This window comes from Frankia sp. R43, assembly GCF_001306465.1.
In the GTDB taxonomy this organism is placed as follows: Bacteria; Actinomycetota; Actinomycetes; order Frankiales; family Frankiaceae; genus Parafrankia; species Parafrankia irregularis.
Genome location: NZ_LFCW01000003.1, coordinates 519,043 through 576,713, shown reverse-complemented (window position 1 = coordinate 576,713; position 57,671 = coordinate 519,043). Strand labels below are relative to the sequence as shown.

The 57,671-nt window shown below is 72.5% G+C and carries 45 protein-coding genes and 1 pseudogene (2 of these 46 only partly in view); 18 read left to right on the top strand and 28 right to left on the bottom strand.

Annotation, left to right across the window (positions count from 1 at the left end):
* The 4 genes from ACG83_RS15970 to hemW form a co-directional block, all read right to left on the bottom strand.
* On the bottom strand, nucleotides 1-158 hold the 5' portion of the coding sequence (locus ACG83_RS15970) for a 16S rRNA (uracil(1498)-N(3))-methyltransferase (RefSeq protein WP_076825484.1). The gene continues 667 nt to the left of window position 1, outside the view; only the first 158 of its 825 coding nucleotides appear in the window; it begins with the start codon at nucleotides 156-158; its stop codon lies off the left edge, out of view.
* Nucleotides 155-1,300 (bottom strand): molecular chaperone DnaJ, encoded by a 1,146-nt coding sequence (gene dnaJ, locus ACG83_RS15965; protein WP_006538880.1) that lies wholly within the window; start codon nucleotides 1,298-1,300, stop codon nucleotides 155-157. Before dnaJ ends, ACG83_RS15970 begins: the two co-directional genes overlap by 4 nt.
* The gene (gene hrcA, locus ACG83_RS15960; RefSeq protein WP_006538881.1) at nucleotides 1,300-2,319 is read right to left on the bottom strand and encodes a heat-inducible transcriptional repressor HrcA; all 1,020 of its coding nucleotides are present in this window, start codon (nucleotides 2,317-2,319) and stop codon (nucleotides 1,300-1,302) included. The genes dnaJ and hrcA overlap by 1 nt, the downstream gene beginning before the upstream one ends.
* Nucleotides 2,320-2,637: 318 nt before the next feature.
* On the bottom strand, nucleotides 2,638-3,867 hold the full coding sequence (hemW, locus tag ACG83_RS15955) for a radical SAM family heme chaperone HemW (protein WP_054566975.1): 1,230 nt from the start codon (nucleotides 3,865-3,867) through the stop codon (nucleotides 2,638-2,640).
* 230 nt (nucleotides 3,868-4,097) lie between these two features.
* Between hemW and ACG83_RS15950 the strand changes: the two genes are divergently transcribed.
* A complete protein-coding gene (locus ACG83_RS15950; protein WP_054566974.1) occupies nucleotides 4,098-4,301 on the top strand; it encodes a hypothetical protein in 204 nt (67 codons plus the stop codon).
* A gap of 211 nt (nucleotides 4,302-4,512) precedes the next feature.
* Here the strand turns inward: ACG83_RS15950 and lepA are convergent, their stop codons facing one another.
* Nucleotides 4,513-6,372: a translation elongation factor 4 gene (gene lepA / locus ACG83_RS15945; protein WP_054566973.1), complete on the bottom strand. Its 1,860-nt coding sequence runs from the start codon at nucleotides 6,370-6,372 to the stop codon at nucleotides 4,513-4,515.
* Nucleotides 6,373-6,718: 346 nt separating this feature from the next.
* Between lepA and rpsT the strand changes: the two genes are divergently transcribed.
* Entirely contained in the window at nucleotides 6,719-6,985 is a 267-nt protein-coding gene (rpsT, locus tag ACG83_RS15940) for a 30S ribosomal protein S20 (protein WP_054566972.1), read from the top strand.
* Nucleotides 6,986-7,159: 174 nt separating this feature from the next.
* Here the strand turns inward: rpsT and ACG83_RS15935 are convergent, their stop codons facing one another.
* The 5 genes from ACG83_RS15935 to ACG83_RS45420 all read right to left on the bottom strand — a co-directional run bounded on the left by ACG83_RS15935 (nucleotide 7,160) and on the right by ACG83_RS45420 (nucleotide 12,480).
* Nucleotides 7,160-7,444, bottom strand: coding sequence for a hypothetical protein (locus ACG83_RS15935; RefSeq protein WP_054566971.1), 285 nt, complete (start codon nucleotides 7,442-7,444; stop codon nucleotides 7,160-7,162).
* On the bottom strand, nucleotides 7,441-8,478 hold the full coding sequence (gene holA / locus ACG83_RS15930) for a DNA polymerase III subunit delta (protein WP_054567272.1): 1,038 nt from the start codon (nucleotides 8,476-8,478) through the stop codon (nucleotides 7,441-7,443). Before holA ends, ACG83_RS15935 begins: the two co-directional genes overlap by 4 nt.
* A gap of 39 nt (nucleotides 8,479-8,517) precedes the next feature.
* Nucleotides 8,518-11,010: a ComEC/Rec2 family competence protein gene (locus tag ACG83_RS15925; protein WP_054566970.1), complete on the bottom strand. Its 2,493-nt coding sequence runs from the start codon at nucleotides 11,008-11,010 to the stop codon at nucleotides 8,518-8,520.
* Nucleotides 11,011-12,270, bottom strand: a complete 1,260-nt coding sequence (locus ACG83_RS42425) for a ComEA family DNA-binding protein (RefSeq protein WP_083473281.1) — start codon at nucleotides 12,268-12,270, stop codon at nucleotides 11,011-11,013.
* Between the two features lie 66 nt (nucleotides 12,271-12,336).
* A complete protein-coding gene (locus tag ACG83_RS45420; protein WP_161934767.1) occupies nucleotides 12,337-12,480 on the bottom strand; it encodes a hypothetical protein in 144 nt (47 codons plus the stop codon).
* Between the two features lie 27 nt (nucleotides 12,481-12,507).
* Here ACG83_RS45420 and ACG83_RS15915 point away from each other — a divergent pair, with 27 nt between their 5' ends.
* Together ACG83_RS15915 and ACG83_RS15910 are read left to right on the top strand one after the other, a co-directional pair.
* Nucleotides 12,508-13,074 carry a YceI family protein gene (locus ACG83_RS15915; RefSeq protein WP_006538890.1) on the top strand — a complete coding sequence of 189 codons (567 nt, stop codon included), beginning with the start codon at nucleotides 12,508-12,510 and terminating at the stop codon, nucleotides 13,072-13,074.
* A gap of 218 nt (nucleotides 13,075-13,292) precedes the next feature.
* Entirely contained in the window at nucleotides 13,293-13,487 is a 195-nt protein-coding gene (locus ACG83_RS15910) for a ferredoxin (protein WP_054566969.1), read from the top strand.
* A 28-nt stretch (nucleotides 13,488-13,515) separates the two neighbouring features.
* Here the strand turns inward: ACG83_RS15910 and ACG83_RS15905 are convergent, their stop codons facing one another.
* The 3 genes from ACG83_RS15905 to ACG83_RS15895 form a co-directional block, all read right to left on the bottom strand.
* Nucleotides 13,516-14,361 carry a transglutaminase family protein gene (locus ACG83_RS15905; protein WP_054566968.1) on the bottom strand — a complete coding sequence of 282 codons (846 nt, stop codon included), beginning with the start codon at nucleotides 14,359-14,361 and terminating at the stop codon, nucleotides 13,516-13,518.
* A 154-nt stretch (nucleotides 14,362-14,515) separates the two neighbouring features.
* On the bottom strand, nucleotides 14,516-15,460 hold the full coding sequence (locus ACG83_RS15900; RefSeq protein WP_054566967.1) for an alpha-E domain-containing protein: 945 nt from the start codon (nucleotides 15,458-15,460) through the stop codon (nucleotides 14,516-14,518).
* On the bottom strand, nucleotides 15,454-17,067 hold the full coding sequence (locus ACG83_RS15895) for a circularly permuted type 2 ATP-grasp protein (RefSeq protein ID WP_054566966.1): 1,614 nt from the start codon (nucleotides 17,065-17,067) through the stop codon (nucleotides 15,454-15,456). The genes ACG83_RS15900 and ACG83_RS15895 overlap by 7 nt, the downstream gene beginning before the upstream one ends.
* A gap of 281 nt (nucleotides 17,068-17,348) precedes the next feature.
* On the opposite strand from ACG83_RS15895, the gene rfbB reads away from it, so the two are divergent.
* The 4 genes from rfbB to ACG83_RS15875 all read left to right on the top strand — a co-directional run bounded on the left by rfbB (nucleotide 17,349) and on the right by ACG83_RS15875 (nucleotide 28,554).
* Nucleotides 17,349-18,353, top strand: a complete 1,005-nt coding sequence (gene rfbB, locus ACG83_RS15890; protein ID WP_054566965.1) for a dTDP-glucose 4,6-dehydratase — start codon at nucleotides 17,349-17,351, stop codon at nucleotides 18,351-18,353.
* Between the two features lie 286 nt (nucleotides 18,354-18,639).
* Nucleotides 18,640-19,845, top strand: a complete 1,206-nt coding sequence (locus ACG83_RS15885) for an SDR family oxidoreductase (protein ID WP_054566964.1) — start codon at nucleotides 18,640-18,642, stop codon at nucleotides 19,843-19,845.
* Nucleotides 19,842-21,644 carry a PfaD family polyunsaturated fatty acid/polyketide biosynthesis protein gene (locus ACG83_RS15880; RefSeq protein ID WP_116437362.1) on the top strand — a complete coding sequence of 601 codons (1,803 nt, stop codon included), beginning with the start codon at nucleotides 19,842-19,844 and terminating at the stop codon, nucleotides 21,642-21,644. The genes ACG83_RS15885 and ACG83_RS15880 overlap by 4 nt, the downstream gene beginning before the upstream one ends.
* Before the next feature lie 73 nt (nucleotides 21,645-21,717).
* Nucleotides 21,718-28,554, top strand: a complete 6,837-nt coding sequence (locus tag ACG83_RS15875) for a type I polyketide synthase (protein ID WP_054566963.1) — start codon at nucleotides 21,718-21,720, stop codon at nucleotides 28,552-28,554.
* Here the strand turns inward: ACG83_RS15875 and ACG83_RS15870 are convergent.
* The 12 genes from ACG83_RS15870 to ACG83_RS15815 all read right to left on the bottom strand — a co-directional run bounded on the left by ACG83_RS15870 (nucleotide 28,551) and on the right by ACG83_RS15815 (nucleotide 41,822).
* Nucleotides 28,551-31,082 (bottom strand): ABC transporter permease, encoded by a 2,532-nt coding sequence (locus ACG83_RS15870; protein ID WP_083473280.1) that lies wholly within the window; start codon nucleotides 31,080-31,082, stop codon nucleotides 28,551-28,553. The genes ACG83_RS15875 and ACG83_RS15870 overlap by 4 nt on opposite strands.
* Before the next feature lie 11 nt (nucleotides 31,083-31,093).
* Complete coding sequence (locus ACG83_RS15865; protein ID WP_054566962.1) at nucleotides 31,094-31,915, bottom strand: ABC transporter ATP-binding protein; 822 nt, start codon at nucleotides 31,913-31,915, stop codon at nucleotides 31,094-31,096.
* Nucleotides 31,916-32,198: 283 nt separating this feature from the next.
* A complete protein-coding gene (gene glgA / locus ACG83_RS15860) occupies nucleotides 32,199-33,389 on the bottom strand; it encodes a glycogen synthase (RefSeq protein ID WP_054566961.1) in 1,191 nt (396 codons plus the stop codon).
* Nucleotides 33,390-33,490: 101 nt separating this feature from the next.
* Nucleotides 33,491-34,729 (bottom strand): glucose-1-phosphate adenylyltransferase, encoded by a 1,239-nt coding sequence (gene glgC / locus ACG83_RS15855; RefSeq protein WP_054566960.1) that lies wholly within the window; start codon nucleotides 34,727-34,729, stop codon nucleotides 33,491-33,493.
* Nucleotides 34,730-34,953: 224 nt separating this feature from the next.
* Nucleotides 34,954-35,448: a metal-sulfur cluster assembly factor gene (locus ACG83_RS15850; RefSeq protein ID WP_054566959.1), complete on the bottom strand. Its 495-nt coding sequence runs from the start codon at nucleotides 35,446-35,448 to the stop codon at nucleotides 34,954-34,956.
* A 2-nt stretch (nucleotides 35,449-35,450) separates the two neighbouring features.
* Nucleotides 35,451-35,918 carry a Fe-S cluster assembly sulfur transfer protein SufU gene (gene sufU, locus ACG83_RS15845; RefSeq protein WP_054566958.1) on the bottom strand — a complete coding sequence of 156 codons (468 nt, stop codon included), beginning with the start codon at nucleotides 35,916-35,918 and terminating at the stop codon, nucleotides 35,451-35,453.
* Complete coding sequence (locus tag ACG83_RS15840; protein ID WP_054566957.1) at nucleotides 35,915-37,240, bottom strand: cysteine desulfurase; 1,326 nt, start codon at nucleotides 37,238-37,240, stop codon at nucleotides 35,915-35,917. The genes sufU and ACG83_RS15840 overlap by 4 nt, the downstream gene beginning before the upstream one ends.
* On the bottom strand, nucleotides 37,237-38,025 hold the full coding sequence (gene sufC, locus ACG83_RS15835) for a Fe-S cluster assembly ATPase SufC (protein ID WP_054567268.1): 789 nt from the start codon (nucleotides 38,023-38,025) through the stop codon (nucleotides 37,237-37,239). Before sufC ends, ACG83_RS15840 begins: the two co-directional genes overlap by 4 nt.
* 8 nt (nucleotides 38,026-38,033) lie before the next feature.
* Nucleotides 38,034-38,438, bottom strand: a complete 405-nt coding sequence (locus ACG83_RS15830; RefSeq protein ID WP_076825466.1) for a non-heme iron oxygenase ferredoxin subunit — start codon at nucleotides 38,436-38,438, stop codon at nucleotides 38,034-38,036.
* Nucleotides 38,435-39,580, bottom strand: coding sequence for a Fe-S cluster assembly protein SufD (sufD, locus tag ACG83_RS15825; protein WP_054566956.1), 1,146 nt, complete (start codon nucleotides 39,578-39,580; stop codon nucleotides 38,435-38,437). Before sufD ends, ACG83_RS15830 begins: the two co-directional genes overlap by 4 nt.
* Nucleotides 39,580-40,992 carry a Fe-S cluster assembly protein SufB gene (gene sufB, locus ACG83_RS15820; protein WP_054566955.1) on the bottom strand — a complete coding sequence of 471 codons (1,413 nt, stop codon included), beginning with the start codon at nucleotides 40,990-40,992 and terminating at the stop codon, nucleotides 39,580-39,582. The genes sufD and sufB overlap by 1 nt, the downstream gene beginning before the upstream one ends.
* The gene (locus tag ACG83_RS15815) at nucleotides 40,989-41,822 is read right to left on the bottom strand and encodes a metalloregulator ArsR/SmtB family transcription factor (RefSeq protein ID WP_054566954.1); all 834 of its coding nucleotides are present in this window, start codon (nucleotides 41,820-41,822) and stop codon (nucleotides 40,989-40,991) included. The genes sufB and ACG83_RS15815 overlap by 4 nt, the downstream gene beginning before the upstream one ends.
* A gap of 399 nt (nucleotides 41,823-42,221) precedes the next feature.
* Between ACG83_RS15815 and ACG83_RS15810 the strand changes: the two genes are divergently transcribed.
* From ACG83_RS15810 to ACG83_RS15785, 6 genes and pseudogenes are all read left to right on the top strand, one after another.
* Entirely contained in the window at nucleotides 42,222-43,001 is a 780-nt protein-coding gene (locus tag ACG83_RS15810; RefSeq protein WP_235497932.1) for a hypothetical protein, read from the top strand.
* 417 nt (nucleotides 43,002-43,418) lie between these two features.
* Nucleotides 43,419-44,902 (top strand): annotated as a pseudogene (glpK, locus tag ACG83_RS15805) (glycerol kinase GlpK).
* A 323-nt stretch (nucleotides 44,903-45,225) separates the two neighbouring features.
* Nucleotides 45,226-45,771, top strand: coding sequence for a transcriptional regulator (locus ACG83_RS15800; protein WP_006542416.1), 546 nt, complete (start codon nucleotides 45,226-45,228; stop codon nucleotides 45,769-45,771).
* A 50-nt stretch (nucleotides 45,772-45,821) separates the two neighbouring features.
* The gene (locus ACG83_RS15795) at nucleotides 45,822-46,955 is read left to right on the top strand and encodes an ABC transporter ATP-binding protein (RefSeq protein WP_054566953.1); all 1,134 of its coding nucleotides are present in this window, start codon (nucleotides 45,822-45,824) and stop codon (nucleotides 46,953-46,955) included.
* 1 nt (nucleotide 46,956) lies between these two features.
* On the top strand, nucleotides 46,957-47,763 hold the full coding sequence (locus ACG83_RS15790) for an ABC transporter permease (protein WP_054566952.1): 807 nt from the start codon (nucleotides 46,957-46,959) through the stop codon (nucleotides 47,761-47,763).
* A gap of 61 nt (nucleotides 47,764-47,824) precedes the next feature.
* The gene (locus tag ACG83_RS15785; protein ID WP_054566951.1) at nucleotides 47,825-48,892 is read left to right on the top strand and encodes a heme A synthase; all 1,068 of its coding nucleotides are present in this window, start codon (nucleotides 47,825-47,827) and stop codon (nucleotides 48,890-48,892) included.
* Nucleotides 48,893-48,973: 81 nt separating this feature from the next.
* On the opposite strand, the gene ACG83_RS15780 is transcribed toward ACG83_RS15785, so the two are convergent.
* Complete coding sequence (locus tag ACG83_RS15780; RefSeq protein ID WP_083473279.1) at nucleotides 48,974-50,881, bottom strand: UDP-N-acetyl glucosamine 2-epimerase; 1,908 nt, start codon at nucleotides 50,879-50,881, stop codon at nucleotides 48,974-48,976.
* A 67-nt stretch (nucleotides 50,882-50,948) separates the two neighbouring features.
* Nucleotides 50,949-52,016 carry an SDR family oxidoreductase gene (locus ACG83_RS15775; protein ID WP_054566950.1) on the bottom strand — a complete coding sequence of 356 codons (1,068 nt, stop codon included), beginning with the start codon at nucleotides 52,014-52,016 and terminating at the stop codon, nucleotides 50,949-50,951.
* A gap of 368 nt (nucleotides 52,017-52,384) precedes the next feature.
* On the opposite strand from ACG83_RS15775, the gene ACG83_RS15770 reads away from it, so the two are divergent.
* The 4 genes from ACG83_RS15770 (at nucleotide 52,385) to ACG83_RS15755 (ending at nucleotide 57,420) form a co-directional block, all read left to right on the top strand.
* Nucleotides 52,385-53,257: a class I SAM-dependent methyltransferase gene (locus ACG83_RS15770; protein ID WP_235497930.1), complete on the top strand. Its 873-nt coding sequence runs from the start codon at nucleotides 52,385-52,387 to the stop codon at nucleotides 53,255-53,257.
* A 312-nt stretch (nucleotides 53,258-53,569) separates the two neighbouring features.
* Nucleotides 53,570-55,477 (top strand): LCP family protein, encoded by a 1,908-nt coding sequence (locus ACG83_RS15765; protein WP_235497929.1) that lies wholly within the window; start codon nucleotides 53,570-53,572, stop codon nucleotides 55,475-55,477.
* Between the two features lie 116 nt (nucleotides 55,478-55,593).
* Nucleotides 55,594-56,307, top strand: a complete 714-nt coding sequence (locus tag ACG83_RS15760; protein WP_054566949.1) for a DUF1707 domain-containing protein — start codon at nucleotides 55,594-55,596, stop codon at nucleotides 56,305-56,307.
* A 189-nt stretch (nucleotides 56,308-56,496) separates the two neighbouring features.
* Nucleotides 56,497-57,420, top strand: a complete 924-nt coding sequence (locus ACG83_RS15755; protein ID WP_054566948.1) for a PAC2 family protein — start codon at nucleotides 56,497-56,499, stop codon at nucleotides 57,418-57,420.
* A 30-nt stretch (nucleotides 57,421-57,450) separates the two neighbouring features.
* On the opposite strand, the gene mnhG is transcribed toward ACG83_RS15755, so the two are convergent.
* Nucleotides 57,451-57,671, bottom strand: partial view of a monovalent cation/H(+) antiporter subunit G gene (gene mnhG, locus ACG83_RS15750; RefSeq protein WP_083473278.1) — the 3' portion only. The gene runs 214 nt beyond the window's last position; only the last 221 of its 435 coding nucleotides appear in the window; its start codon lies off the right edge, out of view; the stop codon is at nucleotides 57,451-57,453.

Here is a 57,671-nt window from a genome sequence, read left to right as displayed (position 1 = left end):
ACCTCGCATTCCAGCGCGGTACCGGCGCCGTCGGTCACGTCCAGGCGCTCACCCGGCCGCAGCCGGCGAACGGTGGCGGCATGCCGGCCCTCCGCGCCGGAAAGCACGAAGACGTCCGTCGACGGCAGCGGATCCAGGTGGAAGACGGGGGCGGTCAGCGGTTACGCCGCCCGCTGCGGCGCCGGGAGAACAGGCCCGAGCCACCGGAGGAACCGCCGACCGCCACGGCCGGCGACTCCTCCTCCCGCAGCTTCGCCAGCTCCCGCAGCAGGCGTTCCTGCTCGGCGTCGAGCTTCGTCGGCGTCTCGACCACGATGTGGATGTGGAGGTGGCCTCGCCCGACCGCGCGCAGGTGCGGAACACCGCGCCCGGCGAGCCGGATCACCTCACCGGGCTGGGTGCCCGGCTTCACCGTGATGGTCTCGGAGCCGTCGAGCGTCTCCAGCGTCGCCACCGTGCCCAGCGCCGCGGCTGTCATCGGCAGCCGCAGGTCGCAGTGCAGGTCGTCACCCTCGCGGGTGAACACGGCGTGCTGGCGCTCGGAGACCTCCACGTACAGGTCGCCGGGCGGACCGCCGCCGGGGCCCACCTCACCCTCGCCGGACAGGCGGATGCGCATCCCGTCCTCGACCCCGGAGGGGATCTTCACCGTCAGGGTGCGCCGCTTGCGGACCCGGCCGTCGCCCGAGCACTCCCGGCACGGGTGCTCGATGACGGTTCCGGTGCCGGAGCAGCGCGGACACGGCCGGGACGTCACCATCTGGCCGAGGAACGAGCGGGTCACCTGCTGGACCTCGCCACGGCCGTGGCAGGTCGAGCAGGTGGACGGCTGCGTGCCCTGCGCCGCACCCGCCCCGGTGCAGGTCGGGCACACCACCGCCGTGTCGACGGTGATGTCCCGGGTCGCCCCGAAGGCGGTCTCGGCGAGGTCGAGCTCGAGACGCAGGAGCGCGTCGTTGCCACGCCGGACCCGCGAGCGCGGGCCGCGGCTGGCCCCGCCCCCGAAGAACGCGTCCATGATGTCGCCGAGGCCGCCGAAACCCGCACCGAAGGGCGAGCCGGCACCGCCCCCGCCACCACCGGGCGCGAGCGGATCACCACCAAGATCGACGATCTGACGCTTCTCGGGGTCCGAGAGGACCTCGTAGGCGTTCGTCACGTTCCGGAAGCGCTGCTGCGCCTCTGGATCCGGATTCACGTCCGGATGCAGCTCGCGGGCCAGCTTGCGGTACGCCCGCTTGATCTCGTCACCGGTTGCGTCACGCCGCACACCGAGTGTCGCGTAATAATCCACTGCCATCAGTCGGCACCCAAGAGTTCACCCACGTACTTGGCGACGGCCCGGACAGCCGCCATCGTTCCCGGATAGTCCATCCGCATCGGGCCGACGACTCCCATTCCGCCCAGTGCAGCCGGGCCGAGACCGTACCCGGTGGCGACAACAGAGGTCGATCGCAGGGCGTCGACGTCCGTCTCGCGCCCGATGCGCACCGTAACAGTACCGGTCTCACGCGCCGAACCGATCAGCTTGAGGAGCACCACCTGCTCCTCCAACGCCTCCAGGATGAAGCGCAGCGAGTCGGCGAAGTCCACGGACGCCCTGGTGAGGTTGGCCGTCCCGGCCAGCGCGACGCGCTCCTCCTGGCGTTCCAGCAGGGCCTCCAGCACCACCGTGGTCAGCGTCGTCAGGTAGGGGCGCAGGTCGGGGCGGACCGTGTCCGGCAGGTCGGCCGCGGCCTCGGTGGCGTCCGCGATCCGCCGGCCGCGCAGGGACCCGTTGAGCAGGCCCCGCAGCTCCCCCACGACCCCGTCGTCGACCGGCGCGGGAATGTCCACCACCCGCTGCTCGACCCGGCCGGTGTCGGTGATCAGGACCAGCAACAGCCGGTTCGGGTTCAGCGTGACGATCTCGATGTGCCGCACGCTGCTGATCGACAGCGAGGGATACTGCACCACCGCCACCTGCCGGGTGAGCTGTGCGAGCAGCCGCACGGATCGGCGGACCACGTCGTCGAGGTCGACAGCGCCCTCCAGAAAGCTCTGGATGGCCTTGCGCTCGGCTCGTGACAACGGCTTCACACCGGACAGCCGGTCGACGAAGAGGCGGTAGCCCTTGTCCGTCGGGATCCGGCCGGCGCTGGTGTGTGGCTGCGTGATGTAGCCCTCTTCCTCCAGCGCGGACATGTCGTTACGCACCGTGGCGGGCGATACCCCCAGGGCATGACGCTCGGCCAACGTCTTGGATCCCACCGGCTCATTGCTGAGCACGAAGTCCTCGACGATTGCCCGCAGAACCTCCAGGCGCCGTTCTTCCAACACGTGACCACACCCCCTCAGCCGGTTCCCTACGCCAGGCGGGGATGGCGGTGTGCCGGCGCAGTCACCTGCCCTGGCACTCTTCCGCCACGAGTGCCAAGTGTAGCTTCCCGCCCTGGTCGGAGCAGCCATCGTGACCAGACCCGCGTTCGGCGACCGTCACAGGCTGGTCAGGCGACCGTCACAGCTCCGTCAGGTGACCGCCACCGCCCAGCCGGGTAGCCGCGCCGCCACCCGGCCGGGCTGGCACCGCCACCCAGCCGGGCTGGCACCGCCACCCGGCCGGGTAGCCGCCCCGCCCGGCCGGGTGAGGGCCACCGCTCAGTCGGGCAGCAGCGCACGCACCACGGTGTCGGCCAGCAGGCGACCGCGGCGGGTCAGCGCCACTCTCCCGGCCGCGAGCTCCCGGTCGAGGATGAGGCCGTCCGCCGCCAGTTCGTCGGCCGCCGCCCGCCCCCGATCGCACAGCGCGACCGTCTCGAGCCCCTCGACGAGCCGCACCCCCAGCATGACCCGTTCGACCCGCTGCGCGGCGGCGTCGAGCACCTCACGGGCGGCGGCCGGGCTGCGGCCCGCGCCGACCCTCGTCGCGTACTCGGTGGGGTGGCGGACGTTCCACCACCGGACCCCACCGACATGGCTGTGCGCGCCCGGCCCCAGGCCCCACCAGTCGTCGCCCCGCCAGTAGCCCAGGTTGTGCCGGCACCAGGAGGCCCGGTCGCGGGACCAGTTGCTGATCTCGTAGTTGCTCAGCCCGGCGGCCGCGAACGCCTCGTCCGCCTGTAGGTAGCGATCCGCCAGCAGGTCGTCATCCGGCTCCAGGAGCTCGCCGCGGCGGACCCGCCGGGACAGCTTCGTGCCCTCCTCCACCGTCAGCGAGTAGGCGCTGACATGGTTCGGAGCGAGCTCGATGACCGTCTCCAGGCTGGCCGCCCAGTCTGCCTCCGACTCGCCCGGTGCGCCGTAGATCAGGTCGAGGCTGAGCTGCTCGAAGCCGGCCTGGCGGGCCCAGCCCACGACCTCGGCGACCCGGCCGGGAGTGTGCTGACGGTCCAGCGCGGCCAGCACGTGCGGGCGGGCACTCTGCATGCCGAAGGAGATCCGGGTGAATCCGCTGGCCCGCAGATGCTCGAGTGCCTCCAGGTCGACGGACTCCGGGTTGGCCTCGGTCGTCACCTCCGCGTCGCCCGCGAGGCCGAAGGTGTCGTCCAGGATCCGCAGCACCTTCGCCAGGTCGGAGGCGGGCAGCAGTGTCGGGGTGCCACCGCCGACGAAGACCGTCGCCACGGGCAGCTCCCGCTCGCCGAGAACCGAACGCGCGAGGCGGGCCTCGGTGGCGATGGAGTCGACGAAGGACGCGGCCCCACCCTGGCCGCCCGCGCCGAGCTCGGCCGGGGTGTAGGTGTTGAAGTCGCAGTAGCCGCAGCGTGCCGCGCAGTACGGGACGTGAACGTAGACGCCGAACGGCCGGGAACCGACCGTGGCGAGCGCGGCGTCGGGGAGTGCGCCGTCGACGGGCGCCGGCGCCCCTTCGAGAGGCTTGGATGGCATGACCCCAGTGTGCTCCCAACGCGCGCACAGACCGCAACGCTCTGTTTTGTCAACAGGCCCCACCACAGTGATTCGATCATCACCTGGCGACATCAGGACCAGTATCGGACAAGGAGGCTCACGGGCCGCCCGAATGCGCCATCCGAGGCACCGTCGGCGCCCACTCGGGGCCGGAATCACATGTTTGCGATCTGTTGACAGTGGCAGGGCCAAACGGTGGGCAACCGGTCATGGCTCAGTCGAGTTGGCTGCGAAATGATCCGACCATGCAGGAGGAGCTCACCAGTGGAATCGTGACCATCGAGGAACTGCTACCACCACGAACCACGGAGTACCGGTCAGGATCCGTCCTGGCGCTCGGCTTCGCGGAGGCGGAGCCGGCCACCGAGCCGATCCGCGTACCCCGGATCGGCCCATCCGCGGACACCGTCTGACCGCGGACACCGTCTGCTCCGCCGGCCCGACCCGCCGGCCCGACCCGCTGACGCGCCGGGCGGCACCGCGACCGGAGCCGCCGATGTCCGGCACCTGATGCCGGACATCGGAGCCCCGGCGGCGGCACCTCACGATGCCCGCCGTGCCAGCCACGCCCGGGGGCCGGCCGGGCCGCGCCCAGGCCAGGCCAGGCCAGGCACCCGCGCCCCGTCAGCGCGCCGGCTTCGACCCCGACGAGCTCGGGCTCTCCGTCGTCGACAGGGCGGCGATGAAGGCCTCCTGCGGGACCTCCACCCGACCGATGGTCTTCATCCGCTTCTTGCCCTCCTTCTGCTTCTCCAGCAGCTTGCGCTTGCGGCTGATGTCACCGCCGTAGCACTTGGCGAGCACGTCCTTGCGGATGGCGCGAATGTTCTCGCGGGCGATGATCCGACTGCCGATCGCGGCCTGGATCGGCACCTCGAACTGCTGGCGCGGAATCAGCTCACGGAGTTTCGAGGTCATCGCGACCCCGTACGCGTAGGCCTTCTCCCGATGCACGATCGCCGAGAACGCGTCGACGGCCTCCCCCTGGAGCAGAATGTCCACCTTGACCAGATCGGACGTCTGCTCGCCCGCGGGCTCGTAGTCGAGGCTCGCGTAGCCGCGGGTGCGCGACTTCAGCGCGTCGAAGAAGTCGAAGATGATCTCACCGAGGGGCAGCGTGTACTTCAGCTCCACCCGGTCCGTGGAGATGTAGTCCATGCCCTGGAGCACACCGCGGCGGCCCTGGCACAGCTCCATCACCGCGCCCACGAAGTCGGTCGGCAGCAGCAGCATCGCCTCGACCACCGGCTCGTGCACTTCCGCGATCTTGCCCCCGGGCCAGTCGCTGGGGTTGGTCACGGTGACCTCGGAGGCGTCCTCCATGACCACCCGGTAGACCACGTTCGGCGCCGTCGAGATGAGCGTGAGGTCGAACTCGCGCTCGAGCCGCTCACGGACGATCTCCAGGTGCAGCAGACCGAGGAACCCGCAGCGGAAGCCGAACCCGAGCGCCGCCGAGGTCTCCGGCTCGAAGGTCAGTGCCGCGTCGTTGAGCTGCAGCTTGTCCAGCGCCTCGCGCAGGGCCGGGTACTCGCTGCCATCCAGCGGATACAGGCCCGAGTAGACCATCGGACGCGGATCGCGGTACCCGCCGAGCATCTCCGTCGCCGGCCGGCGCGCCGAGGTCATGGTGTCGCCGACGCGGGCCTGGCGGACGTCCTTCACCCCGGGGATGACGTAGCCCACCTCGCCCGCCGACAGCGAGCCGGTCGGCCGCGGCTCCGGGGAGATGACACCGACCTCGAGCGTCTCGTGGCTGGCGCCGGTGGACATCATCAGACAACGGTCACGGGTCGACAGCGTCCCGTCCACGACCCGGACATAGGTGATGACACCGCGGTAGATGTCGTACACGCTGTCGAAGATCATCGCGCGGGTCGGGCCGTCCGGGTCGCCGCTCGGCGCCGGAATGCGGCGGACGATCTCGTTGAGCAGCTCCGGGACGCCCTGCCCGGTCTTGCCGGAGACCTTCAGCACGTCACCCGGATCGCACCCGATGATCGTCGCGATCTCCTCGGCGTACTTCTCGGGCTGCGCGGCCGGAAGGTCGATCTTGTTGAGCACCGGGATGATCGTGAGATCGTTCTCGATCGCCAGGTAGAGGTTCGCCAGCGTCTGGGCCTCGATGCCCTGCGCGGCGTCGACCAGGAGGACCGCGCCCTCGCAGGCGGCCAGCGAGCGGCTCACCTCATAGGAGAAGTCCACATGGCCGGGCGTGTCGATGAGGTTCAGGACGTAGTCCGCACCGTCATCCGCCCGCCACGGCAGCCGGACGTTCTGCGCCTTGATCGTGATGCCACGCTCGCGCTCGATGTCCATCCGGTCGAGGTACTGAGCGCGCATGTTGCGGGCCTCGACCACGCCGGTCACGCCCAGCATCCGGTCGGCGAGCGTGGACTTGCCGTGGTCGATGTGGGCGATGATGCAGAAGTTGCGGATCGACGCCGGGTCGACGCCGGCTGCCTCGTGCGGTGCTTCGGACACGCGGGCTGGTCTCGTTTCGCTGCTCGTCGGTCTGTCTCGCGTGCTTCATCGTGCCAGGCCTCCATCGTGCCAGGCACAGGCCGGCGCGCCGGGCACAGGCGCCCGCCCTCGCGGCCGCGCCCTGCAGCCGGCACCGCCGACTGGTTTGATAATGTCGGTAGCGCTTCGCTGTGGGCCCTGGTTGGGGCAGCCTGCGGGTTCTGGAGTCGACCAGTTCATCTGGCTCCAGGGTCCTGAGGCAGCCCGAGTCGGTGGGACTCCAGTGAGATCTCGGGGTGGCTGAGATCTTCTGCACGGCGGGCCTCCCCACGTACCATCCCGACTCGAAACCCAGAGGTTCTCCCGCGTGGCCAACATCAAGTCGCAGATCAAGCGCAACCTCACCAACGAGAAGCGACGGCTGCGCAACAAGGCCGTGAAGTCCGAGCTGAAGACCCACGTCCGCCGCTTCCGCGACGCCGTCGAGGCCGGGGACGCGGAGCGCGCCGACGCCGCCTTCCGTCTCGCCGCCAAGAAGCTGGACAAGGCCGCCAGCAAGGGTGTCATCCACCCGAACCAGGCCGCCAACCGCAAGTCGGCGATGGCGAAGGCGAACGCGGGCGTCAGCGCCTGACGTCCTGTCGGGTCGGGGCCGGGCTTCCCAGCGGGAAGATCCCGGCCCTTGTCATGCTCGGGGCGATGTCATGCCTGGGGCGACCGCGTGCGGCGACCGCCCTCGCTCGGGAGTCCGCTCGGGGTTCTCCGTGCGGACCCACGCATTCTCTCGGTGCGGGCCCAGCGGGCCCCCTCAGCCGTCGCGGTCCAGGGCGCGTTCGAGCACCTCGGCGTAGGCGACCAGTGCCGCAACCGCCAGTGGGAGCACCAACAGAACCCAGGCGCTGGCCAGGTCACCCATCGCGATGACCAGCGTCACCAGCACGGTGACGGTCACGACCAACACGCGCATCCAACCCGCCGGCAGCACCCGTAGGCCGAACATGCCACCGGGTGGCACCTGCTCGTGCCCGTCACCGGATGCCGCGGTCCCCCCGGGCCCGTTGGAGTCACGGTGCTGCCCTGCTGACGCGTTCATCGTGCTCGTCCTCCCCGGCCGGCGAACTCCGCCCGGCCACGCTCCTCGGTGCCGACCGACCGGCCCCGGGCTCGTGCGACCTCCTGGAGCAGGTGTTCCAGCGCGTACCCCGCATCCACTGCCGCGCCCTTCACGCCCGCGTCGGCCACCGCGACCGCCCGGATCGCCCGGGCCAGCCCGGCGTCCGACCAGCCACGGGCGGATCGCTGGGCCCGTTCGACCTTCCAGTCCGGCATCCCGAGAGCCTTGGCGATGTCCCACTTGGATCCGCCGCCGGCAGCCGCCACCCGGGCCAGATCGCGCAGGCCACCCGCGATGGCACTCGTGATCAGCACCGGGGCGGTACCGCCTTCGAGAGCCTGGCGCAACAGGGTGAGCCCACCCGCGAGATCGCCACCGATGATCGCGTCCGCCACCGCGAAGCCGCTGGTCTCGGCACGCCCACGGTGGTAGCGACCCACCGCGGCCTCGTCGATCACACCATCGGTGTCCGCCACGAGCTGGTCGCACACGGCCGCGATCTCCCGCAGGTCGCCGCCCACGGCGTCGAGCAGCGCCTGGATCGCGCCGTCGGTCGTCCGGCCACCGAGCCGGCGGATCTCGGCCACCGCGAAGTCATGCCGATCACGCGGCCGGGTGATCTTGGCAGCTGGGATGACCTTGGCGCCGGCCTTCTTCATCGCGTCGACGAGCTTGCGGTTCTTCACCGCGCCGCTGTGCACCACGACCAGCGTCACGTCGTCGAGCGGGCGCCCGACGTACGCGAGCAACGCATCCCGCAGATCCTCCGGCAGCTCGGCGGCACCACGGACGACCAGAACCCGCCCACCGCCGAACATCGAGGTGGCACCGAGATCGATCATGTCGGCATCGGTGAGCTCGCCCGGTGCGCGATCGACGATCTCGACCTCGGGGTCGCGGGCCCGAGCGGCGGCGAGGACCTCCCGCACGGCACGCGCGACGAGAAGCTCCTCGTCACCGCTCACGACGACCAGCGGCGGCGGGGCAGCGGGCTGTGGCACGCGGATCAGCATGTCACGCCGGACGGCCGCCCTCACGCCACCCCGCCGCCCTCACATCCGACCGGGCCGACGCGCCACCAGCGCCACCCGGCCGGACGGCTGCCGGACGACCGCCACCGCGCCGTGCAGGTCGGTCCGGCCGACGGTGATCCCGGCCGCGCGCAGGCTCGCCAGCGTCGCGGCCGCCGGATGCCCGTACGTGTTCCCGGCCCCGACACTGATCAGGGCGGCCCGCGCGCCCGTCCCGGCCAGGAACTCCGGGATCTGATCAGCGGAGCCGTGGTGGGCGACCTTGAGCACATCCACCGTCACCGCGCCGGCCCGGGCGACCTGGCGCTGCTCCGGCGGTTCCGCGTCCCCGCTCAGCAGCATGGTCACGCCACCGACCTCCGCGAGCAGCACAAGACTGGCGTTGTTCGGATCACTGGCCGTGCCACGCAGAACCCGCTGCGGGCCGATGACCTGCCAGCGGACATCCCCGACCGTGCCGGACGCACCAGCCGAGCCCGAGAGCACCGAGCGGACCCTGACCCCTGCCGCCCGGGCACCGCGCTCGACCTCGGCCCACTGCTCCGTCGGCTCGGGCAGCGGGCTCACGATCATCTCACCCACCGGCAACCGGCCCAGCACCCCGCTCAGACCCGCCGCATGGTCGGCGTGCAGGTGACTGAGCACCAGAAGCGGCACCCGCCGGACCCCGAGATCGGCCAGGCAGGCGGCCATCAGCTCGGGGTCGGGCCCGACATCGACCACGACCGCCGAGCCGGCTCCGGCCCGTAGCACCAGCCCGTCGCCCTGGCCCACGTCGCAGGCCACCAGCCGCCAGCCCGCCGGTGGCCAGCCCGCCAGCCTCGGCACCAGGAACAGGCGTGCCACCAGCAGGCTCGCGAGCGCCACGGCGAGCAGCCGGCGGGTCGGCGGACGCCGGGCCAGAGCGAGGGCCAGCACGACCCCGGCGAGCGCAGCCGCCGCACCGAGCGGCCCGGCCGGCCAGCCGATCGCCGCCCCCGGAAGGTCGGCCGCCCGGCCGGCGACCAGCACAAGCCACCGGCACGGCAGGCCCGCCAGCCGGGCGAACAGCTCGGCCGCGGACGGGTGCAGCGTGGCCACGGCCATGGTGAGCAGGCCGAGCAGGGTGGCTGGCGCGACCGCGGGCGCCGCGATCACGTTCGCCGGGATGGCGACGAGGCTGATGCCACCGCCGAGCCACGCCAGCACCGGAGTGCACGCCAGCTGGGCCGCCGCCGCGACGGCCACCGCCTGCGCGATCCGGGTGGCACCGGCGAGGAGTCGGCGCGACGGCTGCGGCCGGCGCGCCCCAAGCCGCCGCTCGAGCCCGTCACACCAGCCCGGCCCCCAGACGACCATCCCGGCGGTGGCGAGCACCGACAGCGCGAAGCCGGCGGAGAGAGCGAAGGTCGGGTCCAGCACGATGACAGCCAGCACCGCCGTCGCCAGTGCGGCCATAACGGCACGTGGCCGCCCGGCCGCCAGCGCCGCAAGGCCCACCAGCCCCATCGCCGCCGCTCGGACCACGCTCGCGGACGGCCGGGCCAGGATCACGAAGCCGACAAGCGCCGCCGCGGCGGCGAACGCCCTGCTCCGCGAGCCGAGCCGGGTACGGGCGAGGACGACGAGGACGGCACCGGTGGCGATGGCGGCGTTCGCTCCCGAGACAGCGGTGAGGTGACTCAGCCCGGCGACGCGGAAGTCGTCCTTCAGCTCTGGATCGAGCTTCGAGGTGTCACCGACGACCATGGCTGGGAGCAGCCCACCCGCAGGCTGGGCGACCACACTCGCCGCCGTGCGCAGGCGCGCGCGCAACCACCCGGCCGCCCGCTGTGCCATGGGCGGCCGCCCCTGCGGGTGCGGCGGCGCCCGGGCGAACAGGACCGCGGCGATCGTCTCGCCCGGCCCTGGTGGGGCGAGCGTGGCCCGAACCGCCAGCCGCTGCCCCGGCAGGTAGGGCACTAGGTAGCCCGCCCGCCCGACCAGCAGCACGGGAACCGCGGCACGTACCCGGCGCTCAGGGCCGGTGACCGCCTCAAGACGGGCTCGCACCGTGGCCGTTGACGCGGCACCGCCCGGACCTCCCGCGGCAGTGCCGGTGGCCCCGGCCGGCGGCCGCGAGACCTTCGGATCGTCGGTGAGGACCACGACGGCCTCCACTGTCCGCTCGGTGCGGACCAGCGCGGCGAGCGGCCCGACCGCCCTCGCCCGCCCGGCCGTGCCTCCGATCAGCAGCCCCGCCGCGAGGAAGGCGACGGCGACGCAGCCGGCAAGCCGCCACCCGGGCCCGGCAGCCGCGCCGGCCGCCCCGCCGCCCCGCTGCCAGGCCCCGGCGAGCACCGCGAGCGCGCAGCCGGCCAGAACGACGGCAACGCCTCCCAGGAGCTCCCGGCTGGGCACCCAGTAACCGCCCAGCGCCGCGCCGGCCCAGACCGCGCCGGCCGGCACAGCCAGGCGCAGGTCGAGGCGATCTCGAGGCGCGTCCTTCGCGTCGGCCGGAAGACCGACGCCGACCTCCATGACGACGGAGACCATTCAGACCGTCACCAGCGGCAGCAGATCCGCGAGCCGCCGATCCCCGACCCCGGTGACCTCGCCCAGTTGGTCGGCTGACGTGAAGGGCCCGTTCGCGGCGCGCCAGTCGACGATCCGCTGGGCCAGGACCGGGCCCACGCCTGGCAGCTCGTCGAGCTGGCTCGCCGTCGCGGCGTTGAGATCGAGCGGCGCCTGACCGCCACCCGCCGCCGAACCTGCCCCACCCGCCGCACCGGCGGCGGCCTGCCCGCCCCCGGAGGGTGGTGGCGCCGGCCCCGCGCGGCCGTCGACCAGGATCTGCTCGCCGTCGGTCAGGACACGGGCCAGCGCGAGCCCGGTCGTGTCGGTGCCCGGCAGCGCTCCGCCGGCCAGGGTCAGCGCGTCGACGACCCGGGATCCGGCCGGCAGCCGCACCACTCCGGGCCGGGCGACCCGGCCGGCGACGTCGACGACGATCTCCTGCCCGGCGTCGGATTCCGTGCCCGCCGGACGCCCGGACGAAGAGGTGGGCACGGCCGGCGCCGACGCCCCCGAAACCGAGGAGCCCGCGGCCGGCCGCGCGGTCGTCGTGGCCTCCTGCGCCACGAGAGCCGACTGGCCCGGCCCCTTCGAGGCGAGCTCCACCGGCCGGCCGCGCCAGGCCAGCCAGCCGGCGGTCGCCGCGGCCGCGACGGCGACCACGACCAGCACGAGGGCCGCCCGCGCGCTCGGCGCGAGGATCGCACCGCGCAGCGCGGGCGGCAGGCGGTCGGACAGCTGGCGGTGCCTCCCGCGCCGGTCGTGGCCCTCCAGGCCGCGGCGACCACCAGCACCACCAGCGTGACCGGCATCGTCAGGATCCCCCGGAGCTTCGGGACCGTCACGATCATCAAGATCCTCAGGATGAGCCCGACGCCGGTTCTCGACCGACCGGCTGCCCGCCCACTCGTCGGACCAGCCGTCGACGTCGAGGTCCGACCAGTCATCCGACCAGCCGTCGGACCTGTTGTCGGAGCCGTTGTCGGACCCCCTGTCGGAGCCGCTGCCGGACCAGCCGGCGTCCAGCTCGCCGGTGGAGCCGGTGCCCCGGCCCGGATGCCGAGTTGACGGCGGGAACGCCGGCCAGGACCGCCCCAGCGGTTCGGTCACGGCGTCGTCGACGTGGACGGCGGCGGCCTGGCTGGCGTGATCGGCGTGGTGGGTGCCGCCGCCGGCGTGGTGGGTGCCACCGCCGGCAGTGTCACCCCTGCAGCTTCCCTGACGCGATGAGTGCCTGTGCATGCACGCAACGTAGGAACAATCCGGGCACCCCTGGCGCCTGGGCGCCTAACTGTGGACATCCGTTTCTCATCCACAGATGCGGAATGGACCCGCGAACACTTTGGTTGACGGCTCAAGTAACGTACCGAACGAAGCCGGGCCCGCCAGCAGGCTCGGCGGCACGGCGAGCGACACCGACACCGACAGCGACAGCGACAGCGACATCAACACGCGACGACCACCACGAGGAGATCCGCGATGACCGCTCCAGCCAGCACCCCCCTGACCGACCTGACCGGCACCTGGACCCTCGACCCCGCGCACACCCGGATCGGCTTCGCCGCCCGCCACGCGATGGTGACCACCGTGCGCGGCCAGTTCACCGGCGTGCAGGGAACCCTCGAGCTCGACGGCGCCAACCCGACCGCGTCGACGGCGAACGTGACCATCGAGACCGCCACGTTCGACAGCGGCACCCCTGACCGCGACGGGCACGTCAAATCGGCCGACCTGCTCGACGTCGAGCAGTTCCCGACGATCACCTTCGTCAGCACCGGCGCGAAGACCGGCTCCGACGAGGACAGCTACGTGCTGACCGGAGACCTCACCATCCGCGGCGTCACCCGGCCCGTCGAGCTCGCGATCACGTTCGAGGGCAGCTCGAAGGACCCGTTCGGCAACATCCGGGCCGGCTTCACCGGCGCGACGAGCATCAGCCGCAAGGACTTCGGCATCACGTTCAACGCCGTGCTGGAGACCGGCGGCGTGCTGATCAGCGACAAGATCAAGATCGAGCTGGACGTCTCCGCGATCAAGTCGGTCTGACGTCTGGGCCGCGGCCACAGCCCACGGACCGTGGGCCGCGAGTGCCACGCCGCAGATCACAGAGCGCGGGCAGCGGCCTGGAGCACGGCGCGAGGCGCGCACCTCGCGCCGTGCTCCAGGCCGTGTCGTCGACATGTTGCCGAGAGCACGGACGCGGGCCGCCGCGCTGTGGGACCATCGCTCCCGATCGAGGCCGCGACCAGCCCCGGAGCGAACGGATGAAGGTCCACGTCGACTTCGACCGCTGTGCGAGCAGCGGCACCTGCGTCCAGCTGGTACCCGATGTTTTCGAGCTCGGAGACGACGGCTACCTCTATCTCCGTGACGAGGAGCCCGACGAGGACCTCCGAGACGATCTTGATGAGGCCGCCGAGGCCTGCCCGACCGACGCGATCAGCATCCTCGAGGCCTGATCGGGCGGCTGGGCGTTGCACCCGGGGTTCAGCCCAGGCGGGTCACCGCGACCGTCACGCCGAGGGACGTCGACTCACCGCCCGAGTACACGCCCTGCAGGGGCGGCACGTCGTGGTAGTCACGCCCGCGCGCGACGACGACATGCTGTTCGCCGGCCGGCACCCCGTTGGTCGGGTCGAAGGCCCACCACTGGCCGAGCCAGCCCTCGACCCAGGCATGGCTCTGCCCGCTGAGGGTCTCCCCCACCTCGGCGTCCGCCGACGGATGCTGGTAGCCCGACACGTATCGCGCCGGCAGGCCCGCGGCCCGCATCAGCACCAGGGCCAGGTGGGCGAAGTCCTGGCAGACCCCGACCCCCTGCTCCCAGGCCTCGACGGCGGACGTGCGCACCTCCGTCGTCCCGGGCTGGTAGGTCAGTTTCTCCCGCACCCAGTCACCGACGGCGGGCAGGAAGTCCGCGGGGCTGTGGACGGCGGCGAGCTCGCGGGCCGCCGCGACCAGTTCGGGGTGCTCCGGGGTCGAGGCAGTGGGCCGGACGAACTCGACGAACCTGTCCGCGACGGTGTCGTCGGCGAGATCCCGCCAGCTCGGGACGTCCACCGGGGGCTGCGGCGCGGGCGCCGTCTGCACCACCGAACGCCCGGTGACGACGAGCTCGGTGTGCGGGGTGTGCAGGTCGAAGGCGGTGACCTGGGTCCCCCAGTAGTCCCAGTACCGGTAGGTGGACGAGGCCGGCTCGGTCCGTACCGTGGCTTCCAGCGTCAGCTGGCGGTCCCCGGTCTGGGGGATGATCCGCGCCTCGTTGTACGAGGAGATCACCGGGCTCGCATACCGGTAGCCCGTCGAGTGCTCGATCCGGATCTGCCAGCTCATCGTCGTGTGTCTCCTCGTCCCCTCAGCTCCGTAACACTCAGCTCCGTAACCCCCAGCCCCGTACAGCCCAGCCCCGTACAGCCCGGCGCCGCGGCCCACCGGATCCGTGATCGCACAGCGCGGACCCCACAGCCCGGTACGCCGGTCGGCCCGGTCAGGCCGGTACCTCGCTGGCCCAGGTGTGCGGACTCTCCCGGGCGAAGTAGCGGGCCGTCACCGCCGCGCTCACCGCCGAACAGGTCCGCTGCAGCGCCGCGAGCAGGTCGGGCATCTCCGCGACGAGCTCGTCGATACCGCGGAACTCCAGCTCCGTCCGGGCCCGCCCGACGCTACGGCGCGCGGCGTCGTCCACGGTCGCGCGCACCACCCCACGACCGGTGTCCAGCTCGCCCAGGATCTGTTCGGCGAGCGCCAGCGACCAGTAGATGGACCGTGGGAAGAGCCGGTCCAGCAGCAGGAACTCCGAGACCCGGGCCGCGTCCACGGCACGTCGGTAGGTCCGCAGGTAGGCCTCGTGCGCACCGCAGGAACGCAGCAGGCTGATCCAGCTCTGCGAGTTGGGGTCCTCACTGATGCTGGACGACAGCAGCCGGGCGGTCATGTCGACCCGCTCGATGCTCCGGCCGAGCACGAGGAAGCGCCATCCGTCGTCGCGGGCCAGGGTGGCGTCGACCAGGCCGGCGAGCATGGCCGTGCGATCCCGCACGTAGCGGAAGTAGACGTTCGGCCCCATCCGGCGGGCGAGCTCCTCGGTGTGCGGCAGCTCGTTCCAGGTGGCGTTCAGGCATTCCCAGACCTCGCTGGAGACCACGACACGGGCACCGCGCGCGTTCTCCCGCGCCGCCGACAGCGATCCTCGGATGCTCGACGAGTTCGTGGCGTCGTAGGCGAGCACCTCGGTGACATACCGTGAGTCCGCGGGTTCGGTGCGGTCGACGACACCCATGACCGCGAGCAGCTGGGCGCCGGCGGACGTCTCGTCGAGCCACGGGTCCTCCAGCACCCGATGGACGTGCACGTCCAGGATGCGCGAGGTGCACTCGGCCCGTTCGGCGTAGCGGCCGATCCAGAACAGCGACTCGGCGATGCGGCTCAGCACGCCTGCGCCTCCTCCCCCATCGCGCTCGACCGGGCCTGGTTCTGCTGCTCGGACTGCTGTTGCTGCTGCTCGTCGGACGAGTGCGGGCCGAGGTCGGGCCCGGGCGCCACCGACGGGGACGGCCCGGTTCGCCGGACCGGCGGCGCGGTCTCCCGGCCGAGCCGTTCCGGGGCGAGCACCCAGGTGTCCTTGGAGCCCCCGCCCTGGCTGGAGTTCACGACCAGGCTGCCGCGGGGCAGCGCGACCCGGGTCAGGCCGCCGGGCAGCACCCAGATCCGGTTCCCGTCGTTGACCGCGAACGGGCGCAGGTCGACGTGCCGCGGGCCGAGCCGGTCGCCGGCGAGCGTCGGCGAGGTGGAGAGCTTCACGACCGGCTGGGCGATCCAGCCGCGCGGGTCGCCCAGCACCCGGGCCCGCAGCTCGGCGAGCTCCGCCTCGGTCGCCTGCGGCCCGATGACGATTCCCTTGCCGCCGGAGCCGTCCACCGGCTTGACCACCAGCGTGTCGAGGTTGTCCAGGACGTGCGCCCGCTGGTCGGACTCCTCCAGCCGGAAGGTGTCGATGTTGCGAAGAACCGGCTCCTCACCCAGGTAGTAGCGGATGAGGTCCGGGACGTAGGTGTACATCAGCTTGTCGTCGGCGACGCCGTTGCCGACCGCGTTGGCGATCGTCACGTTGCCGGCCCTGGCCACGTTCAGCAGGCCGGCGCACCCGACCATCGACTCCGGGCGGAAGTGCAGCGGATCGAGCCAGTCGTCGTCGACCCGCCGGTAGATCACGTGCACGGGCTGGTCACCCTCGGTGGTGCGCATCGTGACCCGGTTGTTGCGCACTGACAGGTCCCGGCCCTCGACCAGCTCGACACCCATCTGCCGGGCCAGCAGCGCGTGCTCGAAGTAGGCAGCGTTGTAGACCCCCGGGGTGAGCACGACCACGGTCGGGTCGGCGACCTCGGGCGGAGCCGCCGCACGCAGGGCGTGCAGCAGATGGGTGGCGTAGTCGGCCACCGGACGCACCCGGTGCGTCGCGAACAGCTCCGGGAAGACCCGGGTCATCGCCCGCCGGTTCTCGATGACATAGCTCACTCCGGACGGGACGCGGACGTTGTCCTCGAGGACCCGGAAGTCCCCGTTCTCGTCGCGGACGAGGTCGATGCCGCTGACGTGGGCACGGACACCGTTCGGCGGGTCGACGCCGTGCGCCGCGCGGTGGAAGTGCGAGCTCGACAGCACGAGCCGGCGGGGCACGATGCCGTCCGCGAGCACCTCGGCGGGCCCGTAGACGTCCGCGAGGAACGCCTCCAGGGCACGCACCCGCTGCACGACACCGCGTTCGATGACGTCCCACTCGTCCCCGGAGAGCAGCCGGGGGACCAGATCCAGGGGGAACGGACGTTCCTCCCCGAAGAGGTTGAAGGTGATGCCGGCGTCCCGGAAGGCCCGGTCCAACGCCACCTTGCGGGCAGCAAGGTCGGCGCTGCTCAGCGGCTGGAGCGCGTCGTGCAGGGCGGAGTACACATCCCGGGGGCGGTGGGTCGGGTCGAAGACCTCGTCCCACGCAGCCGCCGCAACGACCTCCGCCGCATACCCCTCGAACAGGTCGGCCACGGGCTGCAGCGTAGGGGTTCCGTGTTACCTCCGCATGTCGGCATCGTCGCTGGTCAGACGATCTTCAGCACACGACGCTCCGGTGTCGGTCCGCCGCCTGCCCACTGGCTGCCCGCCAGCTGACCGCAGGCCGCGTGCCGGCTGCGTGCCGGCTGCCGAGCGCCCGTCGGCCATCGGGCGACGCGGGGTGGGCCTCACCGCCGGCCGGCGCCGGGCGTAGGCGAGTATGTACCTGCGACCGATGCGACGATGCACCGAATGACGCGGCGAAAGGCGAACGGATGACGACTCTGCTGGTGACCGGAGCTGCCGGATTCATCGGGTCCAACTTCGTCCGGTACTGGCTGGGCACGCACCCGGGCGACCGCGTGGTCGCGCTCGACGCGCTGACCTACGCCGGCTGCCGGGAGAACCTCGCGGACATCGAGGTGGGGATCACCTTTGTCCACGGCGACATCCGCGACCGTGACCGGATCGAGTCCCTGCTGCGTGAGCACCGGGTCGACGTCGTCGTGAACTTCGCCGCCGAGTCGCACAACAGCCTCGCGATCATCCGTCCCGGGGACTTCTTCTCGACCAACGTGATGGGCACGCAGGCGCTGCTGGAGGCGGCGCGCACGGTCGGTGTCGCGCGCTTCCACCAGATCTCCACCTGCGAGGTCTACGGCGACATGGATCTCGACGACCCGGGCGCGTTCACCGAGGACTCGCCCTACCTGCCGCGGACGCCCTACAACGCCGCCAAGGCCGGCTCGGACCATGCCGTACGTGCCTACGGGTACACCTACGGGCTGCCGATCACGATCACGAACTGCTCGAACAACTACGGGCCCTTCCAGTTCCCGGAGAAGGTCATCCCGCTGTTCGTGACCCGGGCGCTGCAGGGCGAGTCGCTGCCGCTCTACGCCTCGACGAAGAACCGGCGCGAATGGCTGCACGTGATCGACCACTGCCGGGCCATCGAGGCGGTGCTCGAACGGGGCACGGTCGGCGAGACGTACCACGTCGGCAGCGGGATCGAGGCCGACATCGAGACCATCGCGGACATGATCCTCGGTGAGCTGGGCCTGCCGGCGTCGCTGAAGACCATCGTGCCCGACCGCCCCTCCCACGATCGCCGCTACCTGCTCGACTCCGGCAAGCTGCGCACCGCGCTCGGGTGGGAGCCCCGGATCAGCTTCGCCGACGGGATGAAGGCGACGATCGGCTGGTACCGCGACAACGAGTCCTGGTGGCGCCCCCTCATCGGGCGCTCCCCGGTCACGGAGACCGCCTGGCAGAGCTGAGCATCGCGGCCAACCGCCCGGTCGGCCTGGTCCGCAGGGCCTGATCCAGAGGGCCGGATCCAGACCGGCCGGGCGAACGGGCGCGAACACGTGGTCACCAAGAGAGACCACACTGTTACCGGCCTATCAAACGGGTATCCCCCCTCGGCAAGAGTGTTCCCGGCTTCTGATCCCGGGTCGGGGGGAACTGCCCCGTTTCCTCGGCCGCGCACGGATTCCGCTGCGCGCCCGCACGGATCACCGGGAGGCACGTCCGTATCCCGGCTGGTCAGGGGCGTGATGCGCAATGGCAACCGCGGTAACGGGCCCGACCGGGTTCCTCGGCCTCCGTCTCGTCCAGGCGTTGCTCGATCGCGATCATGACGATTCACTGATCCTGCTCGCCCACACCGGATCCACGGCGGCGATCGACCGGCTCTCCTGTTTCCTGACGGCCACCGGCGCCGGACCGCGCCGGACCGAGGAGCTGCTGCGCCGGGTCCGGGTCGTGGACGTCGACGTCGCACGGCCGCGGCTGGGCCTGACCGAGGCCGCCTTCGAGGAGCTGGCCGACCAGATCGACGTCCTGTGGCACTCCGCCGCGTCCACCAGCCTCAGCGGCGAGCTCGCGGACCTGCGGCGGGTGAACGTCGACGGCACCCGGCACGTCCTGGAGCTGGCGGCCGCCGGCGCGCGCCGGCCGGTCGTCCACCATGTGAGCACCGCGTTCGTGGTGGGCCGCAGGTCCGATCCGGTCATCTACGAGGATGACCTCGCCCGGCCCGCGGACGGCTTCGAGACCGACTACGAGCACACGAAGTACGACGCCGAGGTGCTCGTCCACGAATGGTCGGCCGCAACCGGCCGCCCGGCCGTCGTGTACCGGCCGAGCATCCTCGTCACGGACCAGCCGCCGCGCCCCGACCTGCCCGAGCAGACGCTGACGGCCGTCACCCGGGCGATCGTGACGGTCGCCGCGCTGGCCGTCGACCGGGGGCTCGGCACCGGCCCGCAGGACCCGGGCCGCGTCCGGACCCTCCGCATCGTGGGCAACCCCCGTGCCAGCTGGAACATGATGCCGGTCGAGGACGCCGCGCGGGACATGGTCCGGATCGCGCAGCGGGTCCGCCCGCGCGGGGTCAGCACGTTTCACATCGTGCACGGCGAGAACCTGCCGGTCTCGACCCTGTGCGAGCTGCTGGAGAGCCAGCTCGCGGTACGGATGCAGCTGGTCGCCGACTACCCACGGGATCCGACCGCGCTCGAGGAGCTGATCTACCGAATCCCGGGGTTCCCCAGGTACCTGGAACATCGGCACGTCTTCGACGACACCCGGGCGCGGACCACGCTGGGTGAGCGGACGTCCGACACCACGGTCGACCGGGACTACCTGCTGTCCGCGATCGGCGCCGCGACCGCCCCGAAGACTCGCGACGCCCTGGGAGACCATGATCTCGACCAGGCGCTGTCCGAGCGCCTGCGCGCCGCCCTCGCCCCGGAGGGCGCCCGATGACCGGGCGACCGACGACCGGGCGACCGACGACGGGACGGCCGACGACCGGGCGGCCGACGACCGGGCGGCCGACGACCGGCGCGACACGAGTCGGCGCACGTGGCACGGCCCCGGTCGGGACCCGCGGCGCGGCACGGCTCGGGACCCGCGGCGTGGCGCGGCCCGACATCCGCGGCGCCGCACCGGTCGGCCGGCCCGCGTACGGCCCGCCGACCTGGCAGCCGGGGACCCAGCCGGCCGCGTTCACCGGGCCGGAGCTGGCGGCGGCCGCACGCCTGGTACGCGAGCCAGCGCACCTGCTGTCGGTGCCCGGCCGGGGAACCGGACTCGGCCTCGGAGTCGGCGGCCGGGTCGGTCCCGGCCGTGGATCCGGGCCCACGGTCGTCGCGACGCTGCCGCCGCTGTACCCGGAATGGCTGGGTGACCGCTCGTTCACCGAGGCACACCAGGTGCGCTTCCCCTACATCGCCGGCGAGATGGCCACCGGAATCGCCACCACCGGCCTGGTCACGGCGATGGCCCGGGCGCAGATGCTGGGGTTCTTCGGCTCGGGCGGGCTGGCTCCCGACCGGATCGAGGACGCCGTCCGCACCCTGGCCCGGGATCTGGCCGGCCGGTCGAACTGGGGCGTGAACCTGCTGCACTCGCCCGGCATCCCGGTGCTGGAGGAGGCCACCGCCGCGATCCTGCTGCGGCACCCGGTTCCCCGCATCTGCGCGTCGGCGTTCATGACGATCACGCCGGCCGTGGTCCGCTGCGCGGTGGACGGGCTGCGGCGGGCCCCGGACGGGACGGTGGTTCGCGCCCGCCGGATCTTCGCCAAGATCTCCCGGCCGGAGGTGGCCGAGCAGTTCATGTCGCCCGCACCCGTGTCGGTGCTGCGCACGCTGGCCGCCCGCGGTGAGATCACCGCCGAGGAGGCGGAGCTGGCCGCCGGGATCCCGATCGCGCAGGACATCACCGTCGAGGCCGACAGCGGCGGGCATACCGACGGGCGCCCGCTGGGCGTGCTGCTGCCCGCGGTGCAGGCCACCCGGGACCAGGTCGTGGCGCGTTTCGGCTACCGCGAGCCGATCCGGGTGGGCGCGGCCGGCGGGCTCGGCACGCCCCAGGCGGTCGCGGCGGCGTTCGCGCTCGGCGCGGCCTACGTGCTCACCGGGTCGGTGAACCAGGTGAGCGCCGAGTCCGGGCAGTCCGGGCCGGCGCAGGCGATGCTGGCGTCGGCCGGCATCGCCGACGTGGCGATGGCCCCGGCGGCGGACATGTTCGAGCTCGGCGCGAAGGTCCAGGTGCTGCGCCGCGGAACGATGTACGCGGCCAGGGCCGGTGCGCTCTACGACGCCTATCGCCAGTACCCGTCGCTGGAGGCGATCGACGGCCCGGCCCGGGCCAGGCTGGAGCGGGACGTCTTCGGCGCCACGTTCGACGACGTGTGGGCACGCACCCGCGACTACTGGCAGCAGCGCGATCCCGGCCAGCTCGACCGCGCCTCGCACGATCCGAAACACCGGATGGCCCTGGTGTTCCGGTGGTACCTGGGCAGCTCCGGGCGGTGGGCGCTCGCCGGCGACACCGGCCGGCGCGCCGACTACCAGATCTGGTGCGGGCCGGCGATGGGTGCCTTCAACGACTGGGTCCGCGGCAGCCATCTGGCCGATCCGGCCAACCGGTCCGTCGTCCAGATCGCGCTCAACCTGCTCGAGGGCGCCGTCGTGCACACCCGTTTCCAGCAGCTGCGTGCCTGTGGGCTCCCGATGCCGGTCGCGCGGTTCGCCCCACGCCCCCTCGAACCGCGATAGGCCGACGTTCGCGACCAGACGGTGGGAACGGAGAACAGACGGCGACAGGCCGGCGGACAAGGAGGATGACCAGATGTCGGACGCCGAACGCGCCCCACAGCCCCCGATCGCGGTGGTCGGCGTCGGGGCCATCATGCCGGGATCGACCGACGCCGCGGGCTTCTGGACCTCGATCATCCGAGGTGAGGACCTGATCACGACGGTCCCGCCGTCCCACTGGCTGGTTGACGACTACTACGACCCGGACCCGACCACGCCGGACAAGACCTACGTCCGCCGCGGGTCCTTCCTGCCCACCGTGGCCTTCGACCCGACCCGGTTCGGCATACCGCCCAACATCATCCCCGCGACGGACACAGCCCAGCTCTTCGCGCTGCTGGTGGCCGACCAGACCCTTCGCGACGCCCTGGGCGACCGGTACGACTCCGCCGACCGCAGCGGCATCGGGATCATCCTCGGCAGCGGGAACCTGGAGCTGCTGACCGAGGTCTCCACCCGGCTGGGCCGGCCCACCTGGCTGCGGACCCTGCGCGAGCTGGGCTACCCGCCCGAGGAGGCGGAGCGGATCTGCCAGCGCATGCTCCGGGACTATCCGCAGTGGCAGGAGGCCACCCTGCCGGGCGGACTGGGCAACATCGTCGCGGGCCGGGTCGCGAACAAGCTTGACCTGCACGCGGTGAACTACACCGTCGACGCGGCCTGCGCGAGTTCGCTGGCGGCGGTCTCCGCCGGCGTGAACGAGCTGGTCCTCGGCCGGGCCGACATGATCATCGCCGGTGGGGTGGACGCGCTGAACAACCCGACCACCTTCGTCAGCTTCTCCAAGACACCGGCGCTGTCCCCGTCCGAGGACTGCCGGCCCTTCTCCGCCGCGGCGGACGGAACGCTGCTCGGCGAAGGGGTCGGCATGGTCGCGCTGAAGCGGCTCGCCGACGCGCAAGGTGACGGTGACCGGATCTACGCGGTCATCCGGGGCATCGGGTCGTCGTCCGACGGCCAGGGCCAGGCGATCTACGCGCCGGCGATCGGCGGCCAGGTCCGCGCGGTGCGGGCCGCCTACGCCGACGCCGGGTACGGGCCGGACACGGTCGAACTGGTCGAGGCACACGGCACAGGCACACCGGTCGGAGATCGGATCGAGGTGAACGCACTGTCCGAGGTGTTCGGGGAGAGCGGGCGTCCCGATCGGCGCTGGTGTGCGCTGGGGTCGGTGAAGTCGCAGATCGGGCACACGAAGTCGGCGGCCGGAGCGGCCGGCCTGCTCAAGGTCGTGCTCGCCCTGCACCACCGGGTGCTCCCCCCGACCATCAAGGTCGGCGAGCCGAACGCCGACCTTGATCTCGAGTCCGGGCCGTTCTACCTGAACACGGTCAGCCGGCCGTGGCTGCGCACAGCCGCCTATCCGCGCCGTGGCTCGGTGTCGAGCTTCGGCTTCGGCGGCATCAACTTCCACATCGCGGTCGAGGAGGCCCCGGATCCGGTCGACCGGCCGGATGGCGACGCGCCCGCGTCGTCCCGTTCCACCGAGTCGCCCCGTTCCACGGTGTCGACGTCCACGCACCGGTCCTGGCCCGGTCCCGGGAGCGAGCTGATCCTGTTCTCCGCCGAGTCCCCGGAGGATCTCCTCAGGGCCGTCCGCGCGGTCGAGGCGCGCCCGCCAGCCGAGGTCGCCCGCGAGCGTGCCGCGGACTTCGACCCTCGCCACCCCGCCCGGCTCGCGGTGGTCGCGAACACCACCGAGTGCCTCGCCGAGGCGCTCGACCAGGCGGCGAACCTGATCGCCCAGCGGCCAGGGCAGTCCTTCACCAGCCCGCGGGGCGTGCACTACGCCGCCGGCGCGCCGCCATCCGCGCGGCCGGTCTTCCTCTTCCCCGGCCAGGGCAGCCAGTTCAGCGGGATGGGCGTGGACGTGGCCGTGCGCTACCCGGCCGCGAAGGCGGTCTGGGACCGGTTCGGCGACCTGAAGATCGGCGAACCGGCGAACGGTGGCCCCGCGAACGGCAGCGCGGCCGGCGACAGCGCGGCGAACAGCTCGGCGAACGGCAGCACCGCGAACGGCTCGGACACTCTGCGGCGGATCGTCTTCCCGCCACCGGCGTTCACCGCCGCCGAACGCGCGGCGCACCGGGACGCGCTGACCGCGGCCGCGCAACCCGCCATCGCCGCCCACTCCCTGGCCCTGCTCGCGGTGCTGGCGTCCTACGGCGTCGAGCCGGCCGCGGTGGCCGGGCACAGCTTCGGTGAGCTCACCGCCCTGCACGCGGCCGGGGTCTTCGACGCGGACCAGCTCATCCGGCTCGCCCACTTCCGCGGTGAGCTGATGCGCCGGACCATCGCCACGACACCGGGCCGGATGCTCGCCGTGTCGGCCGCGCGCGACGACGTGATCTCCGTGATCGACGGGGCCGGGCTCTCCGAGGTATGGCTGACGAACCACAACGCTCCCCGCCAGGTCGTTCTCTCCGGCTCCGGCGAGTGCCTGGAGGCCATGCGCGAACGGCTCGCCGCCGACGGCGTCACCACCCGTTGGCTGGACACGGCCACGGCCTTCCACTGCCCGCTGGTCCGCGCGGCCCGCGACCCGCTGCGACGATTCCTCGACGACGTGCCGATGCGCCCGCCGCGGATTCCGGTGCACGCCGGACTCGACGGAAGGCCGCACCCCGACGACCCGGAGCTGATCCGCGACCGGATCGCCGAGCAGCTCACCTCGCCCGTGCTGTTCCTGGACGAGATCGAGGCCCTGTACGCGTCCGGGGCGCGGGTGTTCGTCGAGGTCGGCCCCGGTTCCACGCTGACCGGGCTGGTCGGGCAGATCCTCGATGGCCGTGACCACGTCGCCGTCAGCCTGGACCGCCCCGGGCAGGACGGTGACGCGTCGCTCCAGTCCGCTCTGGGCCTGCTGGCCGTGCACGGCGTGCCCCTCGACCTGCGTCTGGTCACGGACGCACCGCGACCCGCGACGCCGACCCGGAGGCCGGTGATGACGATGGAGATCGACGGAGCGAACTACGGGCATCTGGGCATGTCGACCGGGTCACGCGAGGCGCAGGTCTCCGCCGGCTCTGTCACGGTGCCACCGAACGGGACCGGTAACGGGCACTATCCGACGCGCGGCCTGTCCTCGCCGGCACCGGTCACGCCGCCGCGGCCGTCCCCCGCCCCGGCGGAACCGACGCCATCGCCGCAGGCCACGGCACCGCGACAGACCACGGCGTCCCCGGAGACCATGACACCGCCGGAGGCCATGGCACCGCCCGCGAGCACGGCACCGCCCGCGACCGCGGCGTCTCCGGAGCCGATGGCACCGCCGGCGGCCGTGGCACCGCCGGACGCGATGCCGCTACCGGAGCCCGTTTCGACGTCTGAGCCCATGGCGGTGCCCGGCGCGACGGCGGCGCCGGGGGCGATCGACATGCCGGGATCGGCCTGGTCGGCCGCACTCGTCGACGTACACCGGCGGACCACGGAGGCGCACACCGCCTTCGCGCAGCTCATGACCGAGGCGCACCTGGAGTTCCTGCGCATGTCGGGCACTGCCTTCACCTGGCTGCTCGCCGGGCAGGACGAAGCGGTCGCCGGGGACGTCCTGTACACCGAGGCTGCGTCCAGCCCACCGGCACCGCTCGCCCCCGCTCCCGCCCCTGCCCCCGTCCCCATCGCGACACCCGTCGCGGCCCCTGCCCAGGTAGCCCCGGTGCCGGCCGCCCCTGCCCAGGAAGCGCCCAGCCCCACGCCCGTCGGCGCGCCCGCCGGCACCCCGACGAGCGCGGCACCGGATGTGGCGATGCAGCCACCGCAGACCTCCGAGCCCATGCCTCCGCCGCCTGCGGCCGCACCTGATCCCGAGGAGATCGCACGGCTGCTGATCGACACCGTGGCCGAGCGCACCGGTTATCCGGTCTCGGTGCTCTCGCTGGACATGGAGATGGAGAACGACCTCGGCATCGACTCGCTGAAGAAGATCGAGATCCTGTCCGCGCTGCGCCAGCACGCGGGCGACGCGGTGCTCGACATGAGCGAGGGCGACAACATCGCCGAGCTGGGCGCGGCCCGGACACTGCGCGACGTGGTGGAGCTGATCCGCCGGCACATCGACGAGGCTGCCGGGGGCGAGGCCGGAGCCGGGGATGAGGCCGGAGCCGCGGCCGGTACCAGCCCGCTGGCGAACGAGGCGGCCGGCGGCCAGAACGTCCAGGTGGGGCAGCCGACCGGGCAGCAGCCGGCCCCCGACGACCCGGCCGCACCGGCCGCCGGGGGTGAGGCCCCCTTTCGAGGCGGCGCGCCAACCGGTCAGGGCGGAGGCGGATCCGACGACGCGGCCGGGCTGACCGCCTCGGTCGAGGCGGTCGTCCGGGCACCGGCTCCCGGACTGGCGCTGCCGGGGCTGGGCCTGGGACCCCTGGTGATCGTCGACGGCGGGAGCGGGGTGGCCGCACCGCTGGCGGACCGGCTGCGGGCGGCCGGCCTCGACGTGACGGTCCGGGGCGGTGACCAGCCGAAGCCGGACGGCACGTCACCCCCGGGCAATGAGCTGTCCCCGGACGGCATGCTGCCCGCCGAGACCGGTGGCCTGATCCTGCTCGGCGCGCTGGCCGAGCTCGGCGCCACCCAGCCGGCACAGCCGGCGGCGGTGGCGGCCCTGGCGGTTCAGGAGGAGTCCTTCCGCTGGGTGCGCGCGGCCGCCGCCACCGCCGTGGCCCGCGCCGGCGTCCTCGTGACCGTCCAGGACACCGGTGGCGACTTCGGGCTGTCCGGCCGCCACGGCGACCGGGCCTGGCTCGGCGGTCTGGCCGCGTTGGCCCGCGCCGCGGGCACCGAGTGGCCGGAGGCTTCGGTGAAGGCCATCGACTGTGAGCGGGGTGGGCGGGACGCCGGCCAGGTGGCCGCCGCCATCGCGCAGGAGCTGCTCTGGGGCGGCGCCGAACGGGATGTCGGGCTGTCGGCCGGCGGCACCCGCGTCGCCGCCCGGACGGTGCCGGCCCCGCTCGCGACGTCCGGCGCAGGCCGGACCGGGGCGAGCCCGCAGGCGGGGCTGCGCCTCGGCCCCGACTCGGTGGTGGTCGCCACCGGCGGGGCTCGCGGGATCACCGCCGCCGCCATGCTGGAACTGGCGCGGCGCTACCGCCCACGGCTGGCGCTGCTGGGTCGCACCAGGCTGACGGACGAGCCGGCGGGCCTGGCGGCGGCGACGGACGAGGCCGGGCTGATCCAGCTGTTGGCGTCCCAGCGCGGTCCGGAGGTGGGACCGGCGCGGATCCGCGCCGAGGCACGCGAGGTGCTCGCCGTCCGCGAGGTGCGTGCCACCCTCGCCGCGCTGGCGGAGCTCGGCGTCCCGGCCCGCTACCTGGTCGCCGACGTGCGCGACGCCGACGCGGTGTCGGCGGCGCTCGGCGAGATCCGGCGGGAGTGGGGGCCGGTGACCGCGTTCGTCCACGGTGCCGGAACCCTCGCGGACAAGCTCATCCCCGACAAGTCGGACGAGGCGTTCCACCGGGTTCTCGCCACGAAGGCCGGTGGCCTGCTGACCATGCTCACCCAGCTGCGCGACGACCCACTCGACCTGATCTGCCTGTTCTCCTCGGTGACCGGCTGGTTCGGGAACGCCGGCCAGTGCGACTACGCGATGGCCAACGCCACTGTGGATCAGGTGGCCTCGGTGCTCGCGGCGGGCGGGGAGGCCGCGCGACCCGGCGACAGCCGGGCGGGCGATCAGTCGGGTGATCGGGCGGGCGATCGCGGCGATCGGGTGGTCCGGTCGATCGCCTGGGGGCCGTGGGCCGGGGGCATGGTCGACCCGCTGCTCGCCGGCGTCTTCGCCCAGGCCGGTGTCGCGGCCATCCCGGTCGCCCGGGGCGCCGCCGCCTTCGCCGACGAGATCGCCCGGCACCGGCCGGATCCCCGGATCATGATCGCCGCGTCGGGCCCCAACGCCACCGCCGTTGATCATCTGGACGTCCTCGACCGGTCCGACGACACGGCCGACGGTGCCGGCTGGGCGAGGGCCGGGCTGCTGGGGCAGGTCACCGTGCGCCGGCAGACCCATTCCTGGCTTTCGGACCACAGCCCGGCCGGCACGGCGGTGGCGCCGCTGGCGCTGGCCCTCGACTGGCTGGCGCGGGGGGCACGGGCCAGCACCCGTGACGTCGAGTCCGGCCTGCTCCTGCGGGATCTGCGGGTGCTGCGCAAGGCCTCGCTCCCCCACCTGGCCGACCAGGGCCACCACCTGCTGGTCCGCGCCGACACGGCCGACGCGGCCGGCGCACCCGAGCGGGCGGGCACGCCCGGCCCGCCGGAGCTGGTCCTGCGGCTGTACGGCGATGACGGCGCGCCCCGGTACTCCGCGCGGCTGACCCGCCAGCCCGACCGCCGACGCGGGCCGTCCGGGCCGTCCGGGGCGGCCGGCTCCGCCGACGGTTCCTGGCCGACTCCGGACGGACTGATCCCCGGCGGCCCGGATCAGGACCAGACCCGCATCTACGCCCAGGACGCCCTCTTCCACGGCCCCCGCTTCCAGGCCATCACCCAGATGACGGCCATGTCCGAACAGGGCGCGGAGGCCGTCGTCGTCGGGGTCGACGCGCTGGACTGGGGCGGCGGCGCCGACTGGTACCTCGACGTCGCGGCCCTGGACGGCGGGATGCAGCTCGCCGGTGTCTGGGCCTGGCGGGTGCTCGGCGGCGCCCTGCCGGTGGCCGTCCGGGAGTGCCGCATCCACCAGCCCGGCCTGCTGACCCGGCCGGCCCGCGCGGTCGTGCTGGCGGCGGGGATGAACGGCGACAGCGTCACCTTCTGCGATGTCGCGGTCGTCGACGACGACGGTGCCGCCCGGATCGAGCTGATCGGCGTGGAGCTGGTCCTGCGGCCCGACCGGGTGAAAACCGCCCAGGGGGTCCGCCCGCGGGCCTAGTCGACGACGCGCAGCGCGGCCGGGACGTCCATCCGGCGCACGCGCCGCGCGGCCAGCAGGGGGGCCGCCGCCACCGTCAGCACCCCGAGCAGCAGGCTGGTGGCCACCGTCCGCGCGGACAGGGTCGCCGGGATCCCGAGGTCGGGCAGGGTCTCGGCGACCAGCACCTCGACCGTGTACCGAAGCGCCCAGTAGCCGGCGAGCAGGCCCAGCAGCGTCCCGAGCAGGCCGACCAGCGCGCTCTCGGCCACGGTCAGGCCGAGCACGGTGCGCTCCGGCAGGCCGAACGCGAGCATGGTCGCATGCTCGCGGCGGCGCTCCTCCATCGCGATGGTCATCGCGTTGTAGGCGATGAGCAGGGCGAGCAGGAGCACGATGAGCTCGGCGATCCGCAGGATGCCGACGAAGTTGCGCAACAGCGCGCGGATCTCCTCGGTACTCGCTGTGGCCGGCACGACGGCGCCCACCCCCGGGACGGCGAGGACCGCCCGGGTCGTCGCGTTCTCGTCATAGCCGGGCGCGGGCCGGACCATCAGCGAGTTCGTCACACCGGTCAGGTTGAACGCACCGGCGGACCCACTGTCGAGGAACACCACCGAACGCACCGGGAACGCGTGGATACCGGCCACCCGCAGCGGCGTGTCGACGGTCCGCAGCCCGCCGTCGACCCGGGCCGGATGACGCAGTGTCACCGTGTCCCCGGGCTCGACGCCCAGGTCCTCGGCGGCCTTCTGGGCGATGAGCAGTCCGCCGGTGGGCCCGCCGTCGGTCACTCGAGGGGTCCACATCGCGTGGTCGTAGGCGAAGACGTAGGTGAGCACGTTCACGCCGGCACCAGCGCCCGTACTCGCACCAGGCCCAGCGCCGGCACCGGACGGCAGCAGCTGCCCCGGGAGTGCCAGGCCGGCGTCGACCTCCGCGACCGCGGGCAGGCGGCGGACGGCGGCGACGGTCGGCCCGTCCACCGGTTCCACCTCGGGCAGCGTCACCCGCAGGCGGTCCGCGGCGCCGGTGGTCAGCTCCGCCTCGGCGCTGTCGGTCGTCCGGTTGAACGTGTCGAGCTGACCGGTGAAGACGACCAGGGCGGTGATGGCCGCGGCGATGCCCAGGGCGGTCAGCAGCGTCCGGCGCGGGGTACGGGCCAGGTTGCGCACCGGCATCCGCCGAATGCTCCCGCCGGGAGACGGCAGCCGCCGCACGGCCCGCACCAGCGCGCTGGAGCGGCCGGCGACCGCGCTGACCCGGATCGCGTCGACCGGCTCGGAACGCACCACCCGCAGGACCGGCCCGACGGCGGCGAGCAGGGGAAGCAGCAGCCCGATGACCGCGGCGCGGGCGAAGATGGCGGGCTGGAAGTCGGTGTGCCAGTGGGGCAGCGGGCCGATGTCACGCATCAGCGAGCCCATGGCCGCGGCGACCAGGAGGCCGACGCCGAGGCCGGCGACGACACCGAGCACCGCCACCTGCACGCCGAGCAGCAGTGGCCGCAGCGCGAGCAGGCCGGGACGCACACCGAGCGCCATGGCGATGCCGATCTCCCGCCGCTGGGCGTCGACCGCCCGGCCGACCAGGTTGAACGCGGCGAAGACCGCACCGGCCAGCACGAGGACGGCCAGCACGTCCCACAGCCGCTGGTCGCTGTCGATCGCGTCGTAGAGGAGCTGGTAGGACGCCAGTTCGTCCCGGTTCGTGACGGTCGCACTGACGTCCGGGAAGCTCGCGGCCAGCGCTGCGGACAGCTGCGCCCGCACGGCGTCGACGTCGGTGCCCGGGCGGACGGTGAGCACCACGTCGTTGACCCGGCCCGGCAGGCCGGCCAGGCGCTGCGCGGTCGGGAGCGAGGTGAACAGCGCGGCGAACCCGGTCTGGGTGATCAGGCCCGGCTGCTCCCCCGGCAGGACGAAGTACTCGGGCGACTGGCCCTGCCCGACATAGGTGACCTCGGTGCCGCCGCTGATCCGGACGGTTCCGGTCGGCGGCAGGTGGTTCGCCCGCCCGAACGTGCGATCCAGCACGCCGACGGGCCGTCCGCCCGCGGCCGCGGACGCGGCCGCACCGCCCGCGGACACACCGAGCCCGTGGCCGGCCTCGACCCCGACGGAGTCGACCGGCGGCGACGCGGTCAGGTCGGTCCCGACGACCTCACCACGCGCGAGGACGTCCTGCCCACCGGCGGTGACCTCGACCTCCGTCGGGAAGATCAGCCGCTCGGCGACGCCGGCCACATCCGGCTCGCTCGGCAGGGAGCGGACGAGACCGGCGAGCCGGCCCTGCTCGACCGTGCTCCCGGCGTCCAGGTGCACGCGCAGGTCGTGGACGTGGAGCTGGGCGAAGCTGGCGTCGTAGGACTGCCGCCGCCACTGCGAGGAGCTGGACAGCCCGGCGTACAGGCCGGTGCCGAGACCGATCGTGACGGCGAGCGCGAGCACCAGCAGCCAGCGCTGGCGCAGGTCCCGCCACGACCAGCGCAGCCACAGGGCCACCGACCCGGCCGCCGCCGACCGGTCCCCCGTCGATCCGACCCCCACGGCAGGCCCGCCTACCAGCGCAGGTCGGACACGGGGATGGACCCGTCGGGCGGCGGGCCGTCCGCCACGACGTGACCGCTGGACAGCTCGACCACCCGGTCGGCGACCCGGGCGATCTCCCGGTTGTGCGTGACCACCAGGACCGTGCGGCCCGCGTCGGCCTGTGCCCGCAGCAGGGCGAGGATCTGCACACCGGTCCCGAAGTCCAGCTCACCGGTGGGCTCGTCGGCGAGCAGGATCGGGTTGCCGGTCGCCAGGGCACGCGCGATGGCCACCCGCTGCTGCTCACCGCCGGAGAGCTGGTGGGGAAAATGGTCGGCCCGATGCCCCAGGCCCACCTCGGCCAGCAGCCGTTCGGTGGTCTCCCGGGCCTGGCCGCGACCGGCCGCGTCGGCGCCGAAGCGGACGTTCTCCCCCGCGGTCAGCGCCGGGAACAGGTTGAACGACTGGAACACGAAGCTCACGGTCCGGCGCCGGACCTCGCGGCGGCGGCGGCGGGAGGCACCGGCCAGGTCGGCCCCGTCCAGCGTCACCGTGCCGCAGGTGGGGGTGTCGAGGGCGCCGACGAGGTTGAGCAGTGTCGTCTTCCCACAGCCCGACGGACCGAGGATGACGATGAAGGCGGCGCCCTCCACCCGCAGGCTCACTCCGGCCAGCGCGGTGACCGCCGACTCACCGGCCCCGTAGCGCCGGCCGACCCCGTCCAGCGCCAGCCGCGCGCCGGACGTGCCACTCCCCGCGCTGTCCGTACGACCTCTGTGATCTCTGTGATCGCCGAGATCCGGACGATCCGGACAGTCTGGGCGATCAGCGTCGCCACGGCTCCAGCGCACCGACCCCCCACTCGCCAGCCTGCGAACTACTCACAGCACACAGACAATACGTCACGCAGAGTAGTGGATCGCGATCGTCGGCGAGTGTGCGGCGACATTCCGACTTCGAGCTTTGGCTGCTGCTGAGCAAGAGTTGAGGACTTTGGTCGTTCCGACAGCCAGGATCCTCAACCCTTGCGGATGGTCAAGCGACCCGGCGCCCCTTTTATCCCTCTTGAGGTGAATTGCTGGTGCGGCGCGACGGTGCGGGATGTCCCTTGGGCCGTGCTGACCGCCGGTCCGCTCAGCCGGGTCGGGCCGCGACCTCGGCATAGAGGCGGGCGGTCCGCTCGGCCACCGCGGCCCAGCCGAACTCGGCGACGGCCCGCTCCCGGCCCGCCCGGCCCATCGCGGCGGCGCGGGCGGGGTCCGCGAGCACCTCGTTGACGGCTCCCGCCAGCGCCGCGGGGTCGTCCGGCGGGACGAGCAGGCCCGTCGAACCGTCCGCGACGACCTCCGGGATGCCGCCGACCCGGGAGGCGACCACCGCGGTGGCGCAGGCCATCGCCTCCAGGTTGACGATGCCCAGCGGCTCGTAGACCGACGGGCAGACGAACACGGTGGCGTGCGAGAGCAGCTGGATGACCTCGGGCTTGGCGAGCATCCCCGACAGCCAGACCACGCCGCCGCGGCTGGCGCGCAGGCCGTCGACCAGCTCGGTGACCTCGCGGTGCAGGTCCTCGGTGTCCGGGGCGCCGGCGCAGAGCACCAGCTGGGCGGCCGGGTCGATCGCCGCGGCGGCGCGCAGCAGGACCGGCAGGCCCTTCTGCCGGGTGATCCGGCCGACGAAGACGGCATACGGGCGGTCGGGGTCCACGCCGTACCGCTCGAGGACGTCGGTGCCCGGGTCGGGGGCGTACTCGTCGGTGTCGATGCCGTTGCGGATGACGTGGACCCGCGCCGGCTCGACCGCGGGGTAGGCGTCGAGGATGTCGGTGCGCATGCCGTCGCTGACCGCCACGACGGCCGCCGCGGACTCGATCGCGACCCGCTCGCACCAGGACGACAGCGCGTACCCGCCGCCGAGCTGTTCGGCCTTCCACGGCCGGCGCGGTTCGAGCGAGTGCGCGGTCATCACGTGCCCGATGCCCTCGACCAGCGAGATCAGGTGCCCGGCGAGGTTGGTGTACCAGGTGTGGGAGTGCACGACATCGGCGCCACCGGCCCGGTTGACCGCCGCGGCCATCGACAGGTCCATCGAGGCGATCCGCAGCGCGTCGTTCGCCCCGTCGAGGGCGGGCCAGGGCCGGTGCGCCCGCACCGCGGCCGCGCCGCCGCCGCTGCCACCGCCAGCGGCGGACGGAAGCTGGTCACCCTCGTGGTGGACGGTCAGCTCCACCAGCTGGGCCAGCTCGCGGGCGAGGTACTCGACGTGTACCCCGGCACCGCCGTAGACGTTCGGCGGGAACTCCCGGGTGAGCAGCGCGACGCGCATCCGCTTCTCGATCCTCCGCAGGCTCGGCAGGTATGACAGGTTTCTTCGACAGGACGACAGGACGCCGGGGCGACAGGACGGGACGGCGGGGCGGACGCCGGTCAGTCGGCGATCGTGACGCCCTTGCCGACGACGGTCACTCCACCCGCGCTGACCTGGTAGCCACGATCCAGATCGTGCTTCTTGTCGACCCCGACACTCGCACCCGGAGGTACCACGACGTTCTTGTCGAGGATCGCGTCCCGGACCACGGCGCGCCGGCCGATGACCGTGTTGTCCATCACGACCGCGTTCTCCACCGAGGCCCAGGAGTTCACCCGGACACCGGGTGACAGCACCGAGCGCCGCACGGTCCCACCGGACACGATCACACCGTTGCTGACGACGCTGTCGATGGCGACACCCACCCGCCCGGGCGCGTCGTGGACGAACTTCGCCGGCGGGACGGGCGGGACGTTGGTGTAGATCGGCCAGTCGCGGTTGTACAGGTTGAACACCGGGTCGAGCGCGCACAGATCCATGTGCGCCTCGTAGTAGGAGTCGAGCGTGCCGACGTCGCGCCAGTAGCCGCGATCACGGGCGAGCGCCCCGGGCACCTCGTTGGAGGCGAAGTCGTACACCGCGGCCATGCCCCGCTCGACCAGCATCGGGACGATGTTCCCGCCCATGTCGTGCAGGCTGTCGGAGTTCGCGGCGTCGGCGCGCAGGACGTCGATCAGCACGTCGGTGGTGAACACGTAGTTGCCCATGGAGGCGAAGATCTCGTCCGGGCTGCCCGGCAGCCCCGGCGGATTCGCCGGCTTCTCCAGGAACTCGGTGACGGTGAGCCCGTCCGGCGCCGTGCTGATCACCCCGAACTCGCTGCCCTCCGAGCGGGGAACCCGCAGGCCCGCGACGGTGACCCCGGCTCCGGTCTCCAGGTGCTGGGCGACCATCTGGCGCGGGTCCATCCGGTAGACATGATCGGCGCCGAAGACGACGACGATGTCGGGTGACTCGTCGTGGACCAGGTTGAGCGACTGGTGGATGGCGTCGGCGCTGCCGGCGTACCACTGCGGGCCGAGGCGCTGCTGCGCCGGCACCGGGGTCACGTAGTTGCCGAGCAGGGTGCTCATCCGCCAGGTGGTGGTGATGTGCCGGTCCAGGCTGTGGCTTTTGTACTGGGTCAGCACCGCGATGCGCAGATACCCGGCGTTGACCAGGTTCGACAGCACGAAGTCGACCAGGCGGTAGATGCCACCGAAAGGCACAGCCGGCTTCGCCCGGTCAGCGGTCAACGGCGCCAGCCGTCGCCCCGCGCCACCTGCCAAAACAAGACCCAGCACCCGCGGGCTGCGCATTTTTCGGCCCGGCTTCCCCTCGTACGCCCGGATCCGGGATGGATCCGACCCGGCAGGGACCGGCCGTTCGGCAACCGGACAGGTGCTCTGGTTTCGCCGAATTCCGGTCATCCCGGAGCCTACAAGGGCGCGAGGCCGCCAGTAGCTACACGTCAAAAGAGTTAACCGATCCAGCCGTCTCCCGTCATCGACGGGAGGACGGCTGGATCACACCGGCGCGGAGATCAGACGTTGAAGCCGAGCGCCCGCAACTGCTCGCGACCATCGTCAGTGATCTTGTCCGGACCCCACGGCGGCATCCAGACCCAGTTGATCCGGACGTCGTTGACCAGGTTGTCCGGCCCGTCGACCAGGGCCGAACGGGTCTGGTCCTCGATGACGTCGGTCAGCGGGCAGGCCGCCGAGGTCAGCGTCATGTCGAGCGTGACGGTGTTGTCGTCGGCGATGTTGATGCCGTAGACGAGGCCGAGGTCGACGACGTTGATCCCCAGCTCGGGGTCGACGACGTCGCGCATGGCCTCCTCGACGTCGTCGAACGACGCCTTCTCCACGACCAGGGCCCGCTCGGCGGCCTGCGCTGCCGCAGGTGCCTGCGCCGACTCGGCGGCCGCGGGCGCCTCGCTGGCAGGCGCCTCGCTCACGGGCGCCTCGCTGGCAGGCGCCTCGCCCGCGGACACCGCGTCCACGGTCTCCTCGGCGGTGGCGACGGAATCACTCATGGCTACTTCTCCTGCTCGGGGACGGCGGCCTGGGCGGCGCCGGTGGCCTGCGCGGTCGCATCCTTCCAGGCCATCCAGGACAGCAGCGCGCACTTCACCCGGGCGGGGTACTTGGACACACCCGAGAACGCCACCGCGTCCTCCAGGACGTCCTCGTCACCTTCCTGGGTGCCGCGCGACTGCATCAGGGCCAGGAACTCACGTTCGAGCTCCAGCGCCGCCGCCACCGACTTCCCGATCACCAGGTCGGCCATCACGCTGGCCGAGGCCTGGCTGATCGAGCAGCCCTCGCTCTCGTAGGAGACGTCCGCCACGACACCGTCGGCGACGCGGACCCGCAGGGTCACCTCGTCGCCACAGGTCGGGTTGACGTGGTGCACCTCGGCGTCGAACGGGTCGCGCAGTCCACGGTGGTGCGGGTTGCGGTAGTGGTCCAGGATGATCTCCTGGTACATCGAGTCGAGCTTCACCTCAGGAAGAACCTCCTGACCTGGTCCAGTCCTTCCACCAGGGCGTCGACCTCGGCGGTCGTCGAGTAGAGGTGGAACGACGCCCGGGTCGTCGCGGGCACGCCGTAGCGCAGGCAGACCGGGCGGGCGCAGTGGTGCCCGACCCGAACGGCGATGCCCTGCTCGTCGAGGATCTGACCGACGTCGTGCGGGTGCAGCGGGCGGTCGTCGGAGTCACGCAGGACGAACGAGATCGCCCCACCGCGGTCCTGCGCCGTCGGCGGGCCGATGATCCGCAGGCCCGGCACGGCCGACAGGGCGTCGATGGCGTACGCGGTGACGTCGTGCTCGTGCGCGGCGATGGCGCCCATGCCCAGCCCGGTCAGGTAGTCGACCGCCGCACCGAGCCCGACCGCCTGGGAGATCATCGGCGTGCCGGCCTCGAAGCGGTGCGGCGGAGCCGCGTAGGTCGAGGCCTCCATGGTGACGACCTCGATCATCTCACCACCGCCGAGGAACGGGGGCATGACCTCGAGCAGCTCGCGCCGGCCCCACAGCACACCGATGCCGGTGGGCCCGCACATCTTGTGCCCGGTGAAGGCGAGGAAGTCCACCCCGAGCTCGACGACGTCGATCGGCATGTGCGGCACCGACTGCGAGCCGTCGAGCACGGTGAGCGCACCGACCTCGCGGGCCCGGGCGACGATCTTCGCGACCGGGTTCACCGTGCCCAGGATGTTGGACTGGTGCACGAAGGAGACGACCTTCGCCCGCTCGGTGATGACCTCGTCGAGGTGCGCGATGTCCAGCCGGCCGTCCTCGGTCAGCCCGATCCAGCGCAGCGTCGCGCCGGTGCGCGCGCACAGCATCTGCCACGGCACCAGGTTGGAGTGGTGCTCCATCTCGGTGATGACGACCTCGTCGCCGGGGCCGAGACGGAACCGCTCCGCCTCCGCCCCACCCGACACCGCGTTGCTCATCGCGTAGGCGACGAGGTTCAGCGCCTCGGACGAGTTCTTCGTGAACACGATCTCGCGCCGGTCGGGAGCCCCGACGAACGCGGCGATCTTGTCCCGGGCGTCCTCGTAAAGGGCGGTGGCCTCCTCCGCGAGCACGTGGATACCGCGGTGGACGTTGGCGTTGTGCCGCTCGTAGTAGGCCCGCTCGGCGTCGAGGACGGCCAGCGGCTTCTGCGACGTCGCGGCGCTGTCGAGGTAGACCAGCGGCAGGCCGTCGTGCACGGTCCGGGCCAGGATCGGGAAGTCGCGACGGACCCGCTCGACGTCGAAGCCCAGACTGCTCGCCGCGACGGTTCCCGGCTGGCGGGTCTCGATGATCGTCATGACACCGCCGCCGGCTGCGCGATGACATCCGCGGCCTTGACGTACTTGTCGTAGCCGGACTCCTCCAGCTTGGCCGCGAGCTCCGGGCCACCCGCGTCCACGATCCGCCCGCCCGCCATGACGTGCACGAACTCGGGCTTCACGTACCGCAGGATGCGGGTGTAGTGGGTGATGAGCAGGATGCCCGTCTCCCCCTTTGCCCGCACCGCCTCGATGCCACCGGAGACGATGCGCAGCGCGTCGACGTCCAGGCCGGAGTCGGTCTCGTCGAGGATGGCGATCTTCGGCGCGAGCAGCGCCATCTGCAGGATCTCGTGGCGCTTCTTCTCACCGCCGGAGAAGCCCTCGTTGACGCTGCGCTCGGCGAACGCCGGGTCCATCTCCAGCCCGGCCATCGCCTCCTTGACCTCCTTGACCCACAGCCGCAGCTTCGGGGCCTCGCCGCGCACCGCTGTCGCCGACGAGCGCAGGAAGTTCGACACCGAGACGCCGGGCACCTCGACCGGGTACTGCATCGCCAGGAAGATCCCGGCCCGCGCCCGCGCGTCGACGGACATCGCCAGGACGTCCTCGCCGTCGAGGGTCACGGTGCCCTCGGTGACGGTGTACTTCGGGTGGCCGGCGATCGAGTAGGAGAGCGTGGACTTGCCGGAGCCGTTCGGCCCCATGATCGCGTGGGTCTCGCCCTTGCGGACGGTGAGGTCGACGCCGCGCAGGATCTCGCGCGGGCCGTCCGTGTCGGTGTCGACCGACACGTGCAGGTTGCGGATCTCGAGAACAGACACCGCTGTCGTCACCCTCGCTTCGGGTTCGTGTGAAGGTCGACGAGGACGTCGTCGCCGTCGATGGTCACTGGGTAGGTGGGCACCGGTTCGATCGCCGGCAGGCTGGTCGGCTCACCCGTGGTCAGGTCGAACTGGGAGCCGTGCAACCAGCATTCGATGAGGCCGTTCTCGACCTCACCCTCGGAGAGCATCACCTCGGCGTGCGAGCACTCGTCCCGCACGGCGTAGAACCGGCCGCCCGACCGGACGACGCACACCGGCTGGCCGTCGATCTCCACGCCGAGCGCGGACTCGTCGGCCAGGTCGGAGGCGGCGCAGGCCCGCCGCCAGGCCGGCCCGCCGCTGTCAGCGGCACCGGCCGTGCTGTCGGTGCCGGCGGCGGCCGTGCTGGCCGGGCTGTTCGACGGGGTCATACGCCCACCGCCGCCAGCTCCGCCTCGACCCTCGCCATGATGCGCTCGCGCAGCTCGGGGATGTCGATCCGGTCCACGATCTCGGCGAAGAAGCCGCGGACCACGAGCCGGCGCGCCTCGTCGGCGGGGATGCCGCGCGACATCAGGTAGAACAGCGACTCGTCGTCGAACCGGCCGGTGGCACTCGCGTGACCCGCGCCGACCACCTCGCCGGTGAGGATCTCCAGGTTGGGCACCGAGTCGGCGCGCGCGCCGTCGGTGAGCACCAGGTTGCGGTTCAGCTCATAGGTGTCGGTGCCGACGGCGTCGGCGCCGATCATCACGTCGCCGATCCACACCGCGTGCGCCCCGTCGCCCTGCAGCGCGCCCTTGTAGGCGACCCGGCTGCGGCAGTTCCGCGCCTGGTGGTCGACGTACAGGCGGTGCTCCTGGTGCTGGCCGGCCTCGGTGAAGAACAGGCCGTAGAGCTCGGCGTCACCGCCGGGCCCGCGGTACTCCACCGTCGGGTTGAGCCGCACCAGGTCGCCGCCGAGGGTCACCGTGAACGAGCGCAGGCGGGCGTCGCGCCCCACCGAGTAGGCGTGCGCCCCCAGGTGGACGGTGTCGTCGGCCCAGTCCTGGACGGTGACGAACGTCAGCGCGGCGCCGTGGCCGATGTACACCTCGACGTTGCCGGCGAAGGTGGCGCTGCCGACGTGGTCGAGCACGACCGTCGCGGTGGCGAACGGGCCCAGCTCGACGAGCACGTGCTCATAGCTGACCCCGCCGTTGCCGCCGAGGCGGATGACGACCGGCTCGGTCAGCGCCGCCTCGGCCGGGACGGTGACGGACAGGCCGCCGTCGGACCGGGCCATGGCGAACGCCGCCGGGCGGTCGGCCGGGGTGAGCACGCGGCCGATCCGGGAGTCGGTCGGCGCGAGCCGCTCGATCTCCACGCCTTCCGGCGCGGAGACCTTCACGTCGATCGTGCTGTCGGCGGCCGGGCCGTTCAGCAGGCCGCGCAGGCGGCGCAGCGGGGTGAACCGCCACGCCTCCTCACGGCCGCCGGGTACTGCGTGGTCCTCGGGGTCACGGGACCGGACGGGACGCGGAGCTGCGCCAGCCTGCGCGGGAGGGCGTCCCGTGGCATCGATGACGGCCATCAGCCGACTGCGCCTTCCATCTGGAGCTCGATGAGCCGGTTGAGTTCGAGGGCGTACTCCATGGGCAGCTCGCGCGCGATCGGCTCGATGAAGCCACGCACCACCATCGCCATGGCCTCCTCCTCGGACAGACCACGGCTCATCAGGTAGAAGAGCTGGTCCTCGCCGACCTTGGAGACACTGGCCTCGTGCCCGATGGAGGCGTCGTCCTCGCGGACGTCGACATACGGGTAGGTGTCGGAGCGGCTGACCGTGTCGACCAGCAGCGCGTCGCACTTCACCGTCGACTTCGCGGAGTGCGAGCCCTCGTTGATCTGGACCAGGCCACGGTACGAGGTCCGGCCGCCGCCGCGGGCGACGGACTTCGACACGATGGTGGACGACGTGCGCGGCGCGGCGTGCACCATCTTGGCGCCGGCGTCCTGGTGCTGGCCCTCACCTGCGAAGGCGACCGAGAGCACCTCGCCGTGGGCCTGCTCGCCGAGCATCCACACGGCCGGGTACTTCATCGTCACCTTGGAGCCGATGTTGCCGTCGATCCACTCCATGGTGGCGCCCTCGTGGCACGCGGCCCGCTTGGTCACCAGGTTGTAGACGTTGTTCGACCAGTTCTGGATGGTCGTGTAACGGCAGCGCGCGTTCTTCTTCACGATGATCTCGACCACCGCGGAGTGCAGCGAGTCGGACGAGTAGACCGGCGCGGTGCAGCCCTCGACGTAGTGGACGTACGCGCCCTCGTCGACGATGATCAGCGTCCGCTCGAACTGGCCCATGTTCTCGGTGTTGATCCGGAAGTAGGCCTGCAGCGGGATCTCCACGTGCACGCCCGGCGGCACGTAGATGAAGGAGCCACCGGACCACACGGCGGTGTTCAGCGCGGCGAACTTGTTGTCGCCGACCGGGATCACCGAACCGAAGTACTCCTGGAAGATCTCCGGGTGCTCCCGCAGGCCCGAGTCGGTGTCGAGGAAGATGACACCCTGCTCCTCGAGGTCCTCACGGATCTTGTGGTAGACGACCTCGGACTCGTACTGCGCCGCCACACCGGCGATCAGGCGCTGCTTCTCCGCCTCGGGGATGCCGAGCCGGTCATAGGTGGCGCGGATGTCCTCGGGCAGCTCGTCCCAGTCGGCGGCCTGCTTCTCCGTCGAGCGGACGAAGTACTTGATGTTGTCGAAGTCGATGCCGGACAGGTCGGCGCCCCAGGTCGGCATGGGCTTGCGCTCGAACAGCTTCAGCCCCTTGAGCCGCAGATCCGTCATCCAGGACTGCTCGCTCTTCTTTGCCGAGATGCTGCGCACGACTGCTTCGGAGAGGCCGCGTTCCACGTCGACGGCGTAGGCGTCCGTGTCTGCCCAGCCGAACCGGTAGGAGCCAAGGCCCTCAAGGGCGGTCTCGGCAGAGGTGGTCATAGAGAACCTTCCGAAATATTGGATGGTTGTGATGTCTGCCCGGACGGGGCCATGTCGGGCGATGCACCCTGTGCCGACCTGGCCGGCGCCGGCCCGGGCTCGGCGGCCACGGCGCCCCCCGCTGACGGTGGGGGAAGCACCGTGATCGCCTCCACGGGGATCACCGGGATGTGCGTGGTGCAGACGCCGTCGCCATGGGCGATCGTCGCCAGCCGCTGCACGTGGGTGTCGAGCAGGCGCGACAGCATCGCCGTCTCGGCCTCGCACAGGGCCGGGAACTGCTCGGCCACGTGCTGGACGGGGCAGTGATGCTGACAGATCTGGGTGCCGGACGGCAGCTCGGAGACGCTGGCGGTGTACCCGGCCTGGGTCATGGCCGCGGCGATCGCCTCCGGGCGTTCCGCCGGCGGGACCGCGACGACCTCGTCGCGGATCTGGCGTTCCAGGTCGACTCCGCGAGCCCGGGCGAACTCGGCCACCGCGTCCGGGCCGCAGGCCTTCGCGAGGAAGCTCAGCGCGTTGGCCGCGAGATCGGAGTAGGCCGTCGGCCCGGCCCGGTGCCCGGCCTCGGTCAGCGCGTAGCGCCTGGCCGGACGACCCCGCCCGCGTGGGCCACGTGCCACGGCCGAGGCGGTCGTGATGGTGCCGTCCGAGGTCATCGCGTCCAGATGCCGGCGGACGGCGGCGGGTGACAGGCCGAGCTCGTGGGAGAGATCGGCGGCCGTCGACGGGCCGCGCTCGAGCAGAAGGCGCACGACACGATCACGGGTGCGACCGTCGGTCACACCCGTGGACGCCGCACCCGTAGGGGCCTCCTGCTCGGATTTCACAACACCAGTGTGCCCTATTTCCGTGACGCGGTCGAACCGAGGAGCCCGAGATCACCCGTCGCCCGCGCGACGTCCTTCATGACGCCGGATCACCGACAGCTGACAGGGCGTCTCCATCGCAACGGGACCGATCACCCGGTACCCACCCAGAACCGGCCCATCCGGGGGATGGGAGACTTCGCCTCGCACGCCACGGCACAGGAGGGCGACCTGCAGATGCGGACGATTCGCGCTATTGACCGCGACCGTGACCCCGATGACCGCGGCGGCGACCTTGACAGCGCGCCGCGGCCAACCGCCCCGCGGCCGGCGGCCTCACGACCCGCCACCGGGCGGCCGGCCGGGCCGGCCGGATCGGCCGCACTGCGACCTGTCCCACAGCGAACAGCCACACTTCGGGTGGGCACGGACTGGCCGAGCCCAGGCCAGGCGGGCATCCGCCGGGCGGGCATCGGCCGGGCGGGCATCGGCCGGGCGGGCATCGGCCGGACCGGCCTGGTCACCCGGCGAGCCGCCGGCCGGGTCGTGGCCGTCGTCGCGGCGATGGTCCTGGCCCTCGCGGCCTGCGGTGGCGAGGAGACCAACGGCCTGCAGGACGCGTCCGCGGCCGAGGTGGGAACGCGCTCCGTCGAGGCGTTGAACTCCGCCGGCAGCGTGCACGTCGTCGGCACCGCCCAGGACCCGTCCGCCGAGGGGTCGACCCGCTACGACCTGGTGTTGTCGGGCTCGTCGGCCCGGGGCACCATCACCTCCGGCTCCGTCGTCACCGAGATCGTGAAGGTGGCGGACGACACCTACACCAAGGGCAGCCGCGCCTACTACGAGTCGATCGGCGAAGGTGACGCGGCCGACCTGCTGGCCGACAAATGGGTACGGCTCCCGGCGGAGGACGCCGAGCAGTACCGCCTCTTCACGATCGAGGGGTTCGCCATGGCCATCGGCGAGTACGTGGCGGCGCTGGACGGCAAGGTCACCACCGAGGACCTCGCCGGCCGCCAGGCGGTCGCGGCGGGCAGCGCGGAGGGAACCCGGCTGTGGGCGGCCAACACCGGCGACCCCGTCCCGCTGCGCCTGGACATGCTGAACGGTGAGCAGGGCCGGATGGAGTTCTCCGACTACGGCGCCAAGGTCTCGATCACGGCGCCGGCCGGCGCCGTCGACCTCGCCTCACTCTCCTGATCCATCCTCTGCTGATCCGTATCCGGTAGCCCCCCGGTAGCCCGGTGGCCCGGTTTGGCGGATCGCAAGAGTGAAGGATTTCGGTTGTTCCGACGACCGAAATCCTTCTTTCTTGCGGATCACCAGGCGAATCTGCGCCCCTTTTGGCCCTCTTGAGGTGAACTGCTGGTGCTGTCCGGGGGCTCGGGGTCCCGGGCGGGTCGCCGTGCGGCGGGTTGGCTCGGACCGACAGCGCATCCCGACATCACACACCGTCACCAGATGTGGATAAGGAGCCACTGAGGCGCGTCGCTGGATCCGTCGTCTACCGTGGTCGTCCGGCGTGGTGGGGCCGTCCGGCTCAGTGACTGGCCGGCTCGGTGACGAGCCGCGGCCTGCTGGACCCGGCTCGCGGATCGGCCTCGGAGGAGCGCGGCGATGCTCGTGGCAGCAGTGGACCAGGGGACCAGCGGCACCACGGTCTGCCTTCTCGACGACGAGGCCGGCGTCGTCGGTCGCGGCCACCGCCCGATCGGTGTGTCCTTCCCCCGCCCCGGCTGGGTCGAGCAGGACCCCCAGGAACTGCTGGACAGCGTCGTCGCGGCGGTCGCCGACGCGCTGGCCGACGCGGGGCGGCGCCCGTCCGACCTGGCCGCGATCGGCATCACCAACCAGCGCGAGACCACCGTGCTGTGGGAGCGCAGCACCGGGCGGCCGCTGTACCCGGCCATCGTCTGGCAGGACCGGCGCACGGCGGGGGCCTGCGAGCGCCTGGCCGCGGCCGGTCACGGCGAGCTCGTCGGGGAACGCACCGGCCTGGTGCTCGACCCGTACTTCTCCGGGACGAAGGCCGCCTGGGTGCTCGACCACGTGCCCGGCGCCCGGCGGGAGGCCGCGGCGGGCCGGGTCGCGTTCGGGACGGTCGACTCCTGGCTCGTCTGGCGCCTGACAGGCGGTCGGGCCCACATCACCGACGTCACCAACGCCTCCCGCACGATGCTGTTCGACCTGGCCCGCGGCGACTGGTCACCCGAGCTGCTCGAGCTGCTGGACGTGCCGCCCGAGCCGCTGCCGCGGATCGTGCCCAGCTCGAAGGTCTACGCCCACACCGACCGCGAGGTCTTCCTCGGTGTCGAGGTGCCGATCGCCGCGATCGTCGGTGACCAGCAGGCGGCGCTGTTCGCCCAGGGCTGCTTCGACCCCGGGCAGGCCAAGAACACCTACGGCACCGGGTCGTTCGTGCTGGTGAACACGGGCCCGGCACTGCCGCCCCCGCAGTCCTCCCTGCTGCGCACCGTCGCCTTCGGGCTCGACGGTGAGCCGCCGGCGTACGCGCTGGAGGGTGCGATCCTGTCGACCGGGTCCGCGGTGCAGTGGCTGCGGGACTCCCTCGGCGTGATCTCCGACAGCGCCCAGACCGCGCCGCTGGCCGCGTCGCTGGAGAGCAACGACGGCGTCTACTTCGTCCCCGCGCTCGCCGGGCTCGGCGCACCGCACTGGGATCCACGGGCCCGCGGGATGATCATCGGCCTCACCCGGGCCACCGGCCGGGCGCACCTGGCCCGGGCGGTGCTCGAGGCCATCGCCTACCGGACCAGGGACGTCGTCGAGGAGATGGCCGCCGGCGCCGGAGTGACCGTCACCGAGCTGCGGGCGGACGGCGGCGCGGCGAGCAACCCGTGGCTGATGCAGTTCCAGGCCGACATCCTCGGGATCGAGGTGGACGTCCCGGAGAACACCGAGACGACCGCGCTCGGCTCGGGCTACCTCGCAGGGCTGGCGACCGGCCTGTACTCGGGGCGCGACGAGCTCGACGCCCGGCGGTCAGATACCAGCCGTCCATGAGCGCCGACCGGCGCGAGGAGCTGTACGGCCAGTGGCTGCGCGCCGTCGAGCGCTCCCGGGGCTGGGACCGCGACTGACCGGCCCGGCTCGCGACTGACCGGCCCGGCCCGGCCGGCCAGCGACCGACCTGACCGGCCCCGCTCGCGACCGACCTGGCCGGCCCGCGGGCGGTCGGGCCATGAGCTGGTGGGCGGACGGGCGATCCGCCCGCGTTTAACCGAGTTCCCACACGACGGACCATCATGTCCCACACCCGGACAACGCCGCAGGACCACTTAAAGCCAACGGTAGATCGCGCCGAATTGAGAAAAGCGGCTGTCCGGCGACGCGATTTTTGCCAACCTGTAACAGGGGGCGGTTGGCGTCTCCTCGCCGCGCACCTAACCCCCGGACGGAGACCGTGACCGACGCGGACTACGCCCTGGAACTCGGCCGCCGCCTGCGGGCGGCCCGCAACCGACGTGGCCTGTCCCTCCTCGACGTCCAGGAACGTACCGAAGGCCGGTGGACCGCCGGGACCCTCGGCGCCTACGAACGCGGCAGCCGCACCCTGCGGGTGCACCGGCTCGTCGAGCTCGCGGAGCTCTATGACGTGCCGGCCACCCTGCTGGTCCCGCCGCCGGTCGAACGCCGCGAGACCGACGACCTGCCCCCGCTCGTCATCGATCTGCGCAGGCTGCGGAAGCTGCCGCCGACGCGGACCGGCCCGCTGCGCCGGTGGATCGCGATCGTGCAGGTGCTGCGGTCGGACAGTTCCCGCGATGTGCTGCGCCTGCGGCGATCGGACCTGCAGTCGCTGTCCCGCCTGTACAGCACCACCCCGGCCGTCCTCTACGAACGCCTCGGCGCCTGGGGCACGTTGATCGAGCCCGACGACGCGGCTCCCACCACCGTGCGCCGGCGGTCGCCCGTGGTCCGGCCGGCACGCTCCCAGCCCCGCCACTGAGGCGATCGGCTCACACCGGGCACCCCCGCGCAGTCCGTAGGATCAGCGGCGTGACCGAGGTCCTGGCAGTCGAGCTGACCGAGCTGGTCAAGACCTACCGGCGGGCAGCGGGTGCGTCGGGTGCGGGGCAGGCACGTCCGCGGTACCTGAAGGCGGGTGCGGCGCAGGCGCAGGCCGGGTCACCAGCCCCGTCGAGGCGTGGCTCGTCCCGGTCCCGCGGCCGTGCCCGCGACGCCCGGGCCGCCCATGGCGCCCACGACCGCGCGCCGGACGACACGACCAAGCGTGATGAGGGCATCCCCCCGCCGGCCGAGGTACGCGCGGTCGACGGGCTGTCGCTGGGCGTCTCGGCCGGGTCCGTGACGGCGGTCCTCGGGCCGAACGGTGCCGGCAAGACGACCACCATCGAGATCTGCGAGGGCTTCCGCTCCGCCGACAGCGGCGGCGTCCGCGTGCTCGGGCTGCACCCGGTGCGCGACGCGGCCGCGCTGCGCCCGCGGGTCGGCGTGATGCTGCAGGCCGGCGGGATGTACCCGGGTGCCCGCGCCGGCGAGATGCTGCGCCTGATCGCCGCGCACCACGCCCACCCGCTCGACACCGGCACGCTGATGGAACGGCTCGGGCTGACGGAGGTGGCCGGCACGCCGTTCCGCCGGCTCTCCGGCGGCCAGCAGCAGCGGCTCTCGCTCGCGATGGCCGTCGTCGGCCGCCCGGAGCTGGTCTTCCTGGACGAGCCCACCGCCGGTCTCGACGTCCAGGGCCGCCGTGACACCTGGGAGCTCATCGAGGAGCTGCGTCTGTCCGGCGTCACGGTGGTGCTCACCACCCACGCCATGGACGAGGCCGAGCGCCTCGCCGACCAGGTCGTGATCGTGAACCGGGGCCGGGTCGTCGCGGCCGGTTCGCCCGCCGAGCTCACCCGCGGCGGCGCCGAGGGCCAGCTCCGCTTCCGCGCCCCGGGCGGCCTCGACGTCGCGCGCCTGCTGCTCGCCCTGCCCGACGGCACGACCGGCTGGGAGAACCCGCCCGGTCACTACCTGGTGCAGGGCACCGTCGACCCGCAGCTGCTCGCCGCGGTCACCGCGTGGTGCGCCAGCAACGGTGTGCTCGCCGAGGACCTGCGCGTCGAGCAGCGCACCCTGGAGGACGTCTTCCTGGACCTGACCGGGACGGAGCTGGAGTGAGATGAGTGTCATCGAGGCCACACCTGCCCCCGTGCTGGATCTCCGCCCGGCGCCCGGAGCCGCGTCCCGCGGGCGGATGCTGGCCGCGCAGACCCGGCTCGAGCTGACCCTCACCCTGCGCCGCGGCGAGTCCGTGCTGCTCACCCTGATCATCCCGATCGGTCTGCTCGTCTTCTTCGCGGCCGTGGACGTCCTGCCCACCTCGCAGGCGGCGCAGCGCTCGGTGGACTTCCTCGTCCCCGGCGTGCTCGCCCTGGCCGTGATGTCGACGGCGTTCACCGGGCAGGCGATCGCCACCGGCTTCGAGCGCTCCTACGGCGTCCTCAAACGGCTCGGGGCCTCGCCGCTGCCGCGGTCGATCCTGCTCGCCGGCAAGACGCTGGCCGTGCTCGCGGTGGAGATCGTCCAGCTGGTCCTGCTCGTCGCGGTCGGGTTCGCGGTCGGCTGGGAGCCGCACGGCTCGGCGGCGAGCGCGGGCTGGGTCGTCCTGCTGGTACTGCTCGGGACGGCAGCCTTCTCCGGGCTGGGACTGCTGATGGCTGGCACGTTGCGGGCCGAGGCGACACTCGCCGCGGCCAACGGGGTGTACCTGTTGCTGCTGCTGATCGGCGGGGTCGTGTTCCCCCTCGAGGAGCTGCCCGGCTGGATGCGGGTGGTAGCCGAGGGGCTGCCGACAGCGGCGCTGTCCGACGGGCTGCGCGCGGTGCTCGCCGAGGGCGCCGGGCCCGGCGCCGGCAACCTGATCGTGCTGGCGGCGTGGTCCGTCGGTGCCCTTGGGCTGGCTGCCAGGTTCTTCCGCTGGGAGTAAGGCGGGTGGCACCCCGGTAGTGGCGGCGCACACCCCGTCGGCCGGCACCCGGCGGATTACTATGGCCGCGATGCCATCTTCTACCACTCGTCGGAGCAAGCCCCGCGCCGACGGCGACGCCAGCCCTGCCGGCAACCACCAGACCCGGGCGAGCCGTGCGGCCCGGGCAGCGGGCACCGGCCGGCTCCCGGTGATCGGGCTGCGCATGTTCCGGCGCCTCACGCTGGCCAGCGTCGTCCTGCTCGCGGCGATCGTCGTCACCGGCGGTGCCGTGCGGTTGACCGGCTCCGGTCTCGGCTGCCCGACCTGGCCCCAGTGTGGTGACGGCTCGTTCACCCCCCACTCGGCCTACGCGATCAACGGCGCGATCGAGTTCGGCAACCGGCTGATCAGCATCGTGGTCGGCCTCGTGGTGCTGGCCCTGCCCATCGCGGCGCGCCTGCTCCAGGAGAAGCGGCGCGATCTGCTGCTGCTCTCGCTCGGGCTGTGGCTGGGCTTCGTCGGCCAGGCGGTGCTCGGTGGCATCACCGTCCTGGTCAAGCTGCATCCGGCGACGGTGGCCGCGCACTTCCTGCTGTCGATGGTGCTGCTGTTCAACGCCGTCGCCCTGCACCGCCGGGCCCGGCAGGCCGACGGGCCGACCCCGCTGGCGGTCCGGCCGGAGCTCGCCTGGCTCGCGCGGGTCGTGGTCGTGGTCGCCGCGGGCGTCCTCACCCTGGGCACCGTCGTCACCGGCACCGGCCCGCACAGCGGCGACAGCGAGGAAACCAAGCGGTTCGGCTTCGACATCGTCAACGTCGCGCAGCTCCACGCCGACGGCGCGATGGTCCTCACCGGCCTCACCCTCGCCATGATCTTCGCCGTGCGGCTCGTTCCCGTCCCCGCCGAGGCCCGGCGCAGCGCACACGCCCTGCTGCTCACCGTCGTGGCCCAGGCCGCGATCGGGTTCACCCAGTACTTCCTCGGCATCCCGGCGCTGCTCGTCGGCCTGCACATGGCCGGCGCGACGATCATGTGGATCGTCACCATCCAGCTCTGGCTGGCGATGGGCGAACGGGCCCCGGCCACCGAGGCGGCCTGGGCCGGCTCCGCGGCGCGCGTCCCAGCTCCCGCACCCGCCACCGCGTGACGGGCATCGCCTGACACCACACCCCGGAGCCGCTGCTCCGGACCGGCTCAGGGTCCGGACCGACCCAGCGTCCGGACCAGCTCAGGGCGAGACGAGCGGGGTCCCGCCGGAGGTGGGCTCGTCTGCGCCGGCCGCCGGGCGCTCGTACCAGACCGTCCGGCGGACGTAGTCGATGTGGCTGATGATGATCCGCACCACCCGCCGGGACACGTCGTCCACGTCATAGGCCGCGACGGGGCTGTTCCTCCGGCTGCCCCTGGCCTCGCCGGTGGCCAGGCCGACGGCGGCGAGGACGCGGTCGGGGCGGGGCAGGCAGGAGACCACCGCACCGGTGTCGACCCCCTCCGGATGTTCGTGGGCCTCGCGGATCACCACCGCGGGGAAGCCGAGCAGGGACGCCTCCTCCGTCACCGTCCCGCTGTCGGAGACCACACACAGCGCGGCCCGCTGCAACGCGATGTAGTCCGCGAACCCGAAGGGCCGGCAGAACCGGACGAGGCCGTCGACCGACGGCGCCCGCCCGGTCGCCTCCAGCGCGTCGAGGCGCGCCCTGGTCCGTGGATGGGTGGATACGATGACCGGCACCCGGTAGCGGGCGGCCAGCCCGTTCAGCGTCTCCAGCAGGCCGGCGAGCAGCTCGGGACGGTCGACGTTCTCCTCCCGGTGCGCGCTGACGACCAGGTAGTGGCCAGGCGTCACGCCCAGCGTCGTGAGTGCCTCGGAGGCCTCGACCAGCGGCAGGTAGGCGTTCAGGACCTCCTTCATCGGCGAGCCGGTGACGAAGATCCGCTGCGTCGGCAGGCCTTCCGCCAGCAGGTTCCGGCGGGCATGCTCCGTCGAGGCGAGGTTGACATCGCTGAGATGGTCGACGAGCCGGCGGTTGATCTCCTCGGGCACGCGGTCGTCGAAACTGCGGTTGCCCGCCGCCATGTGGAACACCGGGATGTGCCGCCGCCGCGCCGCGATCACCGCCAGCGTGGTGTTGGAGTCCCCGTAGAGCAGCAGGGCGTCGGGGGACTCGTCCGCGAAGACCGCGTCGGCGCGGGCGATGACCCGGCCGATGGTCTCCGCCGGGCTCGCTCCGACGGCGTCCAGGAAGTGGTCCGGTTTGCGGATGCCCAGCTCGTCGAAGAAGACCTGGTTGAGCTCGTAGTCGTAGTTCTGCCCCGAATGGACCAGGCAGAGGTCGACCACCCGTTCCAGGGCGACCATCACCCTGCTGAGCTTGACGAGCTCAGGCCTGGTCCCGACCAGGACCATGACCCGCGGCCGATGCTCGGCGGGCCCGCGGCGCACCGTCGGCGCGGCTGACGACTCGCCCACGATCTCCGTACGCAGCCCGTGCTGGGGGACGGTCGCGCGGGCCGCCGAGGCCTGCCGCTGGGCGGCCTGCCGGTCCCGGTCCGGGGACAGCCGGCGGCTGGGAACGGTCGGCACGGTCGGCGCCGCCGGCCCGGCCGGACCGGCGGGGGTGAACGGGGTCGACGGCGCCGTCGGCACGGTCGGACCGGACCGGACGACGGTGCCGTCCCCGACGACACCGTCCGCCGTGCCCACCAGGCCGCCTGGGCGCGGCCCGGACCTGGCCACCGGAATCCGGTGCGGCAGCTGGGACCCCGGCTCGGCCGCACCACCCAGCCCGGCCGAGTCATCGCGCCCAGCCGAGTCACTGCGCCCAGCCGAGTCATCGCGCCCAGCCGAAGCATTCAGCACACCCACGTCATCCAGGGCGTTCAGTCCCTCCAGGACACCCCGGGCACCTGTGCCGCCTCGGGCCGGGGAATCCGGGGCGCCCGCGTCCACCTCCGCGTCCGCAGGCGCGACCGCACCGTCCGGGGCGGAGCGCAGCGGGTCCGACCACACGGAACCCGACGCCGCCGCACCGCGCTGGCGCTGCGACCTCCCACCGGGGAGCAGCCCCCGGAGGAAGCCCGTCCGGGCCGGCTCCTCGCCGTCCCCGTTGTCGGTGCCACCCGTCGTTCTCGACACGTCGTTCTCCTCTCTACCGGAGAAGATCCACTGTCACCGGAGAAGATCTACTGGCTCGGTCCACGGTTCAGGCGTCGGCGCGCACTCCGTTCGACGCCGACGCGCCCGCCGCCGCCGAGGCCTCGGCCGACGCAGGGGCTGGGGCTGGGGCTGGGGCAGGCGCTGGGGCCGACGTCGCCGTCGGCAGCGACGTAGGTGTCAGGCGGCCGGCTGATGCCGCCCGGCGCACTCCGGGCACGTCCGCGCCGTGCGCGGAACCGCGTCTGGAGCCCCCCTCGATCTCGCGCCGCTCGATCGCGGTCGCCAGCTCGTCCACCATCGCCGCCCAGACCGGCGGCCGGTAGCCCGTCACCGACCACAGCCGACGTGCGGAGAGAGCCCGGTTGCGCACCTCGTCGTCGCTCGGAACGATCTCCAGGTTGTGCCGGCCGAGCCGGTCAGCCAGCATCGTGAGCAGGTCGAACTTCGTGATGGGCTCGGAGGCGAGGTGCCAGACCCCGCTCAGGTCCGGATGCCCGACCAGGGCTAGATGCACGAAACGGGCGAACTCCGCGGTGGTGACGCCGCTGTAGACGACCCGGCGATACCCCGGGATCCGGCCGGTGGCGGACAGGAACCACTCGACCAGGCCGGCGGGAACGGCGGCCGTCTCCAGCCCCAGCACCGACGTCCGCAGCGTGAGTGTTCCCGGCTCGGTCAGCTCACCGAGCAGCTTGGTCATCCCGTGGGCGTCGACCGGATCCGGGACGTCGTCCTCGTGGTACTCGCCCAGCCGCCCGGAGAACACGCAGTCCGAGGAGACGTGAACGAGCCTCGCGCCCGCGGCACCGCACAGCCGGGCGAGGCGGTGTGGGAACAGCGCATTGACCTCGATCGCGGGTTGCATGCCTTGTTCACCCACCCGCCGGGCGGTCAGGCCGACCGCGTTCACGACCGCGTCGGGGCGCGTCGCCGCGAAGACGTCGACCAGGCTCTCCGGGTGGCACACGTCCACTCCGCACAGGACCCGGTCGGCCGGCGACGGCGAGCTCGGAGCGTGCGCCCGGACAGTCGCGGTGACGTCGTGGTCGCGGACGAGTCTGCGCACCAGCTCGCCGCCGAGCATTCCGTCGCCACCGAGAACCAGTACGCGCATCCGCTCCTCCTCCTTCTCCGACCGTGGTCACGCCAGGGGCGACACGCCGGATGGTCGGTCTCCGGCCGTTCTGGTCTCCGCCGGTTGGCTGCCAACCAGCCAACGCCAGGCAAGTATGACTCTAGGTAGTCAATTGATCGCCATCCGAGGTGGTGGCGCGCCGAGACCAGCCGGCATCAGACACCAGAGACCGCACATCACGACCCACATCGCCCATCACCACCCGCGCGGGTCAGTGACACCCGAGGCGCGCCGAGCGGAGATGCCGGACACAGACCAGGATGGCACTACTCTCTGCACCTGAGCGCAAACTCTGCGGGTATGCAAGGTCTCGAACCGGCCGCCCGCGCGGAGCGGGACGGAGAACGGTGGGAACAGGTCGGTGGACCGCCGCACCAGGACAGGTCGCCACGCTGCCCGGTCGCGACCGACGCCTACGCCACCTCCGCAACAGCCACGGCGAGATCTGGGTGAACATCACCTCGTCGCACCTGGTGCTCGCGGACTTCGTGAACCTCGACCCGTCCTACTCGCCCGGGCTGGTCGGCGCGTATCCCGCGCTGGGGTGGGCCCGTGCCCTGCACCGTGCGCTGTGTGCCTCGCGAACGCTGAGCCTGCTGCGCCGGACGGGCACGGCCGCCTGGCGGGCGGTCCGGTGGCCACGGCTGGCGGCCACGCTCACCCGTCACCTCCCGCGCAGGCCCGCACGCCCAGGACGGTCCGGACGAGGCCGCGGCCGTGGCTGGGCCGTCCGCCGGCAGTGGGAGGCCAGCCGGACGGCGGTTGTCGTCCGGCACCGGCCGGGCCGGCGACTGCCGTTGGCCGACGGCTCGGTTGATCACATCCTCTGCGCGCATGTCGTGCAGGAGCTGCCGCCGCGCGTCGCCGGCCGGGTGCTGGCGGAGTGCGCCCGCATCCTGCGCCCCGGTGGCACGCTCCACCTCGTGCTGCCAGATCTCCGCCAGGCAGTGGACCGCTATGTGCGCGGTGAGATCGACGCCGACGAACTCGTCGCCTGGCAGCGGCTGAACGACGGGCACCGGCCGGCCGACCCGCGCCGCGCTCGGCACCCGCGGCGCCGTGAACCGGCCGACCCGCAGAACCGCTGGCACTACGACGAGCACACCGCGCGGCGCCGGCTGGTCGCCGCCGGATTCCACCTCTCGCGCACGCCCACCCCCAGCACCGGGCTGGTCGAGACGGATCCGGTCTCGCTGCATCTGGTGGCCGTCCGGCCCTGAGCGACGGGCCGAGACCGGATCAAGCCACGCCACGCGCCGGATCGGACGGGTCCGGATTCGAGTCGGCTTGCAGGACGTTCCGTGCACCTTGGTGGACGAACCGCACAGTCCAATACGTCCGTCACATAGACTTGTTGTCCTGGTTCAGCCCGCGGCGACCATCACATCACCGTTGCAGACGAGCAGCATTGCTATTCATTGACTTATTGTCTGCATTCGCCGGCATCAGCTGGCTCCCGGTGTGGTGAGAGGGGCGAGATGGAGGAGGCCGGCACGCGGCCTGTCGGAGATCCATCCAGCCCGACGGCACCGGTGGCCACGGAAAGCGAGCGGATCGTCCCCGACGACGCGGTCCTCCACGACGCGGCTCTGGATGACGCCTTCCCCGACGACGCGATCCTGGACGACGCGATCCTGGATGACACGGTCCTGGATGACACGGTCCTCGACGGACCGCTGACCACCGCGCCAGTGGTCGAACCGGGCGCCGAGGCCGACGAGGCCGGTCCCCTGTCGATACCGCCGGAGCCAACGGAACTACAGGAACCATCGGAACAGTCGGCACTGTCGGCACTGTCGGCACTGTCGGCACCACAGCCTGGTCGGGCCTCCCGCCGGTGGATCCGCCGGCCCCGGCGAGCCAACCAGCTCGGCGTCGACGGCATCGGCCGCCCCGCCCCGCGCGGCCCCCTGCGGCGTGCCCTGCTCGTCCTGACCTCGCTGCTGTCGCTGGTGGTCATCGCCATCACCGCCACCGGTTGGCTCGTCGTGACGTTCTACGACCGCCGGATCGACCGCGAGACGATCGCTCCACCCGCCGACATCACCGTCACCCGGCCGCCGTCGGCACCCGTCGGTTCCGAGACCTGGCTGCTGGTCGGTTCCGACATCCGCACCGGGTCGGACGCGGCGAAGGTCGGCGGCGCCCGGTCGGACACGATGATGATCGCCCACCTGGCGTCCGACGGGACGACCCAGATCGTGTCGATCCCCCGCGACCTGCGGGTACCCATCCCGGCCTGGACGGATGACGACGGCGACCGGCACCGCGCACGCACCGACAAGGTGAACGCGGCCTTCAGCGCGGGCGGTCCCGCACTGCTCGTGGCGACCCTCGAACAGGTCGCCGGGGTGCGCATCGACCACTACGCCGAACTGGACTTCGGCGGCTTCAAGCAGATGACCGCCGCGATCGGCGGAATCGACGTCTGCCTCAACGCGTCGACCTTTGTCGAAAGACATACGCTGGACAACGGCCGGACTGTCCGGTCGACGAACCTGAACGATCCCAGCTCCGGATTCGTCGGGCAGGTCGGGGTGAACCATCTCTCCGGTGAGAACGCGCTGGCGTTCGTCCGGCAACGGCATGGGTTCGCCGACGGGGACCTGGCCCGAATCCGCCGTCAGCAGGCCTTTCTCGCGGCCATGTTCCGCACGGTGCTGAGCGAGAACGTACTGCTGAGCCCGTCCCGGCTGACCTCCTTCCTCGGCGCGGTGACCGAGTCGGTGCTGCTGGACGACCAGACCGGATTCTCCGAGCTGCGCGAGCTCGCCGAGCGGATGCGCGGCATGACCACGGGCGCGGTGACCTTCTCCACCGTCCCGATCACCGGGCAGATCAACAGCCCCGTCTTCTACTTCCTCTACGACCCCGCCGCGATGAGACAGTTCTTCCGCGACGTCACCGGCAGCACAACGGTCTTCGAGCCGTCCGACGGTCCCGTCGACCCGCTTGACCTGAGCGCCGAGATCACACCGAGTGCGACTGCCGCCGCGGCCGGTTCGACGCCGGCGGCCTCCACGCGGCCCCGGGCAACGGTCACGTCGCCGGCCCCGCCGCAGGCCACCGCCACGCCCACCCCGGACACCGCTGGCACGACAACCGAGTCCGGCCCGAGCGCCCAGACCTCATCCCAGCCCCAGGCCACGGTCACCGCCTCTGCCACCGGGTCGAACGGCCAGCCGGACTCCGGCGGCTGGCCCCAGCCCTGGCCCACGGCGCTGACCGGCACAACCGCAGCCGCCGGGACCGTGAGCTGGGCCAGGGCCGCCGCTTTCGGATCGAACGTGACCGCGACCGGCGGGGCGACCCCGACCGGTGGGGCGTCCCCGACCGGTGGGGCGACCCCGACCGGTGGGGCGACCCCGACGAGCCCGTCCCCGACAGCGTCCGAGGCGCAGGAAGCGCCGGTGACCGCGGCGGCAGCCTGCATCTACTGACTCCGGCGGATGGCACCTGCCGGCGCCGGCCGCCGTCTGCCGCTGGTCCTGCTGCCGACACCGCGGTGCCGTGGCTCCGGCACCCCTGCGGCCAGCCGCCCCGCTACCGTCAGGACATGCCAGCCGCCTCCCCTGCCCCTGGCCACGCGCCCGGCCCCGGCTCCGGTCCCGTACCGGTCACCAACGCGCAGCGCCGAGCAAGTGCCGACCGGCTCCGGGCGGCCTGCGCCGACGGACGGCTGACCTTCGGCGAGCTCAGCGAGCGGACCAACCGAGCCTGGGTGGCTCGCACCACCACCGAGCTCGAACGAGCCGAGGCCGATCTGCGCGCGGGACACCCCGAGGGTGCGCAAGCCCGGCGCGCACCGCAGGCCCCCACCACGCGGATGGTCACCCTTCTCGGTGACGGCCGCCGCTTCGGGCGGTGGCGGCTGGCCCGCCGGACAGTGATCGTCAACGGTCTCGGCAACTGGGCCCTCGATCTGCGCGGGGCGCTGCTGGACGAGCGGATTCTCGCGGAGGCCACCGTCGACCTGTGCTTCGTCTCACTGGTCGGGGATCTGACCATCAGCGTTCCCGACGGTGTCGGCGTCGACGTGAGTGGCCTCGTCGCGCTCGGCGACCGCCACGTGGACCTGGCCGTGGTCCCGACCCGCCCGGGCATGCCCCGGCTGCGGCTACGGCTGGCCGGCCTGATCGGCGACCTGCGGATCACGAGCGGCTCGCTGCTCGGGCGCCCCGGTCAGGAGCACGGACGGGCAGGAGCCAGGGCAGCGGGGCAGCCCACGGGGCTGGTTTCGTCCGCGCGCGTCTGGTCCCGCCGCGGCTAGAATGCGCACTGATATTCTCGATCATGTCTTCCGGAGCACCGCGGGCACGAGCACCGCACGCTCGACCTATGTCGGCTCGGGCGATGTCGGCTCCGAGTGGCCGGAATGCGGAGCGGCCACGGCGACCTTCTAATCGGAAGGAGCGGACGCGGATCCCGCGGACCAGATCGGTGAGGGAGGGCTCGACCGATGCTTGACCCCAGAGACCTCTATGAGATCAGAAGCGAGCTGGACGACCTGGGCCGCCCCATCCTGATCGAGGCGATGACGGGCGTCGTCGACGCCGGCGGCGCGGTGGGTCTGGCCAGCGAGCACCTCACGACGACTCTCGACCACGAGCGGATCGTCACCTTCGACGTCGACCAGCTCATGGACTACCGCTCCAGGCGGCCACCGATGGTCTTCTACGAGGACCACTGGGAGAGCTACGAGGATCCGGTGCTGGCCATCGAGCTGCTGCACGACGAGGCGGGCACGCCCTTCCTGCTGCTCTCCGGTCCGGAGCCCGACCTGCACTGGAAGCGGTTCACCAGCGCCGTTCGGACGATCATGAAGGATCTCGGGGTCCAGATGTCGGTCGGGCTCAACGCGATCCCGATGGCGGTTCCGCACACCCGGCCGTGTGGTGTCACGGCGCACGCGACCCGCAAGGAGCTGCTGGTCGGCAACGACCCGTGGATCCGCCGGGTCTCGGTTCCCGGCAGCGCCGGGCACCTGCTGGAGTACGAGCTCGGCCGGGCCGGGGCCGACGCGATGGGCTTCGCGGCACACGTCCCGCACTATCTGGCCCAGGCGACCTACCCGGCGGCGACGGAGGCGTTGCTCAGCGCGGTGTCGAGAGCGACCGGGCTGCTGCTGCCGCTGGACGGGCTGCGGTCCGCCGCGCTGGAGGTCCGCGGCGAGATCGACAGCCAGATCAAGGGCGGCGGCGAGGCCGCGGACGTGGTCAAGGCCATCGAGGAGCAGTACGACGCGTTCCACCGTGGCCGCGAGGGCACGAATCTGCCGGTGGTCGACGGCGACGAGCCGCTGCCGACCGGCGACGAGCTCGGTGCGGAGCTGGAACGCTTCCTCGCCGAGCAGAGCGAACCGGGCGGCCCCCAGCCCGGCTGACCGGTACCGCCCCGACGGCCGCCCGCGATGTCACCGGCGCTGGTGGCCGTCCCCGTCGGGCTCCGCAGGTCCGCCGCGCGGTGCGTCGTCATCCGCGCCGGTGCGGTGGTCGCCGGCGGCGTCAGCCGCGGCGGCCTGCTGTTCGCGGTGGCGGGCGAGGTCGTCCATGACGAGCAGGTCGTGGCGGAAACAGCCGGTCCGATAGGCGGCGCGGCCGACCCGTTGCGCAATCACGGGCGCTGTGACCAGCT

Excerpts from the sequence above, each read along its gene's own strand:
- ACG83_RS15950 (WP_054566974.1), top strand. The coding sequence starts at position 4,098 with ATGGCTCAGTCGAGTTGGCTGCGAAATGATCCGACCATGCAGGAGGAG.
- ACG83_RS42425 (WP_083473281.1), bottom strand. The coding sequence starts at position 12,270 with ATGCACAGGCACTCATCGCGTCAGGGAAGCTGCAGGGGTGACACTGCC.
- sufD (WP_054566956.1), bottom strand. The coding sequence starts at position 39,580 with ATGGCCGTCATCGATGCCACGGGACGCCCTCCCGCGCAGGCTGGCGCA.
- ACG83_RS15840 (WP_054566957.1), bottom strand. The coding sequence starts at position 37,240 with ATGACGATCATCGAGACCCGCCAGCCGGGAACCGTCGCGGCGAGCAGT.
- glgA (WP_054566961.1), bottom strand. The coding sequence starts at position 33,389 with ATGCGCGTCGCGCTGCTCACCCGGGAGTTCCCGCCGAACGTCTACGGC.
- glgC (WP_054566960.1), bottom strand. The coding sequence starts at position 34,729 with ATGCGCAGCCCGCGGGTGCTGGGTCTTGTTTTGGCAGGTGGCGCGGGG.
- ACG83_RS15785 (WP_054566951.1), top strand. The coding sequence starts at position 47,825 with ATGGCCGCGATGCCATCTTCTACCACTCGTCGGAGCAAGCCCCGCGCC.
- dnaJ (WP_006538880.1), bottom strand. The coding sequence starts at position 1,300 with ATGGCAGTGGATTATTACGCGACACTCGGTGTGCGGCGTGACGCAACC.
- ACG83_RS15790 (WP_054566952.1), top strand. The coding sequence starts at position 46,957 with ATGAGTGTCATCGAGGCCACACCTGCCCCCGTGCTGGATCTCCGCCCG.
- ACG83_RS15830 (WP_076825466.1), bottom strand. The coding sequence starts at position 38,438 with ATGACCCCGTCGAACAGCCCGGCCAGCACGGCCGCCGCCGGCACCGAC.
- sufB (WP_054566955.1), bottom strand. The coding sequence starts at position 40,992 with ATGACCACCTCTGCCGAGACCGCCCTTGAGGGCCTTGGCTCCTACCGG.
- ACG83_RS15885 (WP_054566964.1), top strand. The coding sequence starts at position 18,640 with ATGGCAACCGCGGTAACGGGCCCGACCGGGTTCCTCGGCCTCCGTCTC.
- ACG83_RS15880 (WP_116437362.1), top strand. The coding sequence starts at position 19,842 with ATGACCGGGCGACCGACGACCGGGCGACCGACGACGGGACGGCCGACG.
- ACG83_RS15850 (WP_054566959.1), bottom strand. The coding sequence starts at position 35,448 with ATGAGTGATTCCGTCGCCACCGCCGAGGAGACCGTGGACGCGGTGTCC.
- ACG83_RS15775 (WP_054566950.1), bottom strand. The coding sequence starts at position 52,016 with ATGCGCGTACTGGTTCTCGGTGGCGACGGAATGCTCGGCGGCGAGCTG.
- ACG83_RS15875 (WP_054566963.1), top strand. The coding sequence starts at position 21,718 with ATGTCGGACGCCGAACGCGCCCCACAGCCCCCGATCGCGGTGGTCGGC.
- ACG83_RS15760 (WP_054566949.1), top strand. The coding sequence starts at position 55,594 with ATGCCAGCCGCCTCCCCTGCCCCTGGCCACGCGCCCGGCCCCGGCTCC.
- rfbB (WP_054566965.1), top strand. The coding sequence starts at position 17,349 with ATGACGACTCTGCTGGTGACCGGAGCTGCCGGATTCATCGGGTCCAAC.
- ACG83_RS15935 (WP_054566971.1), bottom strand. The coding sequence starts at position 7,444 with ATGAACGCGTCAGCAGGGCAGCACCGTGACTCCAACGGGCCCGGGGGG.
- ACG83_RS15925 (WP_054566970.1), bottom strand. The coding sequence starts at position 11,010 with ATGGTCTCCGTCGTCATGGAGGTCGGCGTCGGTCTTCCGGCCGACGCG.
- ACG83_RS15910 (WP_054566969.1), top strand. The coding sequence starts at position 13,293 with ATGAAGGTCCACGTCGACTTCGACCGCTGTGCGAGCAGCGGCACCTGC.
- hemW (WP_054566975.1), bottom strand. The coding sequence starts at position 3,867 with ATGCCATCCAAGCCTCTCGAAGGGGCGCCGGCGCCCGTCGACGGCGCA.
- ACG83_RS15755 (WP_054566948.1), top strand. The coding sequence starts at position 56,497 with ATGCTTGACCCCAGAGACCTCTATGAGATCAGAAGCGAGCTGGACGAC.
- ACG83_RS15905 (WP_054566968.1), bottom strand. The coding sequence starts at position 14,361 with ATGAGCTGGCAGATCCGGATCGAGCACTCGACGGGCTACCGGTATGCG.
- ACG83_RS15915 (WP_006538890.1), top strand. The coding sequence starts at position 12,508 with ATGACCGCTCCAGCCAGCACCCCCCTGACCGACCTGACCGGCACCTGG.
- holA (WP_054567272.1), bottom strand. The coding sequence starts at position 8,478 with ATGCTGATCCGCGTGCCACAGCCCGCTGCCCCGCCGCCGCTGGTCGTC.